Source organism: Agathobacter sp. LCP21S3_B2, assembly GCF_052118705.1.
GTDB lineage: Bacteria > Bacillota > Clostridia > Lachnospirales > Lachnospiraceae > Roseburia.
This window is the reverse complement of record NZ_JBQKGQ010000019.1, coordinates 1-57671: the sequence shown is the minus strand read 5'-3', so window position 1 is coordinate 57671 and position 57671 is coordinate 1. Positions and strand designations below refer to the sequence as shown.

The 57671-nt window shown below is 40.3% G+C and carries 60 protein-coding genes and 2 tRNA genes (1 of these 62 running past the window's edge); 12 read left to right on the top strand and 50 right to left on the bottom strand.

All coding sequences use genetic code 11. The features are described from left to right. The 6 genes from ACTQ1L_RS12755 to ACTQ1L_RS12730 all read right to left on the bottom strand — a co-directional run. A protein-coding gene (locus tag ACTQ1L_RS12755) for an Eco57I restriction-modification methylase domain-containing protein (RefSeq protein ID WP_441367535.1) crosses the window boundary here: on the bottom strand, positions 1 to 112 show its beginning. Its footprint begins 1328 nt before the window's first position; the window shows 112 of its 1440 coding nt (coding positions 1-112); the start codon lies at positions 110 to 112; the stop codon falls past the left edge of the window. Positions 113 to 121: 9 nt separating this feature from the next. Continuing rightward, positions 122 to 304: a helix-turn-helix domain-containing protein gene (locus ACTQ1L_RS12750; RefSeq protein ID WP_441367534.1), complete on the bottom strand. Its 183-nt coding sequence runs from the start codon at positions 302 to 304 to the stop codon at positions 122 to 124. Between the two features lie 340 nt (positions 305 to 644). Continuing rightward, positions 645 to 1352: a DUF6040 family protein gene (locus tag ACTQ1L_RS12745; RefSeq protein ID WP_441367538.1), complete on the bottom strand. Its 708-nt coding sequence runs from the start codon at positions 1350 to 1352 to the stop codon at positions 645 to 647. Further along, complete coding sequence (locus ACTQ1L_RS12740; RefSeq protein WP_441367533.1) at positions 1333 to 3054, bottom strand: MobA/MobL family protein; 1722 nt, start codon at positions 3052 to 3054, stop codon at positions 1333 to 1335. The genes ACTQ1L_RS12745 and ACTQ1L_RS12740 overlap by 20 nt, the downstream gene beginning before the upstream one ends. 322 nt (positions 3055 to 3376) lie before the next feature. Continuing rightward, a complete protein-coding gene (locus ACTQ1L_RS12735) occupies positions 3377 to 3691 on the bottom strand; it encodes a relaxasome subunit MobC (RefSeq protein ID WP_441367531.1) in 315 nt (104 codons plus the stop codon). A 144-nt stretch (positions 3692 to 3835) separates the two neighbouring features. Then, the gene (locus ACTQ1L_RS12730; RefSeq protein WP_441367529.1) at positions 3836 to 4066 is read right to left on the bottom strand and encodes a helix-turn-helix domain-containing protein; all 231 of its coding nucleotides are present in this window, start codon (positions 4064 to 4066) and stop codon (positions 3836 to 3838) included. A gap of 174 nt (positions 4067 to 4240) precedes the next feature. Between ACTQ1L_RS12730 and ACTQ1L_RS12725 the strand changes: the two genes are divergently transcribed. Beyond that, complete coding sequence (locus ACTQ1L_RS12725) at positions 4241 to 4870, top strand: helix-turn-helix domain-containing protein (protein ID WP_441367527.1); 630 nt, start codon at positions 4241 to 4243, stop codon at positions 4868 to 4870. Positions 4871 to 4956: 86 nt separating this feature from the next. Beyond that, the gene (locus ACTQ1L_RS12720) at positions 4957 to 6252 is read left to right on the top strand and encodes a tyrosine-type recombinase/integrase (protein ID WP_441367525.1); all 1296 of its coding nucleotides are present in this window, start codon (positions 4957 to 4959) and stop codon (positions 6250 to 6252) included. Positions 6253 to 6462: 210 nt separating this feature from the next. On the opposite strand, the gene ACTQ1L_RS12715 is transcribed toward ACTQ1L_RS12720, so the two are convergent. From ACTQ1L_RS12715 to ACTQ1L_RS12540, 36 genes are all read right to left on the bottom strand, one after another. Continuing rightward, positions 6463 to 6867, bottom strand: a complete 405-nt coding sequence (locus tag ACTQ1L_RS12715) for a dUTP diphosphatase (protein WP_069432361.1) — start codon at positions 6865 to 6867, stop codon at positions 6463 to 6465. Then, positions 6848 to 7636: an FAD-dependent thymidylate synthase gene (locus tag ACTQ1L_RS12710; protein WP_005601678.1), complete on the bottom strand. Its 789-nt coding sequence runs from the start codon at positions 7634 to 7636 to the stop codon at positions 6848 to 6850. Before ACTQ1L_RS12710 ends, ACTQ1L_RS12715 begins: the two co-directional genes overlap by 20 nt. After that, positions 7623 to 9896: a JAB domain-containing protein gene (locus tag ACTQ1L_RS12705; protein ID WP_441367523.1), complete on the bottom strand. Its 2274-nt coding sequence runs from the start codon at positions 9894 to 9896 to the stop codon at positions 7623 to 7625. Before ACTQ1L_RS12705 ends, ACTQ1L_RS12710 begins: the two co-directional genes overlap by 14 nt. Then, the gene (locus tag ACTQ1L_RS12700; RefSeq protein ID WP_413088316.1) at positions 9886 to 10053 is read right to left on the bottom strand and encodes a hypothetical protein; all 168 of its coding nucleotides are present in this window, start codon (positions 10051 to 10053) and stop codon (positions 9886 to 9888) included. Before ACTQ1L_RS12700 ends, ACTQ1L_RS12705 begins: the two co-directional genes overlap by 11 nt. Before the next feature lies 1 nt (position 10054). Continuing rightward, a complete protein-coding gene (locus tag ACTQ1L_RS12695) occupies positions 10055 to 10561 on the bottom strand; it encodes a hypothetical protein (RefSeq protein WP_118668422.1) in 507 nt (168 codons plus the stop codon). Positions 10562 to 10614: 53 nt separating this feature from the next. After that, positions 10615 to 11484, bottom strand: a complete 870-nt coding sequence (locus tag ACTQ1L_RS12690; RefSeq protein WP_005601688.1) for a DUF4366 domain-containing protein — start codon at positions 11482 to 11484, stop codon at positions 10615 to 10617. Next, positions 11468 to 11803, bottom strand: coding sequence for a DUF4315 family protein (locus ACTQ1L_RS12685; protein ID WP_169303456.1), 336 nt, complete (start codon positions 11801 to 11803; stop codon positions 11468 to 11470). Before ACTQ1L_RS12685 ends, ACTQ1L_RS12690 begins: the two co-directional genes overlap by 17 nt. Positions 11804 to 11870: 67 nt before the next feature. Continuing rightward, entirely contained in the window at positions 11871 to 13667 is a 1797-nt protein-coding gene (locus tag ACTQ1L_RS12680) for a C40 family peptidase (protein WP_441367520.1), read from the bottom strand. Positions 13668 to 13694: 27 nt separating this feature from the next. Continuing rightward, positions 13695 to 16091 (bottom strand): VirB4-like conjugal transfer ATPase, CD1110 family, encoded by a 2397-nt coding sequence (locus tag ACTQ1L_RS12675; RefSeq protein ID WP_441367519.1) that lies wholly within the window; start codon positions 16089 to 16091, stop codon positions 13695 to 13697. Then, positions 16021 to 16497: a PrgI family protein gene (locus ACTQ1L_RS12670; RefSeq protein ID WP_040331649.1), complete on the bottom strand. Its 477-nt coding sequence runs from the start codon at positions 16495 to 16497 to the stop codon at positions 16021 to 16023. The genes ACTQ1L_RS12675 and ACTQ1L_RS12670 overlap by 71 nt, the downstream gene beginning before the upstream one ends. An 11-nt stretch (positions 16498 to 16508) precedes the next feature. Next, positions 16509 to 17375 carry a VirB6/TrbL-like conjugal transfer protein, CD1112 family gene (locus tag ACTQ1L_RS12665; protein ID WP_005601694.1) on the bottom strand — a complete coding sequence of 289 codons (867 nt, stop codon included), beginning with the start codon at positions 17373 to 17375 and terminating at the stop codon, positions 16509 to 16511. A gap of 58 nt (positions 17376 to 17433) precedes the next feature. Beyond that, on the bottom strand, positions 17434 to 17646 hold the full coding sequence (locus tag ACTQ1L_RS12660; RefSeq protein WP_306774772.1) for a Maff2 family mobile element protein: 213 nt from the start codon (positions 17644 to 17646) through the stop codon (positions 17434 to 17436). A 167-nt stretch (positions 17647 to 17813) separates the two neighbouring features. Next, positions 17814 to 18026, bottom strand: a complete 213-nt coding sequence (locus ACTQ1L_RS12655) for a Maff2 family mobile element protein (RefSeq protein ID WP_087758649.1) — start codon at positions 18024 to 18026, stop codon at positions 17814 to 17816. A 213-nt stretch (positions 18027 to 18239) separates the two neighbouring features. Further along, positions 18240 to 20000 carry a VirD4-like conjugal transfer protein, CD1115 family gene (locus ACTQ1L_RS12650; RefSeq protein WP_441367516.1) on the bottom strand — a complete coding sequence of 587 codons (1761 nt, stop codon included), beginning with the start codon at positions 19998 to 20000 and terminating at the stop codon, positions 18240 to 18242. Beyond that, a complete protein-coding gene (locus ACTQ1L_RS12645; protein WP_441367514.1) occupies positions 19997 to 20515 on the bottom strand; it encodes a PcfB family protein in 519 nt (172 codons plus the stop codon). Before ACTQ1L_RS12645 ends, ACTQ1L_RS12650 begins: the two co-directional genes overlap by 4 nt. A 44-nt stretch (positions 20516 to 20559) precedes the next feature. Continuing rightward, the gene (locus tag ACTQ1L_RS12640) at positions 20560 to 20907 is read right to left on the bottom strand and encodes a DUF7768 domain-containing protein (protein ID WP_441367512.1); all 348 of its coding nucleotides are present in this window, start codon (positions 20905 to 20907) and stop codon (positions 20560 to 20562) included. 10 nt (positions 20908 to 20917) lie between these two features. Beyond that, the gene (locus tag ACTQ1L_RS12635) at positions 20918 to 21334 is read right to left on the bottom strand and encodes a hypothetical protein (protein WP_441367511.1); all 417 of its coding nucleotides are present in this window, start codon (positions 21332 to 21334) and stop codon (positions 20918 to 20920) included. Between the two features lie 16 nt (positions 21335 to 21350). Continuing rightward, positions 21351 to 22208 (bottom strand): DUF6017 domain-containing protein, encoded by an 858-nt coding sequence (locus ACTQ1L_RS12630; protein WP_419092456.1) that lies wholly within the window; start codon positions 22206 to 22208, stop codon positions 21351 to 21353. After that, positions 22198 to 22395 carry a hypothetical protein gene (locus tag ACTQ1L_RS12625; RefSeq protein WP_441367509.1) on the bottom strand — a complete coding sequence of 66 codons (198 nt, stop codon included), beginning with the start codon at positions 22393 to 22395 and terminating at the stop codon, positions 22198 to 22200. Before ACTQ1L_RS12625 ends, ACTQ1L_RS12630 begins: the two co-directional genes overlap by 11 nt. Positions 22396 to 22470: 75 nt before the next feature. Continuing rightward, a complete protein-coding gene (locus tag ACTQ1L_RS12620; protein WP_441367507.1) occupies positions 22471 to 24225 on the bottom strand; it encodes a DUF5688 family protein in 1755 nt (584 codons plus the stop codon). 277 nt (positions 24226 to 24502) lie between these two features. Further along, a complete protein-coding gene (locus ACTQ1L_RS12615) occupies positions 24503 to 24958 on the bottom strand; it encodes a hypothetical protein (protein WP_441367505.1) in 456 nt (151 codons plus the stop codon). Positions 24959 to 24990: 32 nt separating this feature from the next. Then, on the bottom strand, positions 24991 to 25266 hold the full coding sequence (locus tag ACTQ1L_RS12610) for a helix-turn-helix domain-containing protein (RefSeq protein ID WP_081338409.1): 276 nt from the start codon (positions 25264 to 25266) through the stop codon (positions 24991 to 24993). A gap of 75 nt (positions 25267 to 25341) precedes the next feature. Continuing rightward, on the bottom strand, positions 25342 to 26304 hold the full coding sequence (locus tag ACTQ1L_RS12605) for a DUF6017 domain-containing protein (protein WP_441367502.1): 963 nt from the start codon (positions 26302 to 26304) through the stop codon (positions 25342 to 25344). A gap of 63 nt (positions 26305 to 26367) precedes the next feature. After that, the gene (locus ACTQ1L_RS12600) at positions 26368 to 27273 is read right to left on the bottom strand and encodes a ParB/RepB/Spo0J family partition protein (protein ID WP_441367501.1); all 906 of its coding nucleotides are present in this window, start codon (positions 27271 to 27273) and stop codon (positions 26368 to 26370) included. Positions 27274 to 27275: 2 nt separating this feature from the next. Then, positions 27276 to 28061, bottom strand: a complete 786-nt coding sequence (locus tag ACTQ1L_RS12595; RefSeq protein ID WP_005601732.1) for a ParA family protein — start codon at positions 28059 to 28061, stop codon at positions 27276 to 27278. 17 nt (positions 28062 to 28078) lie between these two features. Beyond that, positions 28079 to 28948 carry a ParB/RepB/Spo0J family partition protein gene (locus tag ACTQ1L_RS12590; RefSeq protein ID WP_005601734.1) on the bottom strand — a complete coding sequence of 290 codons (870 nt, stop codon included), beginning with the start codon at positions 28946 to 28948 and terminating at the stop codon, positions 28079 to 28081. A gap of 302 nt (positions 28949 to 29250) precedes the next feature. Beyond that, a tRNA-Arg gene (locus ACTQ1L_RS12585) sits at positions 29251 to 29322 on the bottom strand. A 226-nt stretch (positions 29323 to 29548) separates the two neighbouring features. Next, a complete protein-coding gene (locus ACTQ1L_RS12580; RefSeq protein WP_441367498.1) occupies positions 29549 to 30424 on the bottom strand; it encodes a DUF3881 family protein in 876 nt (291 codons plus the stop codon). Positions 30425 to 30456: 32 nt separating this feature from the next. After that, on the bottom strand, positions 30457 to 31500 hold the full coding sequence (locus ACTQ1L_RS12575; RefSeq protein ID WP_441367496.1) for an HD-GYP domain-containing protein: 1044 nt from the start codon (positions 31498 to 31500) through the stop codon (positions 30457 to 30459). A 19-nt stretch (positions 31501 to 31519) separates the two neighbouring features. Continuing rightward, positions 31520 to 32029 carry a DUF4446 family protein gene (locus ACTQ1L_RS12570; protein ID WP_441367494.1) on the bottom strand — a complete coding sequence of 170 codons (510 nt, stop codon included), beginning with the start codon at positions 32027 to 32029 and terminating at the stop codon, positions 31520 to 31522. Positions 32030 to 32158: 129 nt separating this feature from the next. Beyond that, complete coding sequence (locus ACTQ1L_RS12565) at positions 32159 to 33043, bottom strand: ParB/RepB/Spo0J family partition protein (protein WP_441367493.1); 885 nt, start codon at positions 33041 to 33043, stop codon at positions 32159 to 32161. Between the two features lie 6 nt (positions 33044 to 33049). Next, positions 33050 to 33817 carry a ParA family protein gene (locus ACTQ1L_RS12560; RefSeq protein WP_279206926.1) on the bottom strand — a complete coding sequence of 256 codons (768 nt, stop codon included), beginning with the start codon at positions 33815 to 33817 and terminating at the stop codon, positions 33050 to 33052. 364 nt (positions 33818 to 34181) lie between these two features. Beyond that, complete coding sequence (locus tag ACTQ1L_RS12555; RefSeq protein ID WP_441367491.1) at positions 34182 to 34403, bottom strand: hypothetical protein; 222 nt, start codon at positions 34401 to 34403, stop codon at positions 34182 to 34184. Positions 34404 to 34428: 25 nt separating this feature from the next. Continuing rightward, positions 34429 to 34710 carry a flavodoxin family protein gene (locus ACTQ1L_RS12550; RefSeq protein ID WP_441367537.1) on the bottom strand — a complete coding sequence of 94 codons (282 nt, stop codon included), beginning with the start codon at positions 34708 to 34710 and terminating at the stop codon, positions 34429 to 34431. A 1747-nt stretch (positions 34711 to 36457) separates the two neighbouring features. Further along, on the bottom strand, positions 36458 to 37102 hold the full coding sequence (locus tag ACTQ1L_RS12545) for a response regulator transcription factor (RefSeq protein ID WP_321111300.1): 645 nt from the start codon (positions 37100 to 37102) through the stop codon (positions 36458 to 36460). 4 nt (positions 37103 to 37106) lie between these two features. Next, entirely contained in the window at positions 37107 to 38150 is a 1044-nt protein-coding gene (locus ACTQ1L_RS12540) for a sensor histidine kinase (RefSeq protein ID WP_441367490.1), read from the bottom strand. Between the two features lie 154 nt (positions 38151 to 38304). Here ACTQ1L_RS12540 and ACTQ1L_RS12535 point away from each other — a divergent pair, with 154 nt between their 5' ends. Beyond that, entirely contained in the window at positions 38305 to 39255 is a 951-nt protein-coding gene (locus ACTQ1L_RS12535; RefSeq protein ID WP_321111302.1) for an alpha/beta fold hydrolase, read from the top strand. Between the two features lie 58 nt (positions 39256 to 39313). Here ACTQ1L_RS12535 and rsmG read toward each other — a convergent pair whose 3' ends face one another. From rsmG to rpmH, 8 genes are all read right to left on the bottom strand, one after another. Further along, the gene (gene rsmG / locus ACTQ1L_RS12530) at positions 39314 to 40027 is read right to left on the bottom strand and encodes a 16S rRNA (guanine(527)-N(7))-methyltransferase RsmG (RefSeq protein ID WP_441367489.1); all 714 of its coding nucleotides are present in this window, start codon (positions 40025 to 40027) and stop codon (positions 39314 to 39316) included. A 16-nt stretch (positions 40028 to 40043) separates the two neighbouring features. Further along, complete coding sequence (gene mnmG / locus ACTQ1L_RS12525; RefSeq protein ID WP_022293852.1) at positions 40044 to 41984, bottom strand: tRNA uridine-5-carboxymethylaminomethyl(34) synthesis enzyme MnmG; 1941 nt, start codon at positions 41982 to 41984, stop codon at positions 40044 to 40046. A 6-nt stretch (positions 41985 to 41990) separates the two neighbouring features. After that, the gene (mnmE, locus tag ACTQ1L_RS12520) at positions 41991 to 43367 is read right to left on the bottom strand and encodes a tRNA uridine-5-carboxymethylaminomethyl(34) synthesis GTPase MnmE (protein WP_441367488.1); all 1377 of its coding nucleotides are present in this window, start codon (positions 43365 to 43367) and stop codon (positions 41991 to 41993) included. 83 nt (positions 43368 to 43450) lie between these two features. Beyond that, entirely contained in the window at positions 43451 to 44077 is a 627-nt protein-coding gene (gene jag / locus ACTQ1L_RS12515) for an RNA-binding cell elongation regulator Jag/EloR (RefSeq protein WP_441367487.1), read from the bottom strand. A gap of 12 nt (positions 44078 to 44089) precedes the next feature. Further along, positions 44090 to 45406, bottom strand: coding sequence for a YidC/Oxa1 family membrane protein insertase (locus ACTQ1L_RS12510; protein WP_441367485.1), 1317 nt, complete (start codon positions 45404 to 45406; stop codon positions 44090 to 44092). Positions 45407 to 45423: 17 nt separating this feature from the next. Then, on the bottom strand, positions 45424 to 45633 hold the full coding sequence (yidD, locus tag ACTQ1L_RS12505) for a membrane protein insertion efficiency factor YidD (RefSeq protein WP_321111331.1): 210 nt from the start codon (positions 45631 to 45633) through the stop codon (positions 45424 to 45426). A 26-nt stretch (positions 45634 to 45659) separates the two neighbouring features. Then, the gene (gene rnpA, locus ACTQ1L_RS12500) at positions 45660 to 46007 is read right to left on the bottom strand and encodes a ribonuclease P protein component (RefSeq protein ID WP_321111313.1); all 348 of its coding nucleotides are present in this window, start codon (positions 46005 to 46007) and stop codon (positions 45660 to 45662) included. Between the two features lie 58 nt (positions 46008 to 46065). After that, a complete protein-coding gene (gene rpmH / locus ACTQ1L_RS12495) occupies positions 46066 to 46200 on the bottom strand; it encodes a 50S ribosomal protein L34 (RefSeq protein ID WP_321111316.1) in 135 nt (44 codons plus the stop codon). A gap of 437 nt (positions 46201 to 46637) precedes the next feature. On the opposite strand from rpmH, the gene dnaA reads away from it, so the two are divergent. The 9 genes from dnaA (at position 46638) to ACTQ1L_RS12450 (ending at position 57387) form a co-directional block, all read left to right on the top strand. Further along, positions 46638 to 47999, top strand: a complete 1362-nt coding sequence (gene dnaA / locus ACTQ1L_RS12490) for a chromosomal replication initiator protein DnaA (protein WP_015569399.1) — start codon at positions 46638 to 46640, stop codon at positions 47997 to 47999. 285 nt (positions 48000 to 48284) lie between these two features. Continuing rightward, on the top strand, positions 48285 to 49397 hold the full coding sequence (dnaN, locus tag ACTQ1L_RS12485) for a DNA polymerase III subunit beta (RefSeq protein WP_441367483.1): 1113 nt from the start codon (positions 48285 to 48287) through the stop codon (positions 49395 to 49397). Between the two features lie 8 nt (positions 49398 to 49405). Next, a complete protein-coding gene (locus ACTQ1L_RS12480) occupies positions 49406 to 49621 on the top strand; it encodes an RNA-binding S4 domain-containing protein (protein ID WP_012740938.1) in 216 nt (71 codons plus the stop codon). After that, positions 49621 to 50709 carry a DNA replication/repair protein RecF gene (gene recF / locus ACTQ1L_RS12475; protein ID WP_441367481.1) on the top strand — a complete coding sequence of 363 codons (1089 nt, stop codon included), beginning with the start codon at positions 49621 to 49623 and terminating at the stop codon, positions 50707 to 50709. The genes ACTQ1L_RS12480 and recF overlap by 1 nt, the downstream gene beginning before the upstream one ends. Then, positions 50702 to 52639 (top strand): DNA topoisomerase (ATP-hydrolyzing) subunit B, encoded by a 1938-nt coding sequence (gyrB, locus tag ACTQ1L_RS12470; protein WP_117686663.1) that lies wholly within the window; start codon positions 50702 to 50704, stop codon positions 52637 to 52639. Before recF ends, gyrB begins: the two co-directional genes overlap by 8 nt. Before the next feature lie 18 nt (positions 52640 to 52657). Continuing rightward, positions 52658 to 55216 (top strand): DNA gyrase subunit A, encoded by a 2559-nt coding sequence (gyrA, locus tag ACTQ1L_RS12465; RefSeq protein ID WP_441367479.1) that lies wholly within the window; start codon positions 52658 to 52660, stop codon positions 55214 to 55216. A gap of 340 nt (positions 55217 to 55556) precedes the next feature. Next, positions 55557 to 56402, top strand: coding sequence for a fumarate hydratase (locus tag ACTQ1L_RS12460; protein WP_441367478.1), 846 nt, complete (start codon positions 55557 to 55559; stop codon positions 56400 to 56402). Positions 56403 to 56655: 253 nt separating this feature from the next. Beyond that, positions 56656 to 57207 (top strand): Fe-S-containing hydro-lyase, encoded by a 552-nt coding sequence (locus tag ACTQ1L_RS12455; RefSeq protein WP_022293859.1) that lies wholly within the window; start codon positions 56656 to 56658, stop codon positions 57205 to 57207. A gap of 92 nt (positions 57208 to 57299) precedes the next feature. Beyond that, positions 57300 to 57387 (top strand) — tRNA-Ser (locus ACTQ1L_RS12450). Positions 57388 to 57671 lie beyond the last annotated feature (284 nt).

Here is a 57671-nt window from a genome sequence, read left to right as displayed (position 1 = left end):
AAGCACCTTCCCCAAAACAAGGCTCAATTATTCTTGCATCCTTTGGAATTGTAAATAAATTAACCATATAAGATGCCACATTGCCCGTTGTAAATATCTGTCCTAAATCCATATATGACCTCTAATCTATGGCACTACGACCACTTTTTATCCATGCATCAAGTTCTGATCGTTTAAATTTCCATAGCTTACCAATCTTATGTGCTGGAATGTCGGTCTTTTTTATCCAACTTCTTATAGTTTCTTTCGATACCCCCATGTAACTTGCTGCCTGATCAATTCCTATCCAAACATCTGAAACCATTTCATAAACCTCTCTTAACAATTCTTTGTTTTATTATAGAATATTTGTTCGTATATTTCAATATCTTTAATGGTATTTGGTGGTATTTGGTGATAATATTTCAACAGATTAGTTAACTCATTTAACAAGTAAATTAAGGAACAAAATATGGTTGCAATCGTTGCCACTTTGCAAGTTAGTAAGCAGTATCTTTTTATATATACATCTTTTCCCGTTTATAAGGCACATCCATGCTACCTTTAGAAAGTCATCTTTGCTGTTACCCCCACTATGTGTGTGCTGATTCATTTTCATAAATGAAAAAGAGGGCAATTACCAATGTAAACTACCCCCATTTTATCTAATAATAGCCCCTAGCTTCCCTCCAATCTTTTACATACCATCTGATTCCAACATATGCCACTTGTACAAGTAACAAGAGCAGCAGGAGATTTATTGGCAATACTGCCTTTATCCATTCTCCAAAGTAAATTGTTATTGCTACGCTTATCAGTGTTACCATTATGGTAATCATATCCCAACAATTTTTCTTATACAGCTCTGCGACCTTTTTTACAATGAATACCGCTAGCATTCCTGCACCTGCCATACATCCGCCACAAATCAATATTCTTATCAGCCAATCCACAATTACGGCAACGATAGAATTTGGAATTCCATTACTGATCTGTGCAGCTTCCTTTCCTGCCAATATGATCCATCCTGCAACAATCTGTAAAAATGTTCTAACTGTATCAATGAATGCGACGCAATCGGAAGTAAATACTTTTGACTGTATTATCTGAAAAATGGTAGTTGAAACTGAATACCATGCAAGCAGAAACATCGAAGCTTCATACATGGTCGTTTTTGCTTTATATCTACCTGCAAGTTTTTCTCTTTGTGTGTCATATTTTTCCTTTGCTTTCAAATAAGCTGTCTGATTACAGTTTTTACACCTTTGATAAAGGACCGACTTTTCAACCGGTACTTCAACTTTTTTCTGATGTGTCAAAGCGTAATCCCTTTCCTGCTCTGCCTGTCTTTGCCTATCTCGACATTCCTCTATCGTGGCTAGAGCGATTTGCGTTTTCTCTTTCTCGCTCTGCAACAATTCTTTTGTTTTTCTCAAGTCGTGCTTTAAGGCTTGAATGTTCCCTGCTCTGTTCTCGCTGTTTAACCTCTCGTTCAAGGTCAGCGATTCGTCGAGCTGCACTTTCAGTTCCCTGATAATCTGATCTTTCTGGTCGAGTTCTTCCTGCATCTGTTCCGTCAGTAGCAGTAGTTCTTCCAGATGATCGTCGCTCTTTGAGTTTTCGTATTCTATCATCAATATCCCTCGCTTTCTCTATCTTCTGTTCAAGGTCAGCAATTCTTCGTTCTGTTTCTGCAATAATCGGTTCTCGTTGTTTAACTTCTGTGCTAATTCCTGCCATCGCTGATTCTCGCTCGTAAGTTTCCTGATTCGGTGTGCCTGTTCGTCCAACAGCGTCAGAAGTTCTTCTGTATTTGGCAAGATTTGAAGCAGCTCTGACAATCCGTTCTCTAATTGCTGCAATCGCTCTTCCTGCTCCTGATAGCATGTCAGTTTCTCGTCCTTCTCCTGCAATTCCCTGAGCATTTCTGTCATGATATTCTGTTGTTCCTCGATCTGCCCGATCATGGATTCCATCATGGAAATTACTTCTTTGCTTTCTTCTAATGTCATTCAACCACCCCTTCCATTGTGATAATGCACCGGATATTTTTTCAAAAGTAGCCAGTACCTTTTGTAACAGTGCATTTTGCTTTTTAATAATCTGGTTTTCTTCCACCTTCCACGACCCTTTCCTTACCTGTCCGGCAAGATACTTTTCTTCAATCTTTCTTGCATCAGCACCCTCATGGATTGTGGGAACTTTCATTTTCCCCTGTCTTTCATAAGAACGATGATCAATTTGATTCTCTTTTGATAAATGCTGGTTGCACACCTTCGCCCATTCACTTCGCCACAGTTCGCAGTTCTTCGGATTGTTCCACCCGGTAGCATCGGTCAGAACACGTTTCCATTGTTTTCTGTTCCTTGCCCCGACTTTCTGCACTCCGTTTTCGTCAAGTACCGGAATACGGATTCCATGCCTGTCTGGATTTTTCTTATCCTGCCACCAATCCGGATGTGATTCGTCAATCACAATATTCCCCCATTCATCTCTGACAAAATCCCAATCCTTAACTTCTTTGCTTCCCCATGAATGATCTGGATTAAATGGTCTCATGGTTACAAGTAAATGCACATGCGGGTTTCCATCGCCTTTATCATGAATGCTCCAATCCGCACACATCCCTTTGTCCACAAAGCACTTTTGGATATATTCAGTTGTATATTCGATTTGTTCCTGCCTGCTCCATTCCTTTGGAAGCGAGAACTCAATAGATCTGCCAAGTTGTGCATCTGCACTTTTTTCTATTTTCAAAACCTCATTCCATAATCGCTGTTTCTGAAATGTGATTTTGAATTTTTTCAAAGCAGATTTCTTATCGTCCGCTCTTTTATAACGAATGGATTGCCGAAACCTTTTTATATTTTCTTCCGGTATATTCAGCCATTCCAGCGGTGCGTTTTTACACATCATCAGACTGGTATATACAACTTCTTTTTTGGAAGTGTAGTAACTGATTTTGCCTGTTTCCTCATTCTTCATCACATCTCCATTCAGATATGCTGATGCGGATATGATGGATTTTCCTTTGCTGCGTCCGACAATTTTTACTGTGTAATGAAATATCGCCATAATCCGCTTCCCCCTTTCTGCCGTATCCGGCATTGATTTCCGGCAACTCCGACTTCTGTTATGATAGAAGTGTGGCTGTCGGAACGCCCTCTGCGTAAGAGTGCCCTGCGCATAGCAGCCTGCATGGAATGCGCCTCTCTGGCGAAGAGTGCCTCCTGCGGCATGAGCAGGTCTGGCTGAAAGCCCCGCCGACGGAACGAGCCCGGCAAGCGCAGACCGGTTGCCACTTGTGGCAAACTTATACGGACGACCTCTGGTTGTCCATAAGTGCGCCCTTCATTAAAATGCGATGAAGGGAATGGAAAATCCACTCCCTCCACCATTACACTTCCTCTATATTCGTAACTGTTTCTTTCTGCATCGCCTTTGAGAAAAATCTTCCATTAGCTTCCTGCTCCTTCAGAAAACCAATCAGCTTCGGAAGATCTTCCTCCTCGACAGGATAGCCAAGCACCGATTCCACCGCACCGCCAATCTGACAGAGCCTGTGGGTTCGTTTCTTACTTTCCTCGGCTTTCTTTCTCTTTTCGAGTTCCTTTCGTTGTGCGACAAGCTTTCTGGTAGCTTCAATGCTTTTCTGTTCTTTTTCCTCTAATGCAAGTATTCTTTCTTCATAACTTTTTGTTGATCTCGCCATATTATCTTCATCCTTTCTTTTTCTGCTGAACATCAGTTTCTGGTTGCACATCAGGAGAAGCACATGGTATAATCCTCTTGTGTGTAGGTATATCATGGCTTCGGTCTGATAGAACCTTTGGTGGTTTCGTAAGAAGCCGCCTTTTTAAGTTGCCATCGTTCTTGTGACAGCTTTTACGTTCCCCTTATCCCTCAGATCTCGACCTTCATTGGCTTCCATGAACTTTTCCAGAATGTCAGTTTTAATAAGAACTTTTCTTCCGACTTTTAACACCGGAAGCTTTTTCCATTCCACCAGCTTTCTTAAAGTGTTTCTGCCAATCCCTGTATAGTCGGCTGCTTCCTCAATGGATAGTGCAATTTTTCTTTCCGTCATAGTATCACCTCCTTGCGAATTGCATTATGCAATTTTTGTTGTGCTGTTAGTATAACGTTTTTATATTGTGTTGTCAAGCATTATGAAATTTCGAAAATAATTATCAAATTGCATATTGCAATTGTAAAGAGTACATGCTATAATTCATACATACCGAAAAAGGAGGCAATCAGCATGAAAGATAAAGAACTACGCAAGCTGATAGGCAGTAGAGCAAAGCAGCGTCGTCTGGAATTAAATCTGACACAGCCTTATGTTGCAGAGAAGATGGGAGTTACCGCTTCTACAATCCTGCGTTATGAGAATGGTTCGATTGACAATACCAAAAAGATGGTGCTGGAAGGTCTTTCGGAAGCACTTCATGTATCTATTGAATGGCTCAAAGGGGAAACAGATGAATATGAAACCGATATTACGGATAAGAAAGAATTGCAGATTCGTGATGCGATGGGAGATATTCTGAAACAGTTACCTCTCGACCTAAATAAAAAGGAAGATGCATTTTCCAAAGACCTCTTGCTGTTAATGTTGAAGCAATATAACCTGTTTCTGGATTCGTTCCAGTTCGCCTGCAAGAATTTCAAAGGGAATACCAATGAAGCTGACATGGCAAAAGTAATGGGGTTTGAATCAACAGATGAATATAACGAGATTATGTTTCTCCGAGAGATCACTCATACTGTCAATGCATTTAACGACATAGCAGACATTGTAAGGCTCTATTCCAAGAAACCAGAAGCGGCAGAACAAAGGCTTGCCAATCTTTTATCAGCAGTTTCGTACGAGGATTCCGATTCGGTATAGAACGACAACCGGAGTTATGATATACTTACACGCAAGAAGCATTTCATCAGTTCCGATTGTTTGATATCGAAAGGAGACACACGATTATGGCAAAAGGATCTGTAAGAAAAAAAGGAAAGAAATGGTATTACCGCTTCTATGTAGAAGATGCAAGCGGCAATCTGGTTCAGAAAGAATACGCTGGAACAGAAAGTAAAAGCGAAACGGAGAAACTGCTCCGTCAGGCAATGGATGATTATGAAAGCAAGAAATTCATTGCAAAGTCAGACAATATCGCATTGAAGGATTTACTGGACATGTGGGCAGAAGAAGAACTGAAAGTTAGTACACTCAGCAATGGTACTGTGGAAAACTATCTCGGTGCAATCCGTTGTATTAAGAAACATCCGATTGCAGACCGCAAGTTAAAAACAGTTACCGCAGAGCATTTACAGTCGTTCCTCGATCTGCTGACCTTCGGTGGAGAGTTTCCTGACGGAAAGATAAGAAAAGGATACAGCAAGGATTACATCCATTCCTTTTCCGCAGTATTACAACAGGCTTTCCGTTTTGCAGTATTTCCAAAACAATTGATTACTTTCAATCCGATGCAGTATATCAAACTGAAAAAACAGGCAGAAGATGTGGACTTATTCTCAGATGAGGATGTAGAAGAAGGCGTACAGCCTATTTCCCATGAAGATTATGAGAGGTTGATAGAATACCTCAAAGTAAAGAATCCACCTGCAATCCTGCCCATTCAGATATCATATTACGCAGGACTTCGTATCGGTGAGGTTTGTGGATTGACATGGCAGGACATCAACCTTGAAGAACAATGCCTGACCATTAAAAGAAGTATCCGCTACGATGGTACGAAACATAAAAACATCATCGGACCGACCAAGCGAAAGAAAGTAAGAATTGTTGATTTTGGAGATACACTGACAGAAATACTGAAAGCAGCCAGAAAAGAACAGCTCAAAAGTCGGATGCAGTATGGTGAACTTTACCACCATAACTACTACAAAGAAGTACAGGACAAAAACAGGGTGTATTATGAATATTATCATCTGGACGGAACCGAAGATGTCCCGGCAGATTACAAGGAAATCTCCTTTGTCTGCTTAAGACCGGATGGCTGTCTGGAACTGCCGAGTACACTCGGCATTGTCTGTCGGTCAGTTGCGAAAAGACTGGACGGATTTGAGAATTTTCATTTTCACCAGTTGCGACACACCTACACAAGCAACCTCCTCTCAAACGGAGCTGCTCCAAAGGATGTTCAGGAACTGTTAGGACACTCAGATGTCAGTACCACAATGAATATCTACGCTCACTCTACAAGAAAGGCAAAGAGGGATTCCGCAAGACTTCTTGATAGAGTAGCGAGCAATGCTTAACTAAAAATTTCCCTTATTTCCCTTGCAGATTCCGTATAAGGGCAAAAATAAGGGAAAATACATATCATTTCACTATTTAAGAGGCTGAAAAGCCTGTAAAACAAGGAAAGTTCAGGAAATCTCTCCACAAATTCCGATTTGCAAATCTCTTTTGTTTTACATATTATATCACATACACATATCTACACACCAGCAAAAGATCGATAATCTCTATCTTCCTGTTGAACCAAAGGACCCAATTTCACGCTCTTTCCAGTTTTCAAAAGTAAAATCCGGTATCAGGACCGGCATGATCACAAGCTGTCCTACCTTGTCACCACTCTTAATCTCATATTCCCTATTTCCAACATTTGAAATGATTGCATGAACCTCCCCCGTATATCCGGAATCAATAGGTGGCAGCTCGCACACAATTCCCTGTGAACTTAATCCACTTCTTGGAAATATGTATCCGGCATAGCCATCCGGTATTTTTAATCCAAATCCCAGAGGCAGCTTACAGATATCTCCCGGCCGGATTACTGCATTCTTTGGGCTGAATACATCCGCTCCGGCATCATTGGCATGAGCCCTCTCCGGACTTCTCCCTCCAAAATCAATCAGCTGTATCTTCATCTGATACTCCTTCCTCCAACACACTCTCTTCGCACAGTTTTGGGAAATCCACCCTGATAATGTCTGTTGGTAACATCTGCGGTGGAACACTCTTTCCGCAGGTCATTTTTCCTTCTTCACAGCCACCATTCATACAGAATGGTCCACAGTCAGAAAACAATTCCCTGTTCTGCTCCAGAAGCTGTTCCCAGATTTTCACCATCACATATCTGGTTTCCTTTGTGTTTCTCCTGCATGTTCTCTGACGGATCATGTGCTTCCACTGATACGGTGTTGCGCTGATCAGAAGAATATTTCTCATTCCCTGCGGTGCGCAGTATCCGGCAGAATCATTATCAACACCTAATCTGATCATCTCCTGGTAATTTTTCATTGCCATGCTGCACTGTCTTAAATATCCTTCCTCCTGGCCGGTTCCCATCAGATCATAAGGAATGACAAAATCCTCCACTCCTGAATAGTCGCTGTATTGCAGGCTTGCCGACATATACTTCACTTCATTCTGGTGTCTGGTAATCTGTGCCAGGAATCTTCTGGATGCACCGACTACAACCACATTGATGATTCCAAACTTCTGGATTGTCGGATGTGGCAGCTTCACAAGATTTGCCACGGTGGATCTCTGATATGGCTTTTCATACAGATCCATGAAATCATCCAGGCAGGAAATCTGATGTCCTCTCTGTGTCAGCCTTGCCGCACAGACCATCAGCTTCTCTGCCTGGTCAATGGATTCCGGGTTTAAAATTTTTACCTCAATCTTCTTCATTCAGTTCCTCCTCTACAATCGCACGGAGAATCAGGAAATAGTTAATACTGTCGGTGATCTTCTCATCCCACTGCTCTTTGGAATACTGCTGCTCACCCATACACATATCCGATACAGAGATAAGGTGCTTGGACAGCATCCCCATAAGTGCCGCTTTTGGTGTGGTATTCATCACCACTGCTGCCTTCTTGAAATGCGCCAGCCTGTCCACTGCCGTATTCTTCACTGCTCTGGGAGCATACTCTGCTCCCTTTACCACCAGCATTGATTTACAATGATCTGTCTGCCTGACGATCACTTCATTGAACTCTTTCTGGTTCATGCCCTTTGCTCCTTCTGTAATTTTATCCATAAGCTCCTGTACAAACGGACTTGGCGCTTTTGCCGATTCCTGCACCTGTTTCTTATCTGCCATCAGCACTTCCATCTTCTGATCAATCTGATAGATGAACTCCGATGCAGTCTGACGGATCTTATCAAGGGATGCTTTCAGCTCCGGTGTTTCCTTTCCCTCTGACCAGCCCGCGACATAAGAAAAGGAATAGTCAGAAGTGTTGATTCCGTAATGCTGGCATACTACATATGCAACACTCTCAGCCTCAACTTCTTTCCCATTCCTTGAAATGTCTTTTGCCTCCGGCACATTATCCTTGTCATGCAGTTTCTGGTGTGCCATTTCATGAAGCAGTGTCTTAATGGTCTGTACTTCACTCATGCCATCCTGAACCACAATTTTTTTGTCTTCCAGATGATAGAATCCCTTGGCATCTCCATCAATCAGATCAAAAGATACCGGGACCGGGCTGATTTCCTGCAATGCCTGCAAGAGCTTGGGATATCCTTCAATATTTCCCACCAGTTCAGACGGACCGATGGTAGGAAGTTCTTTTCCATCTGTCTGGGACAGGTCAAATGTCTTTACCACCTTGAATGCCCGGATTGTGACTTCCACTTTCTCCTTTACCGGTTCTCCATCAGCATCAAATACCGGTCTTCCCTTATCATCCAGTTTTGTCTGTTCCCTCTCGATCTTATAAGGTGCCGGGGCAAGGATACTGATTCCCTTTTCTCCCTTTTTCACATACCGTCCCATCTGTTTCCATCCGGTAAAGCTCTGACACAGCTGCGCATCCGGTTTCTGCATCATGATCAGAAGTGAATTGTTTACGGAATATCTCGGAAATTTCGCCATCGTGTCAAGGAACTGCTTATATCTGTCACTCTGGAACACCTCCACAACTCCCTTCTCCAGTTTGTCTGTTATCTGCTGCAATTCATCCGCCCGCTTATCCCTGGACTCCAGCCAGTCTATTTTCTTCTGGATGCTGTCGGGAATCTGTCCCACAACTTTTACATCCGGCATCTCATGGATCAGGGACGCGATCATCTGCTGTGCCTGCCAGCTGTCTGCAATCTCCGGTATATAACGAAGCATATCCATATCAATCCTTCTCCCGATCAGTACATCCATCTCCGTATATTCATCCGGATCCTTTGGATCAGCCGCCCTGATTCCGATTGCCGGAACTCCGTGCATACGCTCCGGTGAAATTGCTTTGAATTTTGCTACAGCCTCTGCCACACTCTTGATATTCTCATGAAATTCACCCATGCTGTGAAATTCCATGCATTCCGCAACCGTAAGCGTGATTACCTTCTTCTCTTCTTTTACCGCTGTATTTTCTGCCACTCTAAATCCCTCCAGTTCTATATCTTCCAGATCTTTTGTCAGCTTCAATGACGCTAAAGGCATCTGGTTTTTCTCCTGAAATGAATAAAATTCATTTCCAGGTCCCACTATTATGTGGTCCACCAATTTAACACCTATCAAATCACAAATCTTATTCATTCTGTCAGTCAGACCGATATCTTCCACACTTGGAGCCAGTCTGCCGGACGGATGATTATGGACCAGTATGATAGCTGCTGCATTTGACAAAATGGTACTCTTAAGAATCTCCCTTGGATGTGCAATCGACTGGTCAAGTGCTCCTATACTTGCAATATTTATATTGATTGGTCTCATGTCTGCCCGCAGATTCACTACAGCAACAACTTCCCTGTCATAATCCCGAAACGTATCTGCCATAACTTTTACTGCTGCCGCCGGACCGTTCATAGGTTCCTCACTGAAAAGAGGCGGCATTTCCACCATACGGATAGCCACCTGATTCAGTCGATGCATTTCTTTTTTCTCCGGCTCCTGCTTCTCCATGCCGGCATAAAATTCCTGTTTCGGACGAATTCCGCTAATGTTCATCCTCCGCTCCTTCCCCAACAGGTATGTTCATTGTGAACTCCCTGTTTTTCATGCTCCTGAGCTTGTCCAACAAAGACTCTTTTGTAGATGTCTTCTCATGCTTGGAAATCTTCTGCAATTCCTTCATATATCCCATATATCTGCTTTTTCTTGCCATACTACCGCTCTCCTTTCTCCTTTTGCTGTCCTTGTTTCTTCGGAACCCTGGCCGCTTCTTTTTTCTTTTCATGCAGATCTGCTATCACAGAATCCTTAGATTCTGCCCTCTGCATCCTTTCCTTTATCCTTCTTATCTGGTCTCTGGTAAGCGGTTTCTCCACGATACTCCTGTGGAGGATTTTCCCAATCGGAAGCCATGTGACATCCTTTCCAGCCTTTTCCTGCTCCATGATGAATTTCATATGTGATGCGGAAAATTTAGGATTCATGTAATGCTCCAGGTTCAGATCTGCCTCGGCTGCTTCATAGATTACCTTGATCTGTGCCGGCTTGAACTCCTCCGACACCCTTCCGGCATCTTCCATAGCTTCTTCAACACGTATTGATGCAACAGATCTAAATGTATAATCCACTTCAACAAATCCACTGTTATAATCATCTACTGCTTTCTGAAATCTTGCCTTTTTCTCCTCTGGTGTGAGCTTATCAAATTCCTTGTCTTCCATAGATTCCTCCCATCAGAAAAAGGCAGCCTTACGACTGCCTCATTCCCTTGATGCTACTCTTCATCCATCTCGTCCTGATCATCTTCTCCTGTATCTTCAGCAGGGCTTTCTTCCTCTGCATCTGATACAGACTCTTCCTCAATGTCCATATCTGTAAGATAATCCTCGTCATCATCACTGTCGAAGTAATCTGCATCCGGATCCGGTGCATCCGCTTTCTTCTTGCCCTTATTGGACTTCATATACATAAATCCACCGATTCCTCCAACCGCTGCAAAAAGGACTACTGCCATGATTCCGGTCACATTTTTACTTTTCTTTCCGGTTTCAGATGCTTTTGCCTCTTCCTTCGGCTCCTCAGAGATTTCTTCCGTAGTCTCTGTACCTTTGACCTCTTCTGTCTCTTTCTCCGAAGCAGTCATGCCCTGGGAATTCATATAAGATTCCACCTCATCATCCTCCATGAGCTTCAAAAGGTCTGATTCATCAACAAGATTCAGGAAATGCACGGTCTCTGTTCCCTTATCGTCACGGTCAATGATAATATAGAAATAATTGCCGGACTTGGTTGTAACCGTAATGAACTGCTTGCCACCTGCCTTAATGGAGCCATAATCATCCACCAGGTTCATATTTCCATCAGGTGTAAGAGGGCCATAACTCTCCTCGGCTGTCTCAGTGCATTCCTCTGAACCTTCTACATGTGCATCCACCCCCTGGCAGACATTGTAATCATAAAGGCATACTGCACATTCCTCATTGATGGAATCCTGTGAGCATTTTTCCTCACAGATGCATTCCGCTTCCTGACTCTGTGCAAATACAGTAACCGGTGCCACACCCGCAACGGCTGTCATTCCGATTACCAGACCTCCCATAATCCTTGCTGCGATCACGTTTTTCAAATTATTCATTCTCTTCATCTAAGAAATCCTCCTCTTCCTTATCCATATCTGTCTCATTGTCTTCATCCGGTTTCTTACCGGATGTATCTGCATTCACGGCTCCGGGCATCGGAACCTGTCCGCTGAGCATTTCCTGTAACCTGCCACTGTTTGCAAGCTGTAAGAACTGTGCCAGCTGTTCCGGTGATAAATTGTAGGATGCAACATCACTGACGATCTGCTGGTTTTCCTCTTCTTTCAGCTTTGCTTCCAGCTGCTTTACCTTTGCATCCGCTGCCTCTCTTTTGGCTACTGCCTTTTTCAGATCCTCGCGGAGCTTGTCTAACTTTGCATACATAAGCGCTCTCCTTTCCTTTGTGACAGCAAAAAAGCCACCACTTTGGTGACTTTCGCTGCATTTATAATTACTGGATTCTTCCATAGCAATAGGCATGTGCCCTCCAGTATGGCGTATCATATGACGCATACTGGATTGGATTGCCACAGTGAATCATGATCTTATTTACCGGATCGACTACGATACCCACATGGGATGCTCCGGCTGTGTTATAGGTTCCCTGGAAAAAGACCAGATCTCCCGGTTTTACATCGGAAGCTGCCACCCTTGCGGTTGCATTCTTCCAGCCATTTGCCGTAAGTCTGCCATAGTTCCAGCCATTTCCACAATTATTGATGACATAGCTCACAAAACCGGAACAGTCAAAACTTGTACCTGGTGAGGATCCTCCCCATACATAAGGATATCCAAGATACTTTTCGGCTTCCCGGTGCATATTGGAAAACTGCTGGTTCGTCAGGTATTCTCCCGGTACGGCATATCTCTCATATTCCTCTGATACACCCGGATTTGCATATACATTATCCCCGAAGATATCCGGCTTGTTGCCCCTGGTCTCCAGAAGCAGCGTATACCGTTCCATCTGATCCTGCGTCAGATCCAGTGCACTGACAGCTGCGGATATTCCATTGTTGGTCAGCGTTGTATTCAGTATCTTGTACTCATACTCCACTTCAACCTCATATGGTTCATATACCTCATATGGAACTGACACGGTATAGGTATAGGATTCAAGATGACCATTTACCAGGCGGTATCCGGTTCTTTCCTCATCCCGGTAATGTGTCACATAATGCCATCTGGTCTCTGTCCTGGTTCTGATCTCCACAACTTCCGTTGATGTCAGCATATACTGATAATCAAAGATGGTCTGTAATTTTGACTGAACCTCTGACGGTGTATAGTCCTCATACAGAACCGTCAGCAGTGCCGCCAGTTCAAAAGGATTGTGGGATATCTCTGAAAGTGAATAATTGTATTCGTCATATCCTGGATGATCTGTCTCAATGCTGTCCACCTTATTCTGCAGCACCGTCTCCAGTGCCACATAATCTGCTTCCACCTGCCTGATATCATCATCCTCAGCGGTAAATGAAGTTGCCACAGTTCCACTGTTTATGCCGCTTCCAAGAGCAGAACAGGATGTCAGTGCTCCTGATAATACGAGAACAACAATCAGAATTGCCACCGCTATGATCATGCCGATCGGATGGTCTTCACAGAATTCTTTCAGCATCTCTGCAAGCCTTCCCATCAGGTCCTCCGCCTGATCCGTCAGCTTTTTGCTGATCTTTCCTGCCCCGTTTGCAGCTTCCTTTGCCTGCTTCTTTGCTGCCGCCTCAGCAAATTCCCTCTGCATCAGCTTTTTGCGTGTTTTCTTCACGGTAGCTGACATGGTGCTTTCTCCCGCCTCTCCGGCTTCTTTTGCTCCTTTTGCTCCCTGCACGGCATCCAGATGGTCACTGCGGTTATGGATTTTGGAAGAATATTTCCTTGCCTGTCCATGTTCCCGTACTTTTCCAATGCCTGCTTCCACTGCTGCCAGTCCGGCATTCAGGCTGTCTGTTCCACTGTTGTCGTCCTCATTTTTAATCGTGGTTTTTCTTACCGTGGCTGCAACGGCCTGATTTTTATATATCCTCCTTCTCCCCTGCTTCTTCATGCTGCGAAGTTCTTTTGCTTCGCTGACTGAAAGCGAATTATCCTTTTTCCCATACCGGATCTTATCACGGTAACTCCTGGCTGCCGATGAATCATTTTTCAGCTTTTTGCCGTGGCTTTTCCCTGCATGGATATCCGGATTCACTTTTTTCTTCCGGGTGGACTTCTTAGCAGAATTCCTTGTATATTTTTCTTCATTCATGCTCTATCCTTTCCGAAGAAACAGCCTCTACGCTGACTGTTCCTTCTTTGCATCAGCCACTTCGGACAGTCTGGTTGTCATGATACGGTAAAGTTCCGTATTTGCCGGGAATCTGTCCACGAATGGAAGGATCACATTTCCATAGAATAAAAGCCCTTCGCCTTCTCCCGAATGTGTTACATACGAAAGCTGGTGAGGGCTGATATTTAACTGCTTAGCAAGGATCTGTCTGTCACCTACTGCCTGGTTGAGCATATAGATGAAATCAGAGTTTTCAAAGATATTCTCCACTTCCTTGGAAGCAAGAAGGTCCTTTACATTCTGGGTGATGCCGGTCGGGATTCCTCCCCATTTTCTGAAACGCTTCCATATTTCAACCGTATAGGCTGCCGTCTGGTCTTCACGAAGAAGAAGGTGCATCTCATCCATATAGTATCTGGTAGATTTTGCCTGGATACGGTTCTCCGTTACTCGTCCCCATACCTGATCCTGTACCACGAGCATTCCAATCTTTTTCAGCTGTTTTCCAAGATCCTTGATGTCATAACATACAAGGCGGTTCGTAAGCTCCACATTGGTTCTGTGGTTGAATACATTCAGGGAACCTGACACATAGATTTCAAGGGCGGTTGCCACATGCTTTGCCTCCGGTTCCTCCTGGGAAAGTAGTGCCTCATACAGATCTCCAAGGATCGGCATATTCTCCGGACCCGGATTTTCAAAATATTTTTGATAGATCTGCCTGATACAGCGGTCAATGACCGTCTTTTCTACCGGACGCAGACCATCCTTATTCCCGACGATCAGCTCACATAAGGACAAGATAAAATCTGCTTTCAGTGCAATCGGATTGTCGTCATCCGAATAGTTCATATTGATGTCCATAGGGTTGATGTACTGGTCGGATGTCGGACTGATCCTGATAACCTGACCACCGAACCTTGCAACCAGCGGAGAATACTCTGACTCCGGATCCGAGATGATAATGTCATCATCCGTAACCAGAAAACTGTTGGCAATCTCTCTCTTTGCAGAAAATGACTTGCCGGATCCCGGTGTACCAAGGATCAGTGCATTCGGATTTTTCAGTTTCTTTCTGTCCACCATGATCATATTGTTGGAAAGCGCATTCAGACCATAATACAATGCCTCATCCCCTCTCTGGAAAAGCTCCTGAGTGGTGAATGGCACAAAAATAGCCGTACTGGATGTGGTCATTCCCCTCTGAATCTCGATCAGGTTATTTGCCAGTGGCAGTGTGCTCATAAGGCCCTGCTCCTGCTGGTAATCCAGCCTGATCATATTGCAGTTATGTTTCTGTGCAATGGAAGCCGCCTGGAACACATTGTTTTCCAGCTCCTGCTTCGTCCTTCCTGTATTCATGACCAGAAACGTCAGAAGAAACATTCTTTCATTCTGGGACTGCAATTCTTTTAATAGTGCCTTTGCATCCTTGCCATAAGTTGCAAGATCCGATGGGATGATATCCATGTCATAGCCGGCTCTTACTGCCTTTTTCTGTTCCTCTATCTTGGAACGGTCAAGCTCTGTGATCGTATGCTTGATGGTCTTGATCGCCTCATTCTGATCTACGGACTGGATATGCATGGTAACGATCTGGCTTGATTCCATGGAAAGGAAATCTGCCAGAAGCCTGTCGCTGATATCCGATGCATCAATGGATAAAAAGCTCATGCATCCATACATCTCTCCAATCTGAAAATATCTTCCGGTAGGAAATGCAAAGCTGCTCGGTGCAATAAAATCCTTAACCGAAAGTCCTGATCCTGTCAGGTACTTCCAGTCGAAACGGAACTTCGCATCATCCCCCATATGAAACTGTCTGTGCATCAGTTCCAGCCTTTCACTGCCGTTTAAGCTCCTCGCCTGTACTCCCAGCCTCTTGAAGTTATTGAGGATATCCGTTTCGATATGCGTAAGTCTCGGCTTTGCTGTCTTCATGGACTCCGCATGAATCCCGAAAGTAAGATATTTAGTCTTCGTAAGACCATTATTTCCCGCTTCCATCTGGTGAAGGAGCACTTCCGAATACTCATCCCTGACATCATCGAATCCGTCATTTTTATGGGAAATCTTGATGCTCTTCTCAAAATCCGATACATCCGTTGCCATATTCTCAAATGAAAGCTGAAACTTTACGGAACTGTCAAAGAAATTTAAGAATGCGCACCATTCCTCAAAGATCTCCGTCTTGTCTTCCTGCTGTGCCAGCTGGTAATTGATATCCTGAAACTGGACTGTCTTTGTATAATAATCAAGCCCTACACGGCAGATACCATCCGGAAACATCCTGTCAAAAGGAATGCTCTGCTGTGCCGTCTTCGGTATGCCATCATTTTTCCGGGCGTTTTTTACGATCTGCCTTACTGCCATCTGGTCTGCCCTGCTTAATCCTTCCGGCATTGTGAACTTCCTGCTCTCCTGATTTTTCTTTTTGAGAAAGTCTAACAATCTTTTCTACCTCCTTTTCTGCCTCTGCCTGACGCAGAAGTGCTGCGTAATAGTTATCCGTCTTATATGGGCGGATCTTCGGCCTTTTGAAAATTGCCTGTATCATATGGTTCAAAATGACTTCCAGCGGCTGTCCGTTTTTCTCATACATGGCAAGGAAAAAGAATGGCATCATAATGACCATCATTCCCATGACTGCTGTATTAGTCTTCATTACTGTCTTCATCAGAAAAAATGACGGTACTCCGATCAGTACCGCCATGCCAAAACAGATCAGCTGCCTTTTTGTCAGATTGAACATCACCTTGCTTTTTACTTTTGTCAGGTCCCTTGGAACACTGATATAAGATGCTGCCATACTCTGCCTCCTTAATGTGCATGGAATATACTGTGTGCTACTGCTCCGGTCTTAAATAAGGTAAATGCCAGCAGGATCGTAAAGCCCATAACCTTCCATAACGAAGCAATGATATCTGTGCTGAATGCTACTGACTGGATCAGGACTGCATAGATTCCCACACATACCATGATCAAAAATCCCTGAAATCCCAGTGCAAACAGACTTCTCATATAGTTCTGGCCCATCATGCTCTGTTCCCTGTTTCCAAAGGTTGCAAATGGGAGCGGTGCCAGACTGACCATCAGATAGATCTCCACCATACGTCCGTTGATAATCACAAAGATGACTGCCGAAAGTACGTACATGAGAAACTGCACGATAAATGACTGTAGGAATATTGCAAAAAGCGGTCCCAGCTCCATAGCCTCCAGTGTGGACTGCATGGTTGCCAGCGTACTGGCATCTACTGCCGTGCTTCCCTGTATAATGCCTCCTGCCTGCCGCACCACACTCTGCGACACATCAAATACCGCCATTGTGATATCAAATGTGTGTGTGATCAGTTCCACTGCCACGAAAGTCTTAAAGATCCATTTCCAGATGAACCATGTCTCAAAACTTGCCAGATTGTTATAACTGATGATCAGCTGTATCAGCTCATAACACGCAATGAATGTGAGCAGTATTCCGGCAACCGGCATGATCACGGATTCCGACAGGTTCCTGACCATATTAAAGACTGCCGGCATGAAATTACTCGGTGTCTTTCCTACTTCCGTTGCGATCTGTCCCACCTGGTCATTCACAGAGGAAAACGTATTGGTGAGGTTGTCCATGATTCCCGATACAAGAATGCCCTTCAGCCAGTCAGTAATCTGCTGAATTATGCTGTTCAATTATTTCCTCCTTTCCTCCTGGACAGGGATTTTCCCTACCCCATGATCCAAACCTGATTTAGAATAAGCCGGAAAGTAATGGTACAAGTGTAGTTCCAATAAGGGCTACACCACCGCCTGCCATAAGCTGCTTCATTCCCTGTGACTTCGCACCGGGGTTGTCATTTCCGTAGCCTTCCATAAGATTGATTGCTCCCCAGATTCCAAGTCCGGCTCCAAGGGCGATCACCAGAGTCTGTAAAGTTCCTACTGCGCTGTTAAAAAATGCCATAATATAAATCCTCCATAATTTTCATGATTTTCGGCTGTTATTCTTTTCTGCCGAATTTGATTAAAGTTTCTTCCGGACATTCAAAGAACCGGAAAGCACTTATGCCTCCGGTCCTGTGTCCTATCCATATTCAGTTGTCTTCCTGCGTGATCCTGCCACGCTGGCTCTTAGAAAAGACCTGAAAGCAACGGCACAAGTGTGGTACCGATAAGGGCTACACCGCCTCCTGCCATAAGCTGCTTCATTCCCTGGGACTTCGCTCCGGGATTATCGTTTCCGTAGCCTTCCATAAGGTTAATCGCTCCCCAGATTCCAAGTCCGGCTCCAAGAGCGATAACAAGTGTCTGTAAGGTTCCTACTGCGCTTGTAAAAAATGCCATAATTCAAATTCCTCCATTAAATGATTTATGTGTGATATACTTTTTCCTTCTGCCCTGACCAAAGGGCGGTTTATAGTTACTGCCGGTCTCCCTGCAGTGATCCCGGCTATGCGCGCATATTTGCTCCCCATCTGGAAATTCTTTTATTTCCTATTCGGGAATATAGTAAAAGCTCCTGCCTCCCGGCCTTTATCGCCGGATGGAAAGAGCTCTTTACTCGGTTACATCGATGACCTGGTATTCGTCATCTGCTTTCAGTATTAAGTTGTGGCTGAGGAATTTTACTACATCAAAGTAATTCCTCTTATCATAATCTGCTGTCAGCTTGTAATTCGGATGCTGCGTCAGATCATATTTATCGGATAAGAAAGGTCTTACACCACGGACCTGCACAATACATTTTGAGCCGTCCATGACCGCCAGTTCATCCATTGTCATAAGATCCTTACCAAGTTTCTGGTAATTCATGTTGTAGCTTTCCTGAGATCCTTTAGACTGACCTATATTATACATATCGATTGTCTCTTTTCCCAGAATCGCATTCAGATCCTTCAAAGTGGTCTGTTCCGTACCACCAAGAAAAATCTGTGAATCCATATTACCGATGATCGTATCGGCATTATCCTTATAGATTGCCTTTAGCTGCGACTTCGCCTGTAACACCAGACATGCTGATATCTCACGGCTTCGGATCGTTGCCACCAGCTTCTCCAGATTGGGAATCTGTCCGATATTGGCCGCCTCATCAATCAGACATCTTACATGTACCGGTAATCTTCCACCATACACATCATCCGCTTTCTCACACAGAAGATTGAACATCTGTGTATAGATCATGGAAATCAGGAAGTTAAAGGTTCCATCTGTATCTGACATGATCAGGAACAGTGCCGTCTTCTCATCTCCCAGAGTATCAAGCTCCAGTTCATCATAAGCTGTCAGGTCTCTGAGTTCCTTGATATCAAACGGTGCAAGTCTTGCTCCACATGATACCAGGATTGATTTTGCAGTCTTGCCGGCCGCCAGCTTGTACTTGGCATACTGCCTTACTGCAAAATGATCCGGATTCTGCTCTGCCAGTTCATCAAACATCATATCCACAGGATTCTTGAATTCTTCATCATCCTCACGGACTTCCATTGCATTGATCATTTCAAGCAGCGTTGAGAAATTCTGTTCCTCCTCCGGTGCTTCATAATGGATATACCCGATCAATGCCGTATAAAGTAATGTCTCCGCCTTCAGCCAGAAATCGTCTCCGCCTTTGCTCTCCCCTTTGGTATTGGCAATCAATGTTGTTACCAGTTTCAGAATATCCTTCTCAGAATGGAGATAGGCGAATGGATTATAGTGCATTGACTTACTGAAATTTATGGTATTGAATACCTTCATCCGGTACCCGTTCTTATACAGGGCATTTCCCACTTCGTTGACCAGACCGCCCTTCGGATCCGTCACCACATAGGATGAATGCATCTGTAAAAGGTTCGGTTTTATGAAAAATCGTGTCTTACCTGAACCGGATCCACCAACTACCAGAACATTCTTATTTCTGGCATATTTCGGAATCTTCGGTCTGCTGCTCATGGTAATCCTCTCAGACTGTGACAGAATCACATTGTTTGCAAACACAGGGTCCTCAAATGGTTCAATATCAGCATGTCTGCCCCATCTGGCAGAACCATATTCCTCATTGTGCCGGAACTTCTTAGCGTTCTTTCCTTTCAGATATACTGCAAGCCTGAGTGCTGCCCCGCAGGCAATTCCCACCAACAGATCAGCAGGATAAAGGCTCGGCAGAGGATTAGAAAAAGCCGTTGCAAATACACCATCAAGGACCAGACTCTGAACCTTTTCCGATGCATTTACTCCGGCTGTAATTCTCCATGCCTCACCAAGATTTGTTGCAAGCAATCCCAGAATGATATAGGGGATATTCAGGATCAGCTGCTTTTTCAACTGTTTTGTATTCATCGCGACCTCTCCTTCTTTTTCTCTGCTACCTTCTTCGGGATTGCCGCCACAATCTCCTTGAATTTCTTAAGTTTCTCCAGAACACTGGTCTTATCTGCGGAAGGCTTCTTGACCTGTTTTGCAGAATAATCCTGCAAAATCCTTGTGATGGCATCTGTATCTTTTGCCTTGAAAAAGACCGTATATACTGGAGGACTTGCCTCTTTATCTTTTACAACTGCAAAATCAACTCCGTATTTCTTTGCGATTTTCTGAAAATCTTTCAGACCTTCATCTGCTAAGGGAATAGAAGAAACTCCCTGTCCCTGCCTGATCAGTGTTTTCACTGACTGCTTGCCGGTTGTGGTATGAATCTTATTAACTGCTGCTTTCCCGGCAGCCTTCACAGGGGCCTGTACTGCCTTACTTAGTCCCTTCATAAGCTGATCAAGTTCCGGTTTTAACATTTTGATTGCTATATTCACAGATTTGTTGGCAATCTCCCTGTCGATTTCTTCATGAACCAGTTTTCTCACTCCTTTCCATCAAAAAAAACAACCCGAAGGCTGTATCCACAAAGTTACTGTTCTTTTTTATTCTTATCCACACCGAGGACACCCCTCATAGTGGATGAAGCTACATGAAAACGGTTGGCTATTGCTATATCTGTAAGCACCGTATCATCTACCGCTGAACCACAAACCACGAGAATTCTGGATCTTCTTAACATATCTTCTGATATATCCATATAATCCTTGTACTCATCTGCATTACTGGTATCAATTACCTCCGGCAATGATAAAAGCGGACAGATTGGTGTGTAGCCTGCTTCATATAATTTTCTGCAATATCGTTTTGCAGACCTTTTGGCTCTTCTCCTGTCTGCACTCCAGGCAGATGTTACATAAGCCCACGGTTTGTTATTCATCTGCCGCCTCCTATCCCAGCTGGTATGCCTGAATTCTGTATTTTCCAAGTGCAAGCATTGTCATCCTGCTTTTCAAAGCACCGATCACATTCGCAATATCCTCATCGTCAATCGCCTGTAATCCATTACAGGACTTCATGACCAGATACCCGGACGGAAGGTATGCCTCCCCGTCAATGACCAGCTTTCTGCTTGCGTTATATATCAGAATATAATCTGATTTTCCAATCATTACTGACGCACTGTTATTTCCAAATCCATCAAGGATCCTTAATGCTTCTCTGGTACTGATATAATTCACCTTCTGTTCACCGTCTACATAAATTGCCCCATCAGAAGGCATACTGTCACATCCGATTGCACAAACCAGTCCTTCCAGGTTTTCTGCAATCTTCTCAACATATGCCATGATTTTCTCCATATCCATCTTTGTCTCTCCTCTGCTATATTTTTCCTTCTGCCATATCGTGATTAACCTCTGCACGATAATAGCTGTCTATTGTTGCCGGTGCGTTATACAGTGCTGCCAGCATATACTGCTTGATGCTCCTGATCTTGGTAGTGTTTTCCTGCATACAGTTCATAACATAGCGGATATGCTCCATGTTCAGCTTCATGAACCGCCCCTTTACCACATTTACTGACTTCACATCCCCGGCAATACAAATGGTCTTTCTTTTGGAACACACAACATCCAGAATAAGCTCCATGATACCGTCTATCATTTCTCTGTCATATGGATAATCCTGTTTCAATGCCTCAATATTGAGCTGTTCCATGAAATATTTCTCATATCCCATCCTATCCTCATCCTCTGATAAGATAGGATTAGTATTATTAAAATCAGTATTATTGTTATAAGTATAATTAGGCTGTAAATTATACAGGTCCTGACCTGTAACTTTTACTGGTGGTGAACTGTAATTTTTACTGGTCCTGACCTGTAAATTCTGCTGGTCTATGAAATTCTTTACATAGATCAGTGCCGGCTTGCCAAACCCCTGCCGGATCCTTTCGATCAGACCAAACTCTTCCAGCTCCGTCAGATACTTGATTGCTGATTTTTCTGCACAGTTCATTGCCTGTCTTATAGTTGTCAGGGTGAAAATGATATACACTCTTCCCTCATCATCAATCCAGCCGTTTTCCATTGACAGAGATACCCTGTCCAATAAAAGACCGTAAAGGACCTTTCCCTCTGTGGAAATATTCTGGAACCGGTTATCTGTAAACAGCACCTTGGGAATCCGGTAAAATGCAAACTGCTGTGACTGTGCCCCATAGAAATAATCAAATGCCATTTCCTGTTTCCTTTTTCTTTCTCATGTCTTCCACCAGCTTTTTATAGCATGGAAAACAAAACGATTTATCATGACCATACGGACACTCATGACTGCAATTCTGCGGATGACTTATAGGTGGTCTTCCACCAATTCCGCTGTAACTCTTTCCATTCTGTCTGCTTGTATCCTTATGTGCTTCTGCCACTGTAATCACCATTCCTTCCCATCAAAAAAATGCCAGTCCCGTGGCAATCACCACAGGCTGACACAATCCTCTTTTTTATAATACTTCTCTGCCTTTTGATTTTGCTGCTTTTTCCGCAGCATCCTTTACCGGAGGCTTTGCAGCTGCTTCCTTCTGCTTATCCTTCAGATCTTTTAATACGGATCCTTTCTCCTCTGCTTTTTCATCAATCTCCGTTTTCTTTTCCTGCTGTCTTGCCTCAAATTTCTCTGCAAGTTCAAAGACATGATCCTTGGAATCGTAATGGTATACATTATCAGAAAGTCTTTCCTCCGGACTTACCTCCTTGGCATTCACATCCTTTACCATATCCCTGAGCGCATCAGCTGTCATGTCTCCATTATCGGGAACCAAAAGGATCTCATTGATGGAAGACGGAAGCACAAAAAAATCTCCGCCAACTCTTTCTGCTGCCTGATCCATGAAATCCTGATAGGCAATTACTCCCGCTCCGGAATTCTTATCAGGGACTGTTGCAACATACATGGTTTCCTCCGCATCATCCGGAATTCCAAACATCTCATATACTTCCGGTCCCATCATTTCCTTCATGACCTCATTCATTCCCATGATCACTACCGGTCTGATCTCCGGTGAATTCTCCAGAGCATCTGCCCTGAGCTGTTCATGGGAAACTCCCATACGATCCATCAGATTGTTGGTGACCAGAATAGATGCACGTCCATCTTCGCTGCTCTCCATCACAAAACGATATACAACTGCCAGATCTTCCATTCTGTCATGCGGTACGTTGGCAAGCAGATCAGCGTTTGCATCCGCTGAAATGACTTCCACAGAAAGCTTCTCTTTCATGTTCTCATAATCCATAAGAGCACTTACATCAATAGTAGGGGCTCTGTCAAGACCATCAGCAATGACCTTTGTTGCACTGGCAAGCACTCCGGCATAATCATCCGTGTGCTCATAGCTTGCAAAGGCATTCTCAATATTGAAATTGACACCCACATTGTTGCCTTCCGGAACAACCGACATAGCTTCATAATTCTGATTTGTCTTCTCCACATTATTGAAGCTGATACTTACATCATCATAGCCTCTCTCATAGAGCTTTTCTTTTATATCCTCTGCAAATTCCTGCTTAAATGTTTCGCAATTCATAGTTTTCCTCTCTTTCTCAGCAGAAACCATAAAATCCATAACCCTGTATTCATCTGGGATGTTCTCACGGTCTCCATCGTAATATTCTGTAAAAGATTCCTGTGTATCTCTCACATATCCATAATCTGTAAACTGCCCCATTTCGTTAATGGCCACATCTCTGCCGTAGGCCTCATAATCAATGTAATCAGCAAGATAATCCGGAACTTCCATCATACCGAGTTCTTCGATATAGTAATGTCCCAGATCAGCATTGCTTTCTACTCCCGGATAAATTTCATACTTATCCAGGTTATCAATAAGATTGATCACATCTTTAATGCTGCCTGTATAATCACTGATCTGCATTGCCGCCTGAAAATAGTTATAATCATGATCATCCAGCTCATCGAGCTTGGAAGCCAGATAATTGAGTTCATCCAGGTTTTCATATTCTCCCAGCTTTTCATACAGCCCATCAACATAACAGTCATAATCACTAATGAACCATTCTTCATAAGGATTACCGAAATCATCTTTTGAGCCGATTCCAATTCGTTCAAATACTTTTTGCAGTTCTTCTGATGTGGTGGGAAACTTCACCCATTCGCCGACCAGCTCACCCTCGTTGTATTTTCCAAGATTGGTGATGAAGGCTTCAAACGGACAGTCATGGTCATATTCATATGCCATGCAATTTCCTCCTGATTTTATTATTCAGGTCGTCACCTGATTTTGACATCAAAAAAGCGCCATACCCATCACCGATCCGGTAATGAGCTGACGCTTCATTCTTGATCCATATTCTTTTGCAAAAGAGAAACAAATGCCTGACCGCTCTCGCGTTTCATGTCTCATTTGTCTATGATAATATTATCACACCCCTATTCAGAAAAAAAGAGTCAAAATAGTAGTCAAACCGTAGTCATTTGTAACAAAATAGTAGTCAAACCGTAGTCGTTCGTCGCGGTTATTCAGATTCCCTAGCTTTTATTCCTTTCCACGATATCAGACCTAATATCACAGTAACAGCAAAACATATTACCATAACTGTATTTCTCTGAAGTTCTGTATCATATGCTTTCCAGCCTGCACCTATTATTGCAACTGCTATACTTACAAAGATTGTAAAAATAATTCTTCCTGCCAAGAACGCATGTTGTAAAATCATTGATGCGATGAATATTACAAAAGCCACTGTAATGTAGACAGCCACATGCCACTCTCTTGTATAAGTAAGCATATAGAATAATAATGATGCCAATCCTGAGCTTAATACATCAAATCTCCTTAGCAAAAATATTAAGCATGATAACACTGCACCAATCAATCCACCTATGACGGTTGCAAATGTCCCCGCCAGTTCAGCATCTAATTTTGCATTTTCTTTTTTCCGTGCTTCATAATAATATTCATCTTCATACATAACCTAATACCTCCCAGCCTTACATACAATTATCAAATGTTTCCTTTTTCTTTTTCATTTTTTACTTTATATGCTATAAGATTCAGTACATAATCAGGGACCTCGCTCACACCCCGCTCCCAGTCCTGCATCGTTCTATACGGAATTCCAAGCCATTCAGCAAATTCTTTCCTGTTCATATTTGTCTGTTCACGGACCTTTACACACATAGCAGACATTCTTTTCTTCCTTCCTTCTTTATCAGCCTTTTCATTTTCGATTACCACTCCATCAGGTAATATAAAATCATAATTTTCAAAATTGCTCATATCTGCCTCCATATACGGAATCCGTGTCTATTTGTTAATTTGATTATATACACGAAATCCGTATACGTCAAGTCATTATTTGCCACTTACAGCAAACTGAGGATAATCATGGTTAACCTCTGCCTGATAATAACCACTGATTGTACTTGGTGCATTGAACAATGTTGCCAGCAGATATTTCTTGATGTTATGCACTTTTGTAGTATTTGATTTCATACATCCAATTGCATATTCAATATGCGAACTGGTCAGTTTCAGAAATTTACTTCTGACCAGCTCTGCCGGATATTTATTGGATGCCACTACAATTTCATTGTTCCTGCATAACACTGTTTCCAAAATCAGATCAAAGATGCCATTAAGTAACTCTTTGTCAAACGGATATCTCTCTAACAGAATATCCAGATCAATATTATCTCTGATAAGTTCTGCATATGCTTGTACGTCGGATCCTATCTCATCATTTCCAGATACGATAAGATAGGATTCAGTATTACTTAACTCAGTATTATTTATATTATTCTTATTAGTGTGAATATTTTTCACTTCTGGAAGTGTAATTTCTTCACTTCTAGACATGGCATTTTTACACTTCAAGATATGTAAATTCTTCACTTCTGAAACTCCTGTTTTTTGCTCAGAAGTGAAATTTCTACACTTCTGAACATCCTGTACCACAAACTGTTTTAGATAAATCATGGTTGGTTTTCCCTGCCCCTGGCGCTTCTTTTCAATCAAACCTATACCAGCATCCGTGTCCAATTCCTTCATTATGGATATTGCTTTTTTGTTACTGCATCCCAGAGCCTCCATGATATCTTCAAGCGAATAATATATGTAGGCTCTCCCTTCATCGTCCATCCACTGATTTTTCATAGATAGTGACATCCTATCCAGCATCAGCCCGTACAACACCTTTGCCTCCACTGATATTTTTTTGAAATACTCTTCTGTAAATAATAACTTCGGTATCTTATAAAATGAAAACTGATCCGCTTCCTTTCCATAGAAATAGGATAGTCTTATTCTGTCTTCCATTTGAATCTCCTTTCTGTTCCAGAAGTGCCGTTTCTACACTTCTGAAACATCATAATTATATTTCTACTCTGATTGTACCTGATCTGCACTCCACTGTTCCAATAGCTGAATGATTATATTTTCACGTTCTTTCGTTGAATACTGCGGTGGAAAATATTTATCCAGTTTCTTTGCTGAAAAAGATAACTTTGATTCCTTGCTCTTCTTCGGTAATGCATCATTCATTATAGAAATGACACTGAATTGTGTTACATTGGATAAGTTAGGATAATTCTTCAATGCATCAACCTGTACCGGCTTCAAAAATCCATTTTCCTTAAAATATTCATATACCCATTTCTGCACCTGTTCATCAAGGTATGAAAGATCAACTGCCATTACCAATCCAATTTTCTTATTATCTGTGCATTCCAATAATTCGAGGATTAGTTCTGTCAGTCTAATATATCTTTTTACTTGCGTAGAAGATATTCCTACTGTTTGTCCTACCTCAACGGCTGCTAACTTTGGACCATTATGGTCCGAAGTTAAATCAGACCTCTTTCCTTGCCTTTTTATTGCATCCATTTTCATTTTCAAGCTAAATGCCCTTTCACTCGGAAGTATCTCTTCCCTCTGAATATTGGCATCCACCATTTTTATAATGGCTTCATCATCAGACATTTCCTTTACTATAGCCGGAACCTTTTTCAATCCCACAATCTTTGCTGCGTGTAACCTGCGATGTCCAGATATCATTTCATAATTTCCGCTCTGATCAGGTCTTACAATTACTGGATTCAGGATGCCATTTTCCCTGATACTATCAACCAAAGTGTCCATCTTTTCATCATCCAGCACCTTAAACGGATGGTTCGGAAACGCATGAATTCTTCCAATCTCTATTTCCTGAGTACCGGCAATCTCCGGTACTCCCAATAATTCATCTACTGACTGTAATTTAATCTTTCCTGCTACTTTGCTTGCCATAATTACTCTGCCTCCTTCAATACTTCCTTAGTTAATGCCATATAAGCAAATGCCGCTTTACCCTTTGGATCATAGGAATAGATGCTTCCACCCTCCACACTGACCTCTGATGCCCTGACTGACATCGGTATCTCTGTTCCAAATACCTTGATTGATGCAGAATAGGTATCATACACCATCAGGGAAATATCCCTGGCATAATTAGTTCTGTTATCAACCATAGTTAGAAGAATTCCTTCAATCTTGAGTTTTGGATTCAGCTGCTTCTTTACTCTTCCTATTGTCTTGATCAGCTGCTGTAAGCCTTTGACCGGAAGATACGCTGCCTGCACCGGTATCAGTACAGAATCTGCACATGCCAATGCGTTAATTGTCATCATTCCAAGCGAAGGCATACAATCAATAATGATGTAATCATAAAATTCTCTCAGCCTGTCTACCATAGATCTCAGAATCAGTTCCCTGCTCATGGCATTTACTAATGACACCTCAATCGCTGACAATTCAATGTTAGCCGGGATAAGGTCCACTCCTTCCTTATGGTGTAAGATTGTCTTTTCTATATTCAGTTTTTCATCATTCACAATGTTCATCATCAGTGTTGCCAGAGAATACTCCATTTCATCCGGCTCCTCATATCCCAGGCTGATTGTTAGACTTCCCTGTGGATCTGCGTCTATCAGAAGCACTTTCTTTCCTTCCTGTGCCAACCCTATTCCAAGATTTACACATGATACTGTTTTACCTACTCCGCCTTTTTGATTTGATACTGCTATTACTCTGCACATATTCTGTTTCTCCTTTCCTAAATCCAGTTACTATTTCTCCATGATTTCAATATTTCCAGTATTTCTCTCCGCATCTGTTCCGATGTATAGGTTGATGGGAAGAATCTGTATAACTGTTCATTCTTAAAAACTACTCTGTCTGCTTCCTTCTGTTTTATCTCTCCAAGGATTCCTTCCGCTTCGCTTTCTGTAAGCTTTCCAGCCTCACTTAATTTCTTGATCCTTATTGCCTGCGAAAGTGATGGCGTACACTGGGTTGCCTCCATTGCATCAATAATTTCCTGCTGTTCTTTCTTTTTCAGATAAGATAACTGCACTGCCGGGGTAAATCCCATTGATCCGTCATCCACCTTATCCAATAGAGCCGGTATCAATTCTGTCATTTTGATATAACGCTGGACCTGCTTTGCACTGTCTCCACAAAGTTCTCCGATCACATCAATACTTCTCTTTCCTGTATTGTGGTCAACTTGACCACAATTCTTTCTGCCTGCTTTCTTTTTAATGGCATCATATTTCATCTTGTAGGCATATGCTTTTTCACTTGGTGTAATCTGCTCTCTCTGTAAATTAGAATCCACCATAGTCACTACAGCTTCATCATCCTGCATCATGCGGATAATCACAGGTATTTTCTTATACCCCAGTCGCTCCGCTGCATATTTCCTTCTGTGACCTGAAATGATTTCATAGTAGCCTTCTTTCCTCGGCCGGACGATCAATGGATTAAGAACTCCATATTTCTTAATACTGTCCTGTAGTTCAATCATCTGACTGTCACCGATTATCTTGAATGGATGATTTGTAAAATTTCTTAACCGCTCCATTTCAATTTCAACTACTTTTTCATCCGAATCTCTGATATCCGTCTTTTCTGTCAATGACATTTCCTCCTTTTCCCTGAACGAAAAAAATCGCCCAGACTAGAATTTTTAATCTAATCTGAGCGATACTTCGTCAGGCCTGTTTTCTTCAAGCAAGAAAACCATTTTTACATTCATTGACAACCTAAATCTTATCCTACACTTTAGTTATCTCCATTTGGTGCTTGGATAGATTTAGTTCTCGGTGCCCGTTTTGTCTTTTCGGTGCTCCAATTACTTATTTTTATATTTTTTCGGTGCTCGCAAGACCCATAAAATAAAAAAAGCAACAATGAATTTTTACGATCATTGTTGCAAAAAATCGATGTTCCCGGCGGGAATTGAACCCACAACTAGCGCTTAGGAGGCGCTTGTTATATCCATTTAACTACGAGAACAAATGCCGTATTTTCAAGCTTTTCAGCCTTTTTCGGTTACGGTGACCTTCTTTATGAACTCAATCACTTTTGTGATGAATCATCTGTTTTCTTATTTCGACATTTCTATATGCCACAGTTCAAATCGAACTCTTAGTTACCGCCTTTTCCTATCTCACGGCTCTAACCATGGTTATATCTTAGGAGGCGCTTGTTATATCCATTTAACTACGAGAACATTTGTATATTATAAACAAATACTACCCTGCATCCAGATGTTTCCTTTGAAACGTCTGCCAACCATTGGTTCACCGATGAGAGCATTTTCGTTTATACATACGCTAAATATTATATCATTACATAATAGCTTAATGCAATATATTTTTTCATTTGTAATGAAATTTTTTTCTTCTGAGAACTCAATAATGTCTCCCATCACGCTGTATTGGTCACTTTCTATGCCATATGGCATGAAATATGTTGTTACGATTGAAAGAATATCCTCATTTTGGATTCTTCTGGAGATGGATGAGTATATATCTATATCCTCCATTGTAAGGCTTTCCATAGCAGATTCATCACCATCTCTTGCTTCTGCAATTAGCTGCTTTCTATCCTTTTTGTCTGAATCAACAGTATTTAACGTCTTAGCCTTTTTTTGTTTCATTGGAAGCAAAATACAGCCATCAACCGACAGTCCTGAGAGTACTGCTCCATTTGCCCTTACCTCTCTGCTTGTGTGTGCCTTTTCCGACAGATAATCACACACATTCTGCAGATAAAATATAAGCGTCACTCCAAGATTTGGGTCATCGCATAAACCTGCATATGATTCCTTCTCTGAGTGTTTTTCAATATCTATTATCTCATTTGTAGTCTTTTCGCTTCCCATGAAATATGGATAGTAGTAATCTATATCAAAGCCATCATCATCATTGTATATTCCTCTGACTGTGATTCCCATATTTGGTGCCACATCACATGACAACTCGGCAAATTCATTACCCTCCGAATCCTTTGTTACCTTTAATTTTTCCGGTTTATCAATTATATTTTTTATAACATCATCTAATTGTTTTTTCGTTATATCTGAAAATCCTATTGCTTTTAGGAATTTATGCATTACCTGTTACTCCTGTGCCTACTTCAATTATCCTAAATAACTTTTAAAATTGAAATATCCTTCTCAAGCATCAGATTCAACCTATCATGCAAAATCCTTTTTCCATTATTATGAGTGTTAAATATCATGATTACAGGGTTCTCCGGATCAATAGTCTGTGAAACAACAACTCCCTCATCCTGCTCATTTGTCTTGATAGTAGTTCCTACAGGATATTTGGCTATTGATGAAAGCAGATTTTTAACAACTTTTTTATCAAAGCATACCTCTATACCATCAATCATCTGCTTTATAGCATCCTGTACTGATATCCTTTTGCATTCCATGCCGCAGATCATGCAGTCAAACGCATCACATGCCTGAATTATTTTACATTCCAATTCTTTATTCTTTTGTTTCATAGGAAAACCTGTTCCGGACATATTCTCATGATGGGACAAAACCATCTTCATCGAAATAGGTGAAATCCAATTTTCCTCATCCAATGCAGAATATCCCAAAATTGTATGTTTCTTATATTCAAACATCTCTGCCGGATCTGCATTGATAAAATCTCTGTTTTTATACGGTGTTACTATAAATCTAAGCCCGATATCGTGTAAAAGACATCCCACCGCTATATTATATTTTCTTTTATTATCAAGCTTTAATTTTCTTGCTACCAAAACAGATAATAATGTAACCATAACTGTGTGTTCATAGAGGTTTGAATTATGCTCTTTTATATCAACTATCACGTCGGATGGCATATTGCTGATATCACGAACTATATCATTTGCAATAATTTCAAACTCCTTGAGTGACTTTCCACCATGATAGATATGACTTTCCATAAGTCTGCGGACCTTTTCAACATATTTATTGAAAATAGCTATATCTATGATAGAATTTGGGCTCTCATAATTCTCATAAGGATCCTCAATCATTACTGAATCAATTCCCAAAGCTTCAATCAATGGTACATACTCATTTTTTAATGTAGTTCCGTTTGGTATCAATATTTCGTTTTTTTCGGTTACGATTGGCTCTGCCAGAATTTCACCGCCAACTAAACTGTTGACTGTTTTTATCCTCATAAACTAAACCACCCCATTGTTATTTTTCTGCAGGTTCATTTGCCTCCCTGGCCATTTTCAACGCTTCCTGCTCTTCTTCTGCTAAAACAATAATGGAATTTCCGCCAACAATTTCCTTTATGTAAGTGTAACATCCTTCACGGCTGTGAACTGCATTGAGTACGAAACCATCATCCTTGCCATTAAGCATCGCAAGTGAAAAACTAAGCTTTCCACCCATCTCATTAAATGCATCATACTTTACTAGTCCAACCTTCTGGTATGTTCCGTTCATGTTAGCAAATAATTCATCAATATTCTTTTCATTTGCTAAGTTTGCAGCAATAAGCTCATCTACCTGGTCTAATCTCTTTAAAAGTGTATCTTCCAATGACTTTGCTGTCTTACCACTCATAAACGCATTGTATCTTTTTTTGAGTTTACTGGTTTGTACCATATTGACAATGATGAGTATCAATAAAATTATTACAACACCCACTAATCCCAATATAATAAAATCAGAATCGAATCCTAAATATTCAGAAATCATCTTTTGCTCCTATCTATATTGTCGGTCATTTTACATAAAATTTAAATAGTCTGTTTGTCTCATTTTTACATATTTATATATATTTATTGTGAATATTTATTATAAATTTTATTTTGATTAATAAATATCCTATTTTACCGAATTAAGCAAACCCACTATTCTATCAAGCTCATCATGTGAATAATATTCAATTTCAATCTTACCGGCTTTTTCATTTTTTCTGTTAATAAGAACTTTTGTTCCTATACTGTTTTTAAGCTTTTCTTCAAGGTCTCTGTAAATTGCCTCCATCTGAGGATCAACCGGCTTTTCAGCTTTTGTTTTTTTCTTGGTATTCTGCAATGACTTGACCAGCTTCTCTGTATCCCTTACGCTAAGCTTCTGATCAAAAATCTGCTGAGCAATGACATACTGCTGTTTTTGGTCCTCTATTCCAAGAAGAGCCCTTGCGTGGCCTGTTGTAAGCATCTCGTCAATGACCATCTGCTGTACCTTATCGTTGAGCTTGAGTAATCTCATGGAATTAGTCACGGCTGTTCTACTCTTTGATACTCTCTCCGCAACCTCATCCTGTTTCAATTTAAAATCCTCTATCAGTCTTTTATATGCCAGCGCTTCCTCTATCGGGTTTAAATCCTCTCTCTGTATATTTTCTATTAGAGAAATCTCCATAATCTGCTGATCTGTAAGCTTCTTGATTATAACAGGAACTTCCTTCAGTCCAGCCAGCTTTGCAGCTCTCCATCTGCGTTCTCCTGCTACTATTTCGTAGTAATCATCTCTATCCTGACATAAAAGAGGCTGTAAAATGCCAAACTGCTTTATTGACTCCGATAACTCAATAAGTGCATCCTCATCAAATTTTTTTCTGGGCTGTTCTCTATTAGGCTCTACCTTGTTTATATCAATCATTACAGCATCCGCTGCATGATTACTCTTTGGCTTTGCCGGCTTTGAAACCTTATCTGTTATTAATGAATCAAGTCCTTTACCCAATCCTTTTTTTGCCGCCATACTATATTAAATGTCCTTTCTCGCTATAATTTCCTTTGCCAGATTTCTGTAGCTTTCTGCTCCGGCAGATTTACTGTCATACATATTTATTGGAATACCATATGACGGAGCCTCCGCCAGTCTGATATTTCTTGGAATCATGGTATTGTAAATCTTTGTATCCAGGTTTTCTTTCACTGTCTCTACAACCTGATTTGACAGATTCGTTCTGACATCATACATTGTAAAAACAATACCCTCAATCTGAAGCTCCGGATTCAGTCTTTCCTGCACCAGATTGATTGTGTGAATCAACTGACTAAGTCCCTCTAAAGCATAATATTCACACTGAATAGGAACCAAAACCGTGTCGGCCGTGGTCATGGCGTTTACTGTCAGCATGTTAAGTGACGGTGGACAATCTATAATAATAAAATCGTAATCATCCTTTATATAATCAACCGCACTCTTTAATATGTATTCTTTATCATTGATGCCCAAAAGCTCAATCTCCGCTCCGGCCAGATTTACATTAGAGGGAATAACAGATAAATTATCAACAACTGTCTTTTCAATACTCTCAGAAATTGAACACTCATCCAGCATGAGATTATATACCGTATTCTCCGCTTCGTCTTTATTTACACCAAGACCGCTTGTCATATTGCCCTGCGGGTCCAAATCAATTGCCAGCACTTTTTTCTTTTTTTCAGCCAGACACGCTGCCAGATTGATAGAAGTAGTAGTCTTTCCAACCCCACCCTTTTGATTTGCAACTGCTATAATTCTTCCCATTATAAATCCTTTCGCAATTTACTTAATACTCTGATGCTATATGTTATATTCTATATTTTATATTCTATATTTTATATTTTATATTCTGCATTTTACATGCTATATTCTATATATCATAATTGTTTTATAATAATTATTCCAAGTCATCTTAATCTTGATAACAAGAAACTCTTCTACATCATCATATTTTTAAAATTGTAAATTGAAATCTTACATACTTAAATTATTATATCACTCTTAACTCTATAATGCTATAAAATTCCATTATATAAGTACAATATTTTTCAAAAAATCATTTATCCGGTTCATTTTCTATTAAGCGTAACTATGCATTCTTTCCTGGTTCGTTTTTTATTAAGTGTAACTATACACTCTTTCCCATTTCATATACTTTATTTAATATATCATACTTTGTTTTCACATCCTCTGTTTTTCTTGTATCATAAGCAAATACAATACCGCCCTCTTCACTTCCATTTTCTCCGAAGCACGAAATATACTGTCTGAAACACTTAATCATGGTTTGTACATTTGTCTCTTTCCTTGTAGCTGCAGCACTCAATAAATAAAAAACTTTTTTATGCATATAATCTTCAATTGCAAAAGTTCTGTCAATCATTCTTTTCATCAAAGAAGGCCAGGTATAAAAAGTAAACCGGACATGCTAAAATGATTACATCGGCTTTATGCATTTCATCATAAATTTCATTCATATCATCGTCTTGCACACATTTACCACCATTTTGCTGACAAATAGCACACCCACTGCAATCCCCTATTATTTTATCTTTCAATACAATTTTTGTTACTATATTATTATTTTCACTTGTGCCTTTTGCAAATATATCTGCCATTGTTGCAGTATTTCCTTCTTCTCTTGGGCTTCCTTTAATTATTAAATTTTTTTATTCATAAAAATAATACCTCTTACTCCTTTAATTTCTATTTCATATATTACAATATTAATATTTTAAATTTCTTTAACGATTAAAATTGATCATAATACATATGTCGGTAGCTGATAGTTACGTGCATTCACGCATGATATAGCTTACTACTCTCATTATTTCATGAAGCTTTGCATCATGATCATAATTAATCGTTCACCAAATATATAAACGCCTTATTCTCACTTGCACTCATTATATCATATGCTTACACATATAATAAGCCTGTGGCTGATACTTATGCGCATTCGCGCGTGATATAATTTGCTACGCTCATTATAACATGTAAATGTTTCACGTGAAACATTATATTTTGTTATTTGATATTTAATCATGTAATATTTAGTTATGCATTATTAAACTGTGTACTCTTTTATATATTATATTATATGATATTTATATTACTTACATAGCATAAATAATCCACATACATATCATTCTAAACAATTCTACGCAGTAATAACAGTACATCATTTTGCAAAAAATCAGATAAATAACGTATATAAATTTTCATCTGTAATAAAGATAAGCCTGAAAGCAATCCTCTATGCCTGATTTTTCTTATTTTCTAAAAACATTCTACGCTATTGGTCCAGTAAATCTTTGAACACTGTACTAAAGTATGTTTAAATTACTTCAAAACGTAACAACACTCGTACCAAATGTACTAGCGAGTCTGTACTGAACCTGAATGACTAATATTGACATTTGCGTACTACTATCTTATCATTTATGTAATTTCTTGCATATTATCATTTGTGTGGTAAATCAAGAGCTGAATGTATATTTGCTTTATTTAATGGACAATTCTTTTATATGCATGCAATGTTTTCGTAATACTGTCTAAACTATCATGTAATTTCTTACATACACTTAGTTGCACAGTAAAACTAGTGTAGAATGTATATGTATGACGGATTCCGTACTACTGTTAATAAATTAAATTATACACTATATTCTAAATTACATATCGAATGTGGAATGTTTCACGTGAATCATTGTCTTATACTATTAGGTATTTATTATGTGATTAGTTATATTACATAATATTTGACTAATAAATTATCTATATAAAGATTATATATGAATCTCGTAACTATTCAGAACCACTGAGAACAAAAAAGCTGATGTGTCATGCTTGCATGTAAGCAGCAGATTTTCTTGTTCTCAAGGTGGCTCGAATAGAGCCACCCCCACACATATGAGCAAAATTAGTTGCGTAGCAACGAGAAAGCACGAGTATCGTGCGTTTTTGCGAATGTGTGTGGGGTGGTTCTGAATAGTTACTGAATCTCGATATATATTTAGATATGTGATATATGAGGTATTGGTTATATGATATTTTCATTACATCCACAACGTGAAGTATCCGCCATACATATACATTCCAAACAAATTTACGCAGTAACTTAGAGTATGTTTGAAATCACTTCAATACGCAAGCAACACTCGTACACGGATGTACGAGCGAGTCCATACTGAGCCTGGATGGCGAACATGAACGGTTGTGTCCTACTGTCTCATCCTTTATGTGATTTCTTACATACTCTTAGTTACGGAATAAAACGAGTGCGGAATGTATATGTATGTTGGATTCCGTACTACTGTCAACAAACCATACTATATACTAAATTGTATAATAAAAGAGGAATGTTTCACGTGAAACATTCCTCTTTTAAAAACATAAAATATATTACATAATCTGAATAATGTTGTTACGAATAGCAAAAACAGCAGCCTGAGTACGATCAGTAACCTCCAGCTTCTTAAAGATGCTGGAAATATGATTCTTAACAGTTCTCTCACTAATCTTCATCTCTTTTGCGATATCTCTGTTAAACTTACCAACAGCCATCTCCTTGAGAACCTCGAGCTCTCTCTTTGTAAGAGCATCAATCTTGAGTTCATCCTCATTTTTCTCAATCATCTTTGAATTGAGTGCCGGGATAAGACTTGGCTGAATATAAGTTTCTCCATCTGCAATAGTAAATATAGCTTTCTTAAGCTCGGCAGATTCAGAATCTTTTAAAACATATCCATTAATTCCAATATCAACAGCTTTCATCAGATACTCTGTCTCATTGTGAACTGTAAGAACAAGCACCTTTATCTTTGATTTCATATCCTTAAGTTTCTTTAATACCTCAAGACCATTCATCTTTGGCATATTGATATCAAGAAGTAAAACATCAGGAGTAACCGTCTTAAGCTTTTCAAGACAATCCTCACCATTTTCAGCCTCAGCAATAACCTTTATATCACCATCAAGCTCAAGCAAATTTTTCAGACCCTCTCTGATCATTGAATGATCATCTGTAATCATAATGTTAATAGCCATCTTCTTAATCCTCCTTATTAATTGGCACCGTAACTTTTATTGTGCAACCCTCTCCCGGTTTAGAATCAATTTTGATTTTACCGGAAAGAAGATATACTCTCTCTTTCATCATTGACAATCCAAAACCTGAATTATCACTTCTTGTAACCTCCGGAATTGCAGAAACATTAAATCCATCACCATCATCCTCAACTGTTAAAGTAAGACTATGTGATTCATAAACAATAGTAACATTTATAACCTTAGCATGACCATGCTTAATAGAATTGCTGCAAGCCTCCTGTATCACTCGAAGAAGTGTAAGTGAAACAATACTGTCCACATTACATTCATCACCCTCTGTCTTAAAATTGCATCGTATATTATTAGCATTTTTAAGTTTATCAAGAGCTCTCTCGACTGTGATATTAAATCCAATATCATCAAATGACATTGGTCTAAGATTGTAAATCATATTACGAAGCTCATTTATAATATCCTTAAGTATCTTTCCCTGTGATGTAAGCTCCAGCTTGCATCTTATAGGATCTATATCCAACAGCTTAAGGCAAAGCTCCGTCTTATGCAGCAATGACGTAAGACTCTGAACTGTGGAATCATGTAAATCCCTGGCAATCCTTTGTCTTTCACCTTCCACAGTTTCAAGCAGAACCCTGTTAAAAAGCCCGCTATCCTCTTCATTGATTACATCTGACATAACCTCGCTAATTTCAACATCAGCGGCTGAATCATCCGTATTACAAACCCTAATTATACTATTGATTTCATCAATTTTACAATCAATATCAGAAATCTGTTTATGCAGTGTCTTCAACTGTGGCTCAATCAGATTCTGTTCTTCCTTGATTTCTCTTATCTTATTTTTATTATATGAATTTACCTCGCGTGGAGTAAAAGCCTCATAATTTTCATCACTGGAGTCCTCAAGCATCTGTATGAGCTTAATATTCTCTTTGTAATGATTTTCGGCAGTTGTCAGCTTCTCTATAAGACTCTGCCTGCTATCGTAAAATTCATCTCTTGTTTTTTCTAAATACTCTTTAACCATAATCACCAGAACATATGTTTTATTTATATTTAAACTTTTACAAAATAATTATATATCATTTTTGCCATTTTTAAAAGCATTTATAAAAAATAATTGTATAAAACAACATTTTTGATATAATAATAGTAGAAAATTAACACAGGGAGGTTTTATAATGAAAAAAAGTACAAAACGACTTTTAGTTCTCACAAGTGCAGCCGTGGCCGGAATGTATGCATACAACAGACTTGTCGATTCAAATGCAGCGAGAAAAAATCTGCTTAAAGTTGACAACGGACATTATTATAAATGGAAAGAGGGAAACATATTCTACACCCAAAACGGCACCGGAACACCTCTTCTGTTGGTTCACGATACAGACTCAAGGGCTTCCGGTGAGGAATGGAGCAAGATAATCAAAAAGCTGTCAAAGAAAAACACTGTATACACCATTGATTTACTTGGCTGTGGACGTTCTGACAAGCCTTCAATTAAATACACAAATTATATGTATGTACAGATTATAACAGCATTTGTTAACGATGTTATAGGTGAAGCATGCGATGTTGTGGCTACAAATCTTTCAGCAGCCCCGGTTCTTATGGCAAGCGTATTACAGAAAGATTTATTCAACAAGACAATACTTATCAACCCTGTCCCACTGCAACAGCTAAACCAGATACCTGATAAGACATCTAAATTCAAACAGACCGTGATAAATCTTCCTATATTTGGAACATTTATCTATAACAAGCTTATGAGTCCTCTTAAACTGGATTTACTATTCAGAAATAAGTATATGCTGAGAAGTCAGCTTATTTCATCCAAGGTTGAAGATACTTATTATGAATCAGCTCACCATGGACAAAGCCGTGGCAAATATCTATATTCAAGTATATTGTCACACTATATTAATATAAACATAACGCACGCGATTAAAAAACTTGATAAACCGATATATATTATTGGTTCCACAGATATCAAAAATAATCTCGATGTTATCAACAATTATCATAAATTGAATACAAATATCGACATTATTCATATATCAAATGCTCGTTTATATCCGCAATTGGAGATACCTGAAAAGACAGCTTCAATTATTAAAAAGATAATTAATAATTAGGACATTTCCTTATTTATCCATATTTTTTATAATTATTAATTTTAGATTTTAATGTTTTTTACAATGGTTTCTTTGAAGGCAGTCCGGCTTTTCTCGGATACTTATTGCTAGTATTCATGACCTTATCAATTATGACAAAAGAGCGATGATTATCCGAGTAGCCAAACTGCTCTATTTTATTCAGCTTTCCTCCCAACAGATAAATGGCCGACTTTGCATCTGCCACCTCGCTCTCGCACTCACCTGATTTATATGACACAAAGCAGCCTCCCATTTTCACAAACGGCAGACAGTATTCTGAAAGAGTAGACAGATTTGCAACTGCTCTCGATACACAAATATCATAAGCTCCTCTGTACTCTTTATCTCTGGCAAAATCCTCTGCCCTGCCATGAACTGCTTCAATATCATTAAGCTCAAGCGCTTCAATAACTTCATTTAAAAATCCAACTCTCTTATTAAGTGAATCTAATAAAGTAATCTTAAGCTGAGGAAAAGCTATCTTAAGAGGAATACCGGGAAAACCAGCTCCGGTTCCGACATCAATGATATTTTTTTCCGCGTTTAAATCTAATGTGTGGCACAAAAACAAGCTATCAAGGAAGTGTTTCTCTATTACCTCATCGAAATCAGTGATGGCAGTAAGGTTCATAACCTTGTTTTTTTCGATAAGCATGTCATAATATAGCTCAAATTGCTCTAATTGTGAATTATTTAATGTACATTTAATTTTTGATAATTCATCAGTGAAGTGTGTGAAATCATATTTCATATTTTATTCTCCATTATTATTGTTCAACGCTTGTATTATCTGGGTTTAATCTAGAAAATAAATCAGGATTTGAGTATTTTAATTGTTCCAGAAATACCAGTAAAACCGATATATCAGCCGGTGTGACACCTGAAATTCTGGATGCCTGACCTATACTAAGCGGCTGAAATTCATTCAACTTCTGCTGTGCTTCAATTCTCAGACCCGAAATAGTATTATAATCAAAATCAGTAGGTAACAGTTTTTTCTCAAGCTTCTTAAAATGAGAGACCTGCTTGATCTGTCTTGAAATATACCCTGCGTACTTAATAAGAATATTAATCTGTTCTCTTATGTCATCAGATAACTTAGGTCTGTCGGGATCTATCGGAGCGAGCTTGTCATAATCCAGCTCAGGTCTTCTGATAAGCTCCTCAAGTGTGGTTCCGTTGCTTAGCTCTATACTGTTGTATTTCTTCAGAATCTCCTGTACATCAGCCCTTGCACCGATATTTACATGTGACACTCTCTCTATTTCTTTGTCAATAAGCTCTTTCTTTTTACATACATAGTCATATCTTTCCTTTGAAATCAGACCAACCTCGTATCCCTTCTCGGTGAGACGCAAATCTGCATTGTCCTGTCTTAAAAGGAGACGATATTCCGCTCTTGAAGTCATCATGCGGTAAGGTTCTCTATTTTTCTTAGTGACCAGATCATCTATCAACACACCTATGTACGCTTCTGACCTGTCAAGTATCAATGGCTTTTTGCCAAGTATCTTCATGGCTGCATTAATGCCGGCGATAAGTCCCTGACAGGCTGCCTCCTCATATCCGGACGAACCGTTGAACTGTCCACCACTGAACAGACCATGTATTTTCTTAAACTCGAGCGATGCATATAGCTGGTTTGCATTGATACAGTCGTACTCTATGGCATAAGCATCTCTTACTATCTTTACGTTTTCAAGTCCCGGAAGAGTGCGGTACATCTCATACTGCACATCCTCAGGCATAGACGAAGACATACCTCCGACATACATCTCGTTTGTATTAAGTCCCTCCGGCTCTATAAATATCTGATGTCTTTCCTTCTCAGCAAACTTAACCACCTTATCCTCTATTGAAGGACAATACCTCGGACCTGTTCCCTCTATGATACCTGCATAAATCGGCGAACGGTCGAGATTGTTTCTGATAATCTCATGGGTCTTACTATTAGTATATGTAAGCCAGCATGAAACCTGATCAATCTGCACACTTTCAGGATCAGTTGTAAATGAAAACGGCACTACCCTCTCGTCACCGAACTGTTCCTCCATCTTGGAAAAATCAAGACTTCTCTTATCTACACGCGCTGGAGTTCCTGTTTTGAATCTGCGCATCTCAATTCCATGATCTATGAGCGACTGAGTCAGATGGTTGGCAGCCAAAAGTCCATTCGGACCTGTATGAGTGATCATCTCGCCGGTTAAGCATCTGGCTCTTAAATATGTGCCGGTACACAGCACAATCGCCTTACAATGATATAAAGCTCCCGAAGTAGTTTTTGCACCGACTATATTATTATTCTCATCGGTAACAATCTCAGAAACCTCACCCTGTCTGATGGTCAGATGGTCGGTATTTTGAAGGGTTTTTCTCATTTCCATACTATATTCCGCTTTATCTGCCTGCGCGCGGAGAGAATGAACAGCAGGCCCCTTCGATTTATTTAGCATCTTTGACTGGATAAAGGTCTTGTCAATGTTTTTTCCCATCTCGCCGCCAAGTGCATCAATCTCCCTGACGAGATGCCCCTTCGAGCTTCCACCGATATTCGGATTACATGGCATGAGCGCTATACTGTCCACACTTACCGTGAAAACAATAGTCTCAAGTCCAAGCCTGGCACACGCAAGTGCTGCCTCACATCCCGCATGTCCTGCACCAACTACAACAACATCATAATTTTCTTCAACAAACTTACTGCACATAACTGCCTACTTTCCCATACAAAATTTACTGAATATCTCATCCATCAGATCATCCTCAACCGATTCTCCTATTATGAGTCCGAGTGACTCATACGCACTCATCAAATCAATCGAATAAAAATCCTCCGGCATATCATCATCAATACTGTTCATAACAAGCTTAAGACTTTCCTTAGCATCTGACAATAGTTTTTTATGCCTGATATTTGTGATATAAATCTCATCATTGAATGACACCTGTCCATCAAAAAACATTTCCTTTATTGTATCAGAAAGCTCATCTATTCCCAAGCTTTCCTTTGCAGAAACCGAAATAACCGTTTTATCCAAAAGCTTTTTTATATCATCTGCCGACACCTTTGAAGCCAGATCCGACTTATTTAGTAAAATGACTGCCTTTTTATCCTTAATAAAATTGATAATATCATAATCATTATCATCAAGTGCAACTGACGAATCAACTACATATATTATTAAATCAGCTCCATTGGCATGCTCCATAGCCTTTTTCACACCAATTTTTTCAACAACATCCTCTGTGCTTCTGATGCCTGCAGTATCAACGAGATTTAAGGTGATTCCACCAATATTAATCTGTTCCTCAAGCACATCTCTCGTGGTTCCGGCTATATCAGTAACAATTGCCCTGTCACTTCCTACAAGCACATTTAAAAGCGATGACTTTCCGGCATTTGGCTTTCCAATGATTACTGTGTTTATTCCTTCCTTCAGAATCCTTCCATTATCTGAGGTTTTTAACAGACTATCTATCTCCACATACTCGTTATCCACAATTGCACGTAGCTTTTGTGGATAATCATCCAGAGAAATGTGTTCAGGGTCGTCAAGTGCCGACTCAATAAACGCAATCTCATGCAAAAGCTGCTCTCTTATCTGCCTGATGCTTCCAAGCACGGCTCCGCCTAGCTGGCTTAAAGAGCTTTTGAGTGCAAAATCATTTTTTGAATTTATTACATCTATAACAGATTCTGCCTGGGATAAATCAATCCTGCCATTTAAAAATGCCCTTTTAGTAAACTCTCCGGGCTCTGCCGGTCTTGCTCCGTTTTTGATTACGGCTTCAAGCACTCTCTTCATCACATACACACCACCGTGGCAGTCTATCTCCACAGTATCCTCCCTCGTGTATGTATTGGGAGCCTTCATCAAAAGCACCATAACCTCATCTATTTTCTCATCGCCGTCATATATAAAACCATAATGAATGGTATGTGACTGACAGGCGCTTATTTTCTTTTTTTTATTCTTACTTTTATAAATCCTGTCTATTACCGAAAGTGCATCATCTCCGCTTATCCTGATAATTCCGATTCCTGACGGAGACATAGCTGTGGCAATAGCCGCTATCGTATCATTTTGCATATGAAATTCCTCAAAAATTCTAAGATAATATATATTCAAAAAGGATACCTGAAACCAGATACCCTTTTAATGATTTATATCTATTATTTCTTAAGTGTCACAACAACGTGTCTGTAAGGCTCATCACCCTCGCTGTGTGTTTCAACAAATCTATCATTCTGAAGCGCAGAATGAATCACTCTTCTCTCAAAAGGATTCATCGGCTCAAGAGAAACAGGTCTCTTTGTACGCTTAACCTTGAATGAAATATTCTTTGCAAGATTCTCAAGAGTCTCTCTTCTTCTCTTTCTGTAATCCTCAGTATCAATCTTTACTCTGTAGTAATTCTCAGACTGCTTATTGATAGCAAGATTTGTAAGGTACTGGAGTGAATCGAGAGTCTGACCTCTCTTGCCGATTAAAACGCCCATCTCAGATCCGTTAAGCTCAACATCAACATTTCTGTTGTCCTCATCCACTTTGATATCAATAGTAACCTCAAGCTTCATTGCCTTAAACACACTATCAAGGAATTCGCGAATCTCATCCTCAACACTTGCCTCGGCCTTTTTAACCTTGATGACGGCATCACGGCTGCCAATTCCAAGGAAACCATTGCTTCCCTTATCAATTACCTCATACTCGAGCTTATCGCTTGTTGTTCCAAGTTTAATAGATGCCTCTGTCAAAGCATCGTCAATTGTTTTTGCAGATACTTCAATGTATTCCACTATTTTCTCCCCCTATTTGCGTGAATTGCGTTCATTAAACTCTTTAACCATATTAGCCTTTGAAGCAAGTGAGCCTGCCTTTGCATTAGCCTTGTACTCAGCAGCCTTTGCCAGCTTCTCCTCTGTGTCTGCTGATGCAGATACGTTTGCCTTATTTTCAATTGACTTTGTCTTAATCTGAGCTGCCTTCTTTATATAATCCTCGGACAGTCCCATTTTTTCTCTCTTCTTCTTTGCCTTTTCCTCGTTCTTTGCCATAACAGCCTCAAGATCAAGATTCTCGATATGTCTGTTTACGAAGAACTGCTGGATACCTCTTACAAGTGCAGAGCAGATCCAGTAAATACCAAGACCTACAGGAACTGTAAAGCAGAAAAATAATGACATAAGCGGCATCATGAGATTCATCATCTTCATCTGGCTTGCCATCTGATCATTGCCGTTTGTAGCCTGTGGCATAAGCTTGATATTGATCATCTGTGTCAGATATGACAGTACAGGAATAAGCAGTGCAAGTATTACAAAAAGTAACCACTTATCAGGCTTGTCCGTAAAGTTGCTCTTTATGATATACCAAGGTGTATCTGAGATATTCAGTCCCAAAAAGTAGTTGAAATGCAGTAACGCATCATGTGTCTTCTCAACTGCGCTCTGGATACCATCAAAAAACTTACCGTCCATAAGAGCATCCCAGCCCTTTGAAGGAAGCTTATAAAGGATATCAATGATATAATTGCTTAAAGCATCACCACTTGCATCAGCAAGCTTTGAAGCCGCATTTGAAGCGTTAAGACCGCTTGATGTGACAACATTATATTTTTCCATCAGACTGACAAGTGTATCCTGATATCCGCTTGTCTGCTGAATTGAATCAACAAGCCCTGTAAAAGAGCCCTTAACTCCGCTAAGATAAGCAGGGATATTGTAAAATACACGATACAATGCAAGCAGAATAGGCATCTGTATAAGCATCTGCACACAGCTTCCCATCGGAGAAATACCGTACTTCTGGTACAAAAGCTGTGTCTCCTCCTGCATGGCCATCATTGAAGCCTGGTCCTTTTTATTTTTATATTTAGCCTGGATAGCCTGCATCTCAGGCTGCATTTTCTGTGATAGCTTAGAAAACTTCTGCTGCTTTATAGTCAGTGGCAACAGACACATATAGATTATAATCGTAATAATTACAATACTGAGTACAACGCTCTCAACTCTTCCACCTGTAATATTAGATATACCACTGTATATCCAATCCATCAGCATACCGAGAAGCTTGGCAATTGGTCCAAGAATAGAGCCTGGATATGCGGTTAATAAAATGTCCGACATAAAAACCTCCATTGCTGCTATGGAACCGGATCATACCCACCCTTCGAAAAAGGATTACATCTCAATATCCTCCATGCCGCAAGCAGACCACCCTTTATGGCACCGTACTTTTGCACAGCCTGCAAACCATACTCTGAGCAGGTCGGACAATATGGGCATTTCGTTGATTTCATCGGGGAAATATACTTCCTATAAAATTTAATCAAACATATCAAGATACTTTTCAAAACGATTCCATCTTCTTTTTCATTATTCAAATATTTTGTTTCTTAATAATACTGTGAAGACCTCCAAGATGTAAAACAGCACTTTCTATTTCCTTATAACCCACATGCCGCGCTGCAACTCTTGCGATGACTACGATGTCCAAACCACTATCGAACATGTCCTCATGTAGTCTGTAACTCTCTCTCACGAGACGAGTAATATGATGTCTAATAACACTATTTCCAACTTTTTTGCTAACTGATATACCTATACGATTATTTTCTGTGTTATTTTTCAGAACATACATAACGAGGTATCTGTTAGCAAACGATACACCGTTATTATATACATTCTGAAAATCCTTGTTTTTTTTCAACGAATCTGAAAATTTCATTTGAAACTGTCCTTCTAAAAACAATCAAAAATGAAGAAAAGACCACAAAAATTGTGGCCTATGCTGATAATTTTTTTCTTCCTTTTAATCTTCTGGCTGCGATTACTTTTCTTCCGCTAGCAGTTTTCATTCTCTGTCTGAATCCATGAACTTTTGCTCTCTGTCTCTTCTTAGGTTGGAATGTCATCTTCATATATATCCACCTCCTTTACGTTAAAAAACATCGGTATAATTATAACAAAAATTCCTGTTGTGTCAAGGATTTTCTCAATTTTCTTTAAATTTCTACATATATTTTTTTATCGATTTACATTCCACAATAAAAATGTGGAAAACGAGTTTCTTCTATATATATAATAATTCTTGATAACCGTCTATATTTTGATATAAACCACCTATTGTGACCAACATATTGTGGAAAGTTATCAAGATATCAAAAAGTTATCCACAATATGTGAATAACATGTTGGTAACTTTGTATATTTGTGGTTAAAAAATGTGAATAAAGCATTTTTGTAAATCTTTTTACATTGCCTAAATGCCAAAAATAGTGTACTATATAGTATGTATGGGATTGTGGAGAACATTCCCATAATATACTCTTTATATGTTAAATAATGGAGAACTTTGATGGATAAAGTAATGGAAAAGTGGAATGAAATACTACAGATGGTCAAGGAAGAGCATGGTCTGACAGACGTTTCCTTTAATACGTGGATAAAACCGCTTGAGGTGTTCGCCATAGACGGCAATACACTGTATATTCTCGTTCCGTCTGAGCAGATGGGGCTCAGCTATATCAACAAAAAATATTATCTTCCTCTTAAGGTAGCTATAGGTGAGGTGACAGGTATCGAGTATGATATCCAGTTTATTTTACCGGATCAGGCTCAGAGTCTTAAGTTTAAAAACAATGATACTCCACAGCTTGAGCCACAGACTCCTGTAAAGGGGGATCACTCAAACTTAAACCCTAACTATACATTTGACACCTTTGTCGTAGGTAATAATAACAGGTTTGCCCATTCTGCTTCTCTTGCAGTGGCAGAAAGCCCGGGTGAAGCATACAATCCGCTATATATATATGGTGGTCCGGGACTTGGCAAGACTCATCTTATGCATTCAATAGGTCATTTCATCATTGACCAGAATCCTGATACCAAGGTGCTTTATGTTACTTCTGAAGAGTTTACCAACGAGGTTATCGAATCTATCCGTAACGGTAATTCTTCTGCCATGACAAAGTTCCGTGACAAATACAGGACTGTAGATGTGCTCATGATTGATGATATCCAGTTCATCATAGGAAAGGAAAGTACTCAGGAGGAGTTTTTCCACACCTTCAACACACTGCAGACACAGGGCAAGCAGATTATCCTTACCTCTGATAAGCCGCCTAAGGAGATGGAGACTCTTGAGGAGCGCATCCGTTCCCGTTTCGAGTGGGGACTGATGGCTGATATCGGTACTCCTGACTATGAGACGAGGATGGCTATCCTCCGTAAGAAAGCTGAAACTGACAATTTTGATATAGATGATGATATCTTAAACTACATTGCTTCAAACATCAGCTCCAACATCCGTGAGCTTGAGGGAGCCTTAAACAAGCTTTTAGCCTTCCACAATCTCGAGCATACTCACATCACTATGGATATCGCTGAGAGGGAGCTTTCCAATATCATAACGCCTGACAAGCCAAGAGAAATCACTGCACAGCTCATCATTGAGGTAGTTTCAGAGCATTTCCACATCTCTGTGGACCAGATGATTTCAAAGACCAGAAGCAGCGAGATTGCACGTCCAAGACAGATTGCCATGTACCTCTGCAAGACCATGACCTCTGATTCACTTGATGTAATCGGCCAGCTTTTAGGCGGCAGAGACCACTCTACTATCATCCACGGCATCAAGAAGGTCACCAAGGATTACGAGGAGAATGACAGTACACGTACTCTAATAGAAACTATCAAGAAAAAGATTAATCCAAATTAGTTTCTACCTATTTATATATGTGCTCATTTGCATGTTAATAATTTGGTTATAACCTTGCTTTTATTTCCACATGAGCATGTTAATGACAGGTTGAAGGAAAGTGAATAAAAAGTTATCAATTTTTATCATTTTTACTTCAACAGGCTTTTAAGCAAGTTATCAAGCCGCTTAAAGCTTGTCTTTAAAGGCTTTGAAGGGGTTTTGAACTTTTTAACAGCCCCTAAGAAGAAGATTACGAATATCTTTTAAATATTTATATATACGCGCAGGAAGGAGTTTTTCCAAATGAAACTTATTTGTTCAAAAGCAAATTTACTGAAAGGTGTTAATATCGTATCGAAGGCAGTACCTACACGTACTACAATGGCAATTCTCGAGTGCATACTGATTGATGCATCCGCGAACGAGATTAAGCTTATGGCTAACGATATGGAGCTTGGAATCGAAACAATAATAGACGGAACTATCGAAGAGAGAGGAATTATTGCTCTTGATGCCAAGATTTTTTCAGAAATAGTGAGAAAGCTTCCTGACAATGATGTAACAATTGAGACAGATGCTTCCTTTAAGACCGTCATATCATGTGAAAAGGCCAAGTTCAATATCATCGGAAAATCAGGTGATGATTTTTCTTACATACCATATGTTGAGAGAAATGAGTCTATTGTCCTCTCACAATTTACCCTTAAAGAGGTTATCAGACAGACAATTTTTTCAATTGCCGACAATGACAACAATAAACTGATGACAGGTGAGCTTTTTGAGATTGAGGAGAATAAGCTTCGAGTTGTTTCTCTTGACGGACACAGAATATCTATCAGATATATCGAGATGAAAAATCACTATGACAGCAAGAAGGTTGTTGTTCCTGGCAAGACTCTGCAGGAAATAAGCAAGATTATTCCGGGTTCAGCTGATGAGGATGTTGTTATATACATCACCAATAATCATATCGTTTTTGAGTTTGAAGAAACTACCGTTGTATCCCGCCTCATAGAGGGTGAGTACTTTAAGATTGACCAGATGCTCTCATCTGACTACGACACTAAGGTTCGAATCAATAAGCGTGAGCTTCTTGACTGTATAGACCGTGCTACTCTTCTTGTCAAGGAGGGAGATAAGAAGCCTATTATCATGAATATCACAGATGGCAATATGGAGCTTCGCATCAATTCATTTATCGGTTCCATGAATGAGGACATCGATATCGACAAAGATGGAAAAGATATTATGATAGGCTTTAATCCTAAGTTCTTCATAGATGCACTTCGTGTTATCGATGAGGAGGAGGTTAATTTATACATGGTCAATCCAAAGGCACCATGCTTCATTAAGGATGATGATGGCAAGTTTATTTACCTCATTCTTCCGGTAAATTTTAATACAGCAGCAAACTAGGAGATTTTATGAAACAGATTTCTATAAGAGAACAGGATGAGTTCATTAAGCTGGGACAGGCTCTTAAAAAGGCTGACCTTGTGAGCTCGGGAGTTGAGGCAAAAATTGTTATTCAGGATGGTCAGGTGACTGTAAACGGTGAGACTGAGCTTCAGAGAGGAAAAAAGCTTCACGACGGAGATGTTTTCTCATATGACGGCGAAACAGTTAAGGTTGTTAAATAATGATTATTAAGTCAATCCAACTGAGTAATTTCAGAAATTACGAAAAACTGGATATCAGCTTTGACAGTGAAACCAACATAATCTACGGCGATAATGCCCAGGGCAAGACCAATATACTTGAGGCTGCATATTTGAGCGGCACTACAAAGTCGCACAAGGGCAGCAAGGACAAGGAAATGATCCGTTTTGGCGAGGATGAGGCACATATCAGGACAATTGTCGAAAAAAATGACAAGGAATACCGGATTGACATGCATCTGCGAAAAAACGGTGCAAAGGGTGTGGCCATCAATAAAATGCCGATCAAAAAAGCGAGTGAGCTGTTTGGTATTTTGAATATTGTGTTTTTCTCTCCTGAGGATCTCAATATTATCAAAAACGGTCCTGCCGAGAGACGCAGATTTATAGATTTGGAGCTTTGTCAGCTTGACAAAATATATCTGTCTAACCTGAGTAAGTATAATAAGACATTAGTTCAGAGGAACAGACTGTTAAAGGATATAGCTTACAGACCTGATTTGATTGATACACTTCAGGTATGGGATATGCAGCTTCTTGAGTATGGCAGGCATGTTATAAAAAAGCGGCGCGAGTTTGTTAATGAGCTAAATGAGATAATACAGGACATTCACAGCAATATTTCGGGAGGCAGGGAGAAGCTTATACTCAAATATGAGCCAAGCATTGATGATATTTTTTTCGAGGACGAGCTGCTTAAGGCAAGAAGCAGGGATTTGAAGCTGTGTCAGACAACCGTTGGACCGCACAGGGACGATATGCTTTTTTCAGTGGACGGTGTGGATATCAGAAAATACGGCTCGCAGGGACAGCAGAGGACATCTGCTCTCTCACTCAAGCTTTCTGAGATTAGTCTTGTAAAGACAAATATAAACAGCACTCCCGTGCTTTTACTGGATGATGTGCTTTCAGAGCTGGATGGAAACAGGCAGAACTATCTGCTCAACAGCTTAAGTGATACACAGACCATTATCACTTGTACGGGACTTGATGAATTTGTAAAAAATAGATTTCAGGTGGACAAGGTCTTTCATGTCGTGAAGGGCCAGGTGGAGGTTATTGATGAGTAAAGAAATACAGCAGAACAATCAGGAATACGGAGCTGACCAGATTCAGATACTTGAGGGTCTTGAGGCTGTCAGAAAAAGACCGGGTATGTATATCGGCAGTACGTCTTCGAGAGGACTTCATCATCTGGTTTACGAGATAGTGGACAATGCAGTTGATGAGGCCTTAGCCGGTTATTGTAAAAATATCGAGGTAACAATCGAAGAGGACAATTCCATAACAGTACAGGATGATGGACGAGGAATTCCGGTCGGAACCAATCATAAAGCAAAAAAATCAGCACTTGAGGTCGTTTTTACAGTGCTTCACGCAGGTGGTAAATTCGGCGGTGGAGGCTATAAGGTATCAGGCGGTCTGCACGGAGTTGGTGCATCTGTAGTAAATGCTCTTTCCACATGGCTGACAGTTGAGGTCTACAAGGACGGAAATATTTACAGACAAAGCTACAAGCGTGGCAAAACAGACGATACAGTAAAGATTGTTGGACAGTGTGACGAGTCGCTTCATGGTACAAAGGTGCATTTTCTGCCGGATCCGGAGATTTTTGAGGAGACAGTGTATGACTACGATACCTTAAAGCAGCGTCTCAGAGAGACAGCCTTCCTCACAAAAGGACTTAAGATTACTTTAAAGGATGTGCGTGAGAACAGCCATCACAATCATGTATTCCACTATGAGGGCGGAATCAAGGAATTTGTAGAGTATCTTAACCGTGGCAAGGAGGCTCTCTATGATGAGGTAATCTACTGTGAGGGAACACAAAACGGTGTTTATGTTGAGGTTGCATTGCAGCACAATGATTCGTTTAATGATTCAACCTTCAGCTTTGTAAACAATGTAATCACACCTGAGGGAGGTACTCATCTCGCAGGCTTTAGAAATGCCCTGACAAAGACCTTCAATGCCTATGCGCGTGAGAAAAAGATACTTAAGGATTCAGATCCGGCTCTGACAGGTGATGATATCCGTGAGGGACTTACCGCAATCATCAGTATCAAGATTGAGGAGCCTCAGTTCGAGGGACAGACAAAGCAGAAGCTTGGAAACAGTGAGGCCAGAGGAGCCGTAGATGCAGTTGTATCGGAAAAACTCACATATTTCCTCGAGCAGAATCCTGATGTAGCCAAAAATATCTGTGAGAAATCACTTTTAGCACAGAGAGCCAGAGAGGCCGCAAGAAAAGCAAGAGACCTGACCAGAAGAAAGACCTCTCTCGATGGAGGTACTCTGCCGGGCAAGCTGGCTGACTGCTCAGACAAGGATCCTAAAAACTGTGAAATTTTCATAGTCGAGGGAGATTCAGCCGGCGGTTCTGCAAAGACAGCAAGAAGCCGTGCTACACAGGCAATTTTACCTCTGCGAGGCAAGATACTGAATGTTGAAAAGGCAAGACTTGACCGTATATATGACAATGCAGAAATCAGAGCCATGATTACAGCATTCGGAACAGGAATTCATGAGGATTTTGATATAACAAAGCTGCGTTATGACAAGATAATCATCATGACAGATGCCGATGTAGATGGTGCCCATATCGCTACTCTCATGCTCACCTTCCTCTACAGATTCATGCCTGATCTGATCAAGGAGGGACATGTATACCTGGCTACCCCGCCACTTTACAAGGTGGAGAAAAACAAGGGTGTATGGTATGCCTACGATGATGACGAGCTCAAGCAGATTTTAAATGACATAGGCCGTGACAATAATAACAAGATCCAGCGATACAAGGGACTTGGCGAGATGGATGCTGATCAGCTTTGGGAGACAACAATGGATCCTGAACACAGAATTTTGAAACAGGTCATGATAGACGGAGAAAATTCATCTGAGCTTGATGTGACATTTACCACACTGATGGGTGATAAAGTAGAGCCAAGAAAAGAATTTATTGAAGCTAATGCCAAGTATGTAACAAATCTTGACATCTAGCAGGGAGGAGTAATTTAAGTGGACGACAAAATTTTTGACCAGATACAGCAGGTCGATTTGAAAAAAACAATGGAGAGCTCCTACATAGATTACGCGATGAGCGTTATTGCAAGCCGTGCCCTCCCTGATGTCAGGGACGGATTAAAGCCTGTTCAGAGGCGAGTACTCTACTCTATGGTCGAACTCGGAAATACACCTGACAAGCCACATAGAAAATGTGCGCGTATTGTCGGTGATACAATGGGTAAATACCACCCACACGGAGACAGCTCAATCTATGGAGCACTCGTAAATATGGCACAGGACTGGTCTATGAGATACACACTCGTGGACGGTCATGGAAACTTTGGTTCAGTCGATGGAGACGGAGCCGCCGCCATGCGATACACAGAGGCAAGACTCTCAAAGATTTCTCTTGAATTAATCAAGGATATCGGCAAAAATACAGTAGATTTTGAGCCAAACTTTGATGAGACAGAAAAAGAGCCTACAGTGCTCCCATCAAGATATCCAAACCTTTTAGTAAACGGAACCACAGGAATCGCGGTAGGTATGGCAACCAATATCCCACCTCACAATCTGCGTGAAGTGGTCAATGCCGTAGTGCGCCTTATCGACAACGATATCGAGGACAAAGAAACCACAATTGATGAGCTTATCGATGTGGTAAAGGGACCGGATTTCCCTACAGGCGGCATAATTCTCGGAACAAGTGGCATCAAAGAGGCTTACAGAACAGGCCGTGGCAAAATAAGAGTCCGTGCTGTCACCAATATCGAGCCTATGGAAAACGGCAAAAACAGAATTGTAGTGACAGAGCTTCCATACAACGTAAACAAAGCTCGTCTTATTGAGAAAATAGCCGAGCTTCATAAGGACAAAAAGATAGATGGAATAACAGACCTCCGCGACGAGACAAGCCGTGAGGGAATGAGAATCGTGGTAGAGCTTCGCCGAGATGTGAACCCGAGTGTAGTTTTAAATCTGCTTTTCAAACATACACAGCTTCAGGATACGTTTGGAGTAATAAACCTTGCACTTGTAAACGGAGAGCCAAAGGTATTAAATCTATACGATCTGCTCAATTACTATCTCATCCACCAGAAGGATGTAGTGACCAGACGTACAAAGTTTGATCTAGACAAGGCAGAGGCCAGGGCACATATTGTAGAGGGTCTCATTATTGCCCAGGACAACATAGACGAGGTAATAAGTATTATCCGCTCAAGCCAGACCACACAGCAGGCAAAGACCAGATTGATGGAGAGATTTGGCCTGTCAGATGAGCAGTCACAGGCAATTGTCGATATGCGTCTTAAGGCTCTTACAGGGCTGGAAAGAGAAAAGCTCGAGGCTGAGTATAAGGAGCTCATGGCTCAGATTGAGCAGTTAAAGGCTATCCTTGCCGATGAGAAAAAGCTTCTTGGAGTAATCAGGGAGGAAATCATCGCAATCGCTGATAAATACGGTGACGACAGAAAGACAGAGATAGGCTATGACGAGTATGATATGTCGATGGAGGATCTCATTCCTGAGACAAACACAGTCATAACAATGACAAAGGTAGGCTACATAAAGCGCATGAGCACTGACAATTTCAAGGCTCAGCATCGCGGTGGCAAGGGAATAAAGGGAATGGAGACAATCGAGGATGATTATATCGTCGAGATGCTCATGACCACATCACACCACTACCTGATGTTTTTCACAAATACAGGAAGAGTATACAGAATCAAGGCATATGAGATACCTGAGGCAAGCCGTACATCAAGAGGCACAGCCATCATCAATCTCATACCGCTTCAGCCTGATGAGAAAATAACAGCCATGATTCCAATCAAAGAATACGAGGATGATAAGTATCTGTTCATGGCTACAAGAAACGGAATAGTCAAGAAAACACCGATAAAGGATTATGAGAATATCCGAAAGAACGGACTTGCAGCAATCAATCTGCGCGAGGACGACAAACTCATAGAGGTCAAGGTCACAGACAATTCAGAGGATATTTTGCTCTTCACCAAATTCGGACAGTGTATCAGATTCAAGGAGACAGATGTGCGCTCAACAGGCCGTACAACCATGGGTGTTATCGGAATGAATCTTGCACCAAGTGATGTAATAATCGCAATGCAGACCGCATCAATGGGTGAGGCTGTGCTTTTAGTATCATCAAACGGCCTTGGAAAACGTACACGAATTGACGAATTTACCACACAAAACCGTGGCGGTAAGGGAGTAAAATGCTACAAGATTACAGAAAAATCAGGTAATCTCGTAGGAGTCAAATCAGTTGAAAACGATGACGAGCTCATGCTCATCACAACAGAGGGCATTATCATCAGAATCCAGGTAAGTGATGTAACAGTGCTTGGACGAATCACAACAGGTGTCAAGCTTATCAACCTAAAGGAAGGTGTGAGCGTAGCCAGCATCGCAAAGGTAGTAGAGGATAAGACTCTCATGCCACCTGAGGAATCTAAGGCAGAGACTGACGAATCAGAAAATAGTGACGAAGACTCACAAGAAAATAATAATTCACATGCCGAAGCTATCGAAAATAATACAGAAGCATAACTAAATTCATAAAAGCAGGGTCATAAGATCCTGCTTTTTGCGAATGTGGTGATACTATTCGAGCCTTATTGCGAAAAAATGTTTACATGCAAGCACTATGCAACATATTTGCGTTTCAGATGTTTTGAATAGTAATAAATAAACATAATACGGAAAAATAAATATGTTTATCCACAAAAACACAAAAAATAATATTGAATTGTGGATAAAAGGTGCTGGAATTTAAAATCAGGTGTATAGAGTGGTGAAGAACAAGTAACTATTCAGAAGCATGATTCTGATTAGTTAAGAATACAATAAAAATATTTAAAATACAGAGAATAAAAAGAGAGGAAAAGAAATGATCAGGGAAATAAACGTTTCAGAAATAACAGCTGCAATAAAGGAAATGTGCATACAGGCAAATCATTTTCTTTCGCCGGACATGGACAAGGCACTTAAAGCTGCAACAGCAAATGAAGAATCACCTTTAGGTAAAAAAATATTAAACCAGCTACAGGAAAACTTAAAAATAGCAGGCGAGGATATGATACCGATATGTCAGGATACCGGAATGGCAGTTTTTTTCATAGAAATAGGCCAGGATGTCCATTTTACGGGAGGCGTATTGGAGGATGCCATAAATGAAGGCGTCAGACAGGGCTACACAGACGGTTATCTGAGAAAATCAGTGGTAAAGGATCCGCTCATCAGGGAAAATACAAAGGACAACACACCTGCAGTCATCCATTACTCAATAGTTTCCGGGGACAAAGTCAAAATAACCTTTGCACCAAAGGGATTTGGAAGCGAAAACATGAGTCGTGTATTTATGTTAAAGCCGGCAGATGGTATAGAGGGAGTAAAAAACGCGATTCTGACAGCAGTTTCAGATGCAGGGCCAAACGCATGTCCTCCTATGGTTGTCGGAGTCGGAGTCGGTGGAACCTTTGAAAAATGCGCAATAATGGCAAAGAAAGCGCTGACAAGAGAAGCAGGCAAACATTCAGACATAGAGTATGTGGCAGAGCTTGAAAAAGAGATGCTTGAAAAAATTAATAATCTGGGTATAGGGCCTGGAGGACTCGGCGGAAGCACTACTGCCCTCGCAGTAAACATAAACACATATCCAACCCACATTGCAGGATTGCCGGTTGCGGTAAATATTTGCTGTCACGTAAACCGCCATGTAGTGAAGGAATTGTAAAGATTTACTGCATAGAAGAAGAAAGAAAGTGGCAATTTTAATTGTTACAGCTACAATTAAATGTGAACCGTAATTAAAAAAGCTATAATTATTACAGGTTATATTATGCTGGAAAATAAAAATTCAGTAACTATTACGAGCCATCTTGAGAAAAAATACTGTTTACATGAAAGAACGAGTATCAGCATTTTTATTCTCAGTGGTTCTGTATAGATACAAAATACAGTAAAAATAAAAGAATCAGGAGAAAAAAATGGAAAAACATATAACAACTCCAATCACACAGAAAATAACAAAAGACCTGAAATCAGGAGACTATGTATACATAACAGGTGAAATGTATGTGGCAAGAGATGCTGCACACAAAAGAATGATAGAGGCGCTGGACCGTAAAGAGGAACTGCCAATAGATATAAAGGATTCGACAATCTACTATATGGGACCATCACCGGCCAGAGATGGACGTCCAATTGGCTCAGCCGGACCTACAACAGCAACAAGAATGGACAAGTATGCCCCAAGACTGCTTGATTTAGGTGAAAAAGCAATGATTGGCAAAGGAAAAAGATCAAAAGAAGTAATAGATGCAGTCATTCGCAATAAAGCAGTGTATTTTGCCGCAGTCGGTGGAGCAGGCGCTCTCCTTTCAAAATGCATAAAATCATCAGAAGTAATCTGCTATGATGATCTCGGTGCAGAGGCAATAAGAAAGATATACGTAGAAGATTTCCCGGTAATTGTGGTAATAGACAGTGAAGGAAACAATCTGTACGAGACTTCAATAAAAGAATTTAAAAAAATATAAAAATACTATTGACAAAACAAAGAAAATTTTATAGAATAAACAATGCGTCACGTAAGTGCGTAAAACATTTAAATAATTTATGTAAAGACTTTGGAGAAGTACTCAAGTGGTCGAAGAGGTGCCCCTGCTAAGGGTATAGGTCGGGAAACTGGCGCGAGGGTTCAAATCCCTCCTTCTCCGCTTTATCTTCTACATAAAATAATTTAAAAAAGTTCTTGACAAATGAAAAACATTTTGATAGAATAAATAAGCTGTCGCAAGACAGAGAACTTAAAACAGAGTTAAAAAAATAAAAAAGTTCTTGACAAACGAACAGCGATTTGATAAAATAATCAGGCTGTCGCAAGAAAGCAAAACAAAGAACATTGATAACTGAACAGTGAGAAACCTTGAAAGATTTTGAGAATCAATCAGAACGCTTCAATGAAAATTGAAGACCTTTAAAACAGTAAATTCAGAATTTG

What these genes read in the sequence shown, in the direction of transcription:
- ACTQ1L_RS12575 (WP_441367496.1), bottom strand. Translation starts at nt 31,500, where the DNA reads ATGAGGATAAAAACAGTCAACAGTTTAGTTGGCGGTGAAATTCTGGCA.
- ACTQ1L_RS12455 (WP_022293859.1), top strand. Translation starts at nt 56,656, where the DNA reads ATGGAAAAACATATAACAACTCCAATCACACAGAAAATAACAAAAGAC.
- ACTQ1L_RS12710 (WP_005601678.1), bottom strand. Translation starts at nt 7,636, where the DNA reads ATGAAGAAGATTGAGGTAAAAATTTTAAACCCGGAATCCATTGACCAG.
- ACTQ1L_RS12730 (WP_441367529.1), bottom strand. Translation starts at nt 4,066, where the DNA reads ATGACGGAAAGAAAAATTGCACTATCCATTGAGGAAGCAGCCGACTAT.
- recF (WP_441367481.1), top strand. Translation starts at nt 49,621, where the DNA reads ATGATTATTAAGTCAATCCAACTGAGTAATTTCAGAAATTACGAAAAA.
- ACTQ1L_RS12695 (WP_118668422.1), bottom strand. Translation starts at nt 10,561, where the DNA reads ATGGAAGACAAGGAATTTGATAAGCTCACACCAGAGGAGAAAAAGGCA.
- ACTQ1L_RS12555 (WP_441367491.1), bottom strand. Translation starts at nt 34,403, where the DNA reads ATGCATAAAAAAGTTTTTTATTTATTGAGTGCTGCAGCTACAAGGAAA.
- ACTQ1L_RS12565 (WP_441367493.1), bottom strand. Translation starts at nt 33,043, where the DNA reads ATGGCGGCAAAAAAAGGATTGGGTAAAGGACTTGATTCATTAATAACA.
- ACTQ1L_RS12720 (WP_441367525.1), top strand. Translation starts at nt 4,957, where the DNA reads ATGGCAAAAGGATCTGTAAGAAAAAAAGGAAAGAAATGGTATTACCGC.
- ACTQ1L_RS12715 (WP_069432361.1), bottom strand. Translation starts at nt 6,867, where the DNA reads ATGAAGATACAGCTGATTGATTTTGGAGGGAGAAGTCCGGAGAGGGCT.
- ACTQ1L_RS12700 (WP_413088316.1), bottom strand. Translation starts at nt 10,053, where the DNA reads ATGGCAAGAAAAAGCAGATATATGGGATATATGAAGGAATTGCAGAAG.
- dnaA (WP_015569399.1), top strand. Translation starts at nt 46,638, where the DNA reads ATGGATAAAGTAATGGAAAAGTGGAATGAAATACTACAGATGGTCAAG.
- ACTQ1L_RS12620 (WP_441367507.1), bottom strand. Translation starts at nt 24,225, where the DNA reads ATGGCATATGAATATGACCATGACTGTCCGTTTGAAGCCTTCATCACC.
- ACTQ1L_RS12590 (WP_005601734.1), bottom strand. Translation starts at nt 28,948, where the DNA reads ATGTCATTGACAGAAAAGACGGATATCAGAGATTCGGATGAAAAAGTA.
- ACTQ1L_RS12460 (WP_441367478.1), top strand. Translation starts at nt 55,557, where the DNA reads ATGATCAGGGAAATAAACGTTTCAGAAATAACAGCTGCAATAAAGGAA.
- ACTQ1L_RS12675 (WP_441367519.1), bottom strand. Translation starts at nt 16,091, where the DNA reads ATGCCGGAAGGATTAAGCAGGGCAGACCAGATGGCAGTAAGGCAGATC.
- ACTQ1L_RS12630 (WP_419092456.1), bottom strand. Translation starts at nt 22,208, where the DNA reads ATGGCATTTGATTATTTCTATGGGGCACAGTCACAGCAGTTTGCATTT.
- ACTQ1L_RS12735 (WP_441367531.1), bottom strand. Translation starts at nt 3,691, where the DNA reads ATGGCGAGATCAACAAAAAGTTATGAAGAAAGAATACTTGCATTAGAG.
- rnpA (WP_321111313.1), bottom strand. Translation starts at nt 46,007, where the DNA reads ATGAAATTTTCAGATTCGTTGAAAAAAAACAAGGATTTTCAGAATGTA.
- ACTQ1L_RS12725 (WP_441367527.1), top strand. Translation starts at nt 4,241, where the DNA reads ATGAAAGATAAAGAACTACGCAAGCTGATAGGCAGTAGAGCAAAGCAG.
- ACTQ1L_RS12690 (WP_005601688.1), bottom strand. Translation starts at nt 11,484, where the DNA reads ATGAAGAGAATGAATAATTTGAAAAACGTGATCGCAGCAAGGATTATG.
- mnmE (WP_441367488.1), bottom strand. Translation starts at nt 43,367, where the DNA reads ATGCAAAATGATACGATAGCGGCTATTGCCACAGCTATGTCTCCGTCA.
- ACTQ1L_RS12635 (WP_441367511.1), bottom strand. Translation starts at nt 21,334, where the DNA reads ATGGATATGGAGAAAATCATGGCATATGTTGAGAAGATTGCAGAAAAC.
- ACTQ1L_RS12600 (WP_441367501.1), bottom strand. Translation starts at nt 27,273, where the DNA reads ATGGCAAGCAAAGTAGCAGGAAAGATTAAATTACAGTCAGTAGATGAA.
- ACTQ1L_RS12685 (WP_169303456.1), bottom strand. Translation starts at nt 11,803, where the DNA reads ATGTATGCAAAGTTAGACAAGCTCCGCGAGGATCTGAAAAAGGCAGTA.
- ACTQ1L_RS12650 (WP_441367516.1), bottom strand. Translation starts at nt 20,000, where the DNA reads ATGAATACAAAACAGTTGAAAAAGCAGCTGATCCTGAATATCCCCTAT.
- ACTQ1L_RS12570 (WP_441367494.1), bottom strand. Translation starts at nt 32,029, where the DNA reads ATGATTTCTGAATATTTAGGATTCGATTCTGATTTTATTATATTGGGA.
- ACTQ1L_RS12680 (WP_441367520.1), bottom strand. Translation starts at nt 13,667, where the DNA reads ATGAATGAAGAAAAATATACAAGGAATTCTGCTAAGAAGTCCACCCGG.
- dnaN (WP_441367483.1), top strand. Translation starts at nt 48,285, where the DNA reads ATGAAACTTATTTGTTCAAAAGCAAATTTACTGAAAGGTGTTAATATC.
- ACTQ1L_RS12480 (WP_012740938.1), top strand. Translation starts at nt 49,406, where the DNA reads ATGAAACAGATTTCTATAAGAGAACAGGATGAGTTCATTAAGCTGGGA.
- mnmG (WP_022293852.1), bottom strand. Translation starts at nt 41,984, where the DNA reads ATGTGCAGTAAGTTTGTTGAAGAAAATTATGATGTTGTTGTAGTTGGT.
- ACTQ1L_RS12740 (WP_441367533.1), bottom strand. Translation starts at nt 3,054, where the DNA reads ATGGCGATATTTCATTACACAGTAAAAATTGTCGGACGCAGCAAAGGA.
- ACTQ1L_RS12510 (WP_441367485.1), bottom strand. Translation starts at nt 45,406, where the DNA reads ATGTCGGACATTTTATTAACCGCATATCCAGGCTCTATTCTTGGACCA.
- ACTQ1L_RS12535 (WP_321111302.1), top strand. Translation starts at nt 38,305, where the DNA reads ATGAAAAAAAGTACAAAACGACTTTTAGTTCTCACAAGTGCAGCCGTG.
- ACTQ1L_RS12540 (WP_441367490.1), bottom strand. Translation starts at nt 38,150, where the DNA reads ATGGTTAAAGAGTATTTAGAAAAAACAAGAGATGAATTTTACGATAGC.
- gyrB (WP_117686663.1), top strand. Translation starts at nt 50,702, where the DNA reads ATGAGTAAAGAAATACAGCAGAACAATCAGGAATACGGAGCTGACCAG.
- ACTQ1L_RS12580 (WP_441367498.1), bottom strand. Translation starts at nt 30,424, where the DNA reads ATGCATAAATTCCTAAAAGCAATAGGATTTTCAGATATAACGAAAAAA.
- ACTQ1L_RS12660 (WP_306774772.1), bottom strand. Translation starts at nt 17,646, where the DNA reads ATGGCATTTTTTAACAGCGCAGTAGGAACTTTACAGACTCTGGTGATC.
- rpmH (WP_321111316.1), bottom strand. Translation starts at nt 46,200, where the DNA reads ATGAAGATGACATTCCAACCTAAGAAGAGACAGAGAGCAAAAGTTCAT.
- ACTQ1L_RS12615 (WP_441367505.1), bottom strand. Translation starts at nt 24,958, where the DNA reads ATGTATGAAGATGAATATTATTATGAAGCACGGAAAAAAGAAAATGCA.
- ACTQ1L_RS12545 (WP_321111300.1), bottom strand. Translation starts at nt 37,102, where the DNA reads ATGGCTATTAACATTATGATTACAGATGATCATTCAATGATCAGAGAG.
- ACTQ1L_RS12750 (WP_441367534.1), bottom strand. Translation starts at nt 304, where the DNA reads ATGGTTTCAGATGTTTGGATAGGAATTGATCAGGCAGCAAGTTACATG.
- ACTQ1L_RS12705 (WP_441367523.1), bottom strand. Translation starts at nt 9,896, where the DNA reads ATGAACATTAGCGGAATTCGTCCGAAACAGGAATTTTATGCCGGCATG.
- ACTQ1L_RS12670 (WP_040331649.1), bottom strand. Translation starts at nt 16,497, where the DNA reads ATGGCAGCATCTTATATCAGTGTTCCAAGGGACCTGACAAAAGTAAAA.
- rsmG (WP_441367489.1), bottom strand. Translation starts at nt 40,027, where the DNA reads ATGAAATATGATTTCACACACTTCACTGATGAATTATCAAAAATTAAA.
- ACTQ1L_RS12595 (WP_005601732.1), bottom strand. Translation starts at nt 28,061, where the DNA reads ATGTGCAGAGTAATAGCAGTATCAAATCAAAAAGGCGGAGTAGGTAAA.
- ACTQ1L_RS12610 (WP_081338409.1), bottom strand. Translation starts at nt 25,266, where the DNA reads ATGAGCAATTTTGAAAATTATGATTTTATATTACCTGATGGAGTGGTA.
- ACTQ1L_RS12605 (WP_441367502.1), bottom strand. Translation starts at nt 26,304, where the DNA reads ATGGAAGACAGAATAAGACTATCCTATTTCTATGGAAAGGAAGCGGAT.
- ACTQ1L_RS12655 (WP_087758649.1), bottom strand. Translation starts at nt 18,026, where the DNA reads ATGGCATTTTTTACAAGCGCAGTAGGAACCTTACAGACACTTGTTATC.
- ACTQ1L_RS12640 (WP_441367512.1), bottom strand. Translation starts at nt 20,907, where the DNA reads ATGAATAACAAACCGTGGGCTTATGTAACATCTGCCTGGAGTGCAGAC.
- ACTQ1L_RS12560 (WP_279206926.1), bottom strand. Translation starts at nt 33,817, where the DNA reads ATGGGAAGAATTATAGCAGTTGCAAATCAAAAGGGTGGGGTTGGAAAG.